Source organism: Streptomyces sp. NPDC029164 (assembly GCF_055563995.1).
Map to the genome: position 1 here is coordinate 95254 of NZ_JBVHWW010000005.1, position 57671 is coordinate 152924.

Sequence of the window (57671 nt, forward strand, 5' to 3'; positions counted from 1 at the left end):
ACGTGGTGTTCGCCTTGACCGGCACCGGGGTGGCGAAGTTCAGCTGCTGCCAGCCCGAGGCCGTCTCGTTGGTGAACGTGCCCGTGGCCAGGCGCTGACCGGTGGAGCTCCACAGGCTGCCGGTGTGCGTGCCCGTGTTGGCCGGGGACTTGTAGAAGCGGACTCCCGTGATCGAACCGGCCGCGGTGGTGCGGATCTTCACGCCGAGCTCCACCGCGCTGCCGTCACCCGCGTTGACCGTCCCCGGTACCGCGGCCGCGGGCCAGACGGTGCAGGGGCACTGCTGGGGGCCGACGGTCAGCGCCACCGTGGTGACGGCGCCGATGTTGACGCTGTCGTCCACCGCGCGGACCTTGATCTGCACGGAGCCGGGTGCGGTCGGCGTCCAGGTGTAGCTCCAGGAGCCGACGCCGGTGGTCGCCTTCCAGGTGGTGCCGCCGTCCGTGGAGACCTCCACGCGGGCCACCACGCCGCCGCCGCTGTCGGCCGCCGTGCCGGTGACGGTGACGGGCCGCAGGGCCGGCACGGTCGCGCCGGACGCGGGGCTCGTCACGCTGACGGTGGGCCCGGTGGCGTCGGTGGACGCGGTGGCCGGGAGCAGATCGCCCTGCAGGCTCTTGGGCTGCACCCCCATGTCCGCGAAGACGTTGACGGTGGCCTGCTGCATCCGCTTGTCCTCGGTGACCACGGCGTCGTCCGGGTTGCCCGTCGGCATGTTGGTCAGGCCCCACGACCACTGCACCGTGCCCGTGCCGAAGACCAGCGCGCGCGAGGTCTGGTCGCGGAAGGCCACCAGGCTGTGCGTCGCGGTGCCGTTTCCGTAGGTGTTGCCGTAGTCCAGCCGGTACTTGCCGTCCTCGATGTCCACGGTGGTGGAGGACATGTTGATCTGTCCCGGCGGCCGCGCCGCGTCCTCGATGTCGGAGTCCCACTCGTAGCCGAGCGTTCCGGTCGGGAAGGTCGCGGTCTGCGAGGGGGTCAGGTTCGCGACGGTGGTGTTGCGCCACAGCCGCATCCTGGCGAACGCGCCCGGCACGGTGATCGCGTCCGCCCGGTAGCCGTTCACCGTGAACAGCGTGCCGGTCAGCTGGTTCTGCGGCTGGTACGGACGCCCGTTGGCGGCGCTGGCCGGGTCCATGAAGGTGCCCGTCCAGGTGCCGCTCGGGTCGGGAACGCCGTTGGGCACCGGGAAGGAGAGCTTGGTCTCCTTGTAGCAGACCAGGGTCCGGTTGGCGGTGTCGGCGCCGTCGATGCTCGGCGCCAGCCGGGTCTTCCAGAAGATCTCGTTCCCGGCGAAGTACGTCTGGTGCTGCCCGGCGCGCCGGGCGTTCAGGGCGTTGGTGAACTGGTCCTGCGTCCAGTACTCGTCGTGCCCCGAGGACATGAACACCTTGTGGTTCTGCATCAGGGAGGCGCCGCGCACCGACATGTCGATCCCGGACATGTAGCTGAGGTCGTAGCCGTTGCGCTCCAGCCACGAGATCATCTGGTACTCGGAGCCGTAGATCCCGTTCTCCCCGCCGATGTCCATCGGCCGGTTGTAACTCACCTCGTACGCGCGCCCGTCCGGGGCCGGACCGCCGCCGTCGTAGAGGTCCTGGCCGCCGTAGTTGTTGTACGCCTGCCAGGTCTGGTCGCTCGTCTGCACCAGGATGTCGGAGTGGCTGGAGTCGTCGCGGACGACGAACGGGTACGGCATCAGTCCGTTGCCGTCCGCCTGGTCGAAGTTGGCGATGTACAGGCCGGAGACGGCGTTGGACGGCACGCTCCACGTGGCCGTCACGGGCCAGTTGCCGCAGTCGACCAGGCCGGTCGAGGCCTTGGTCGTGCAGGACTTCGGACTCCCGCCCTGGGAGAAGTTGGCCGGGTAGGTCTGGGCGGCCTGGGCCTGCGTCGACAGCAGCCGGGCGCCGTCGCCCGCGTAGTGGCCCAGCCGGTAGACCGAGACGCGGTACGGGGAGGGGGACTGGACCTTGAACTGCACGGTGTCGCCGGCCTGGACGCTCATCTGGGCGCTGAAGCCCTTGATGTCGCCCCAGGCACTGGGCGCGAACCACTCCGACATCGGGGTGCCCGGCTTGGAGTTCTCGCAGACGACGGCGTTGGACGTCGGACCGCAGGGGTCGGCGGCACCGGCCACCGAGGCCGGTGAGAGAACCGTGGCCACCAGGGCGGCGACCACGGTGAAAAGACCGTACCGGAACCGGAGCAGCCTTCTCCGCTTGTTCATCTGTACCTCATCTGTTTGCGTGAACCGGGAGGCGTCAGCGCAGGGTGCCGCTGAGCGCGTCCACGACCCGCCGCTGCTGGTCGGCGGTGATCTGCGGGAAGAGGGGGAGGGAGAGCATCCGGTCCGCGGCCTCCTCGGCGTGCGGGAAGGCGCCGCGGCCGTGCCCGAGGTGGGCGAAGGCCGGGGTGAGGTGGACCGGGGCCGGATAGTGCACGCCCGCGCCGATGCCCTCCGCGTTGAGCTTGCCGACGACGGCGTCGCGGTCCGCTCCGGCGACCCGTACGACGTACAGGTGCCACACGTGGACGTTGCCCTCCGCCGTGAGCGGCAGGGTGACCCGGCCGGCCGCCGCGAGCTCGCCGAGGAGGCCGTCGTAGCGGGCGGCCGCGGCCCGGCGGGCCGCGTTCCCCTCCGCCAGCCGGGCCAGCTTCGCCCGCAGCACCACGGCCTGCAGGCCGTCCAGCCGGCTGTTGAAACCGGTCACGTCGTGCCGGTACTTGGCGACGCCGCCGTGGTTGGCCAGGGCCCGGACCAGGTCCGCGCTCTCCTCGTCGTCGGTCACCACCGCGCCCGCGTCGCCGTACGCGCCCAGGTTCTTGCCCGGGTAGAAGCTGGTCGCGGCGATCCCGCCGCTGCCGGGGGAGCGGCCGTCGCGGGTCGCACCCTGGCTCTGCGCGGCGTCCTCGACGATCCGCACGTGCGCCGGCAACCGCGAGGTCAGCTCCGCGGTCGCGGCGCACTGCCCGTACAGGTGGACCGGGACCACCGCGCGGGTGGCCTTCCCGACCGCGTCCAGCGCGGCCTCCGGGTCCATCAGCAGCGTGTCGGGAAGGCAGTCGACCAGCACCGGCCGGGCGCCGATCCGGGCGACGGCGCCCGCGGTCGCGATGAAGGTGTTGGCGGGCAGCACCACCTCGTCGCCCACCCCCACCCCACTGGCCCGCAGCGCCAGTTCGAGGGCGTCGGTGCCGTTGGCGACGCCCACGCAGTGCCCGACGCCGGCGAACTCGGCGTACTCGCGCTCGAACGCGCGGACCTCCTCGCCGCCGATGAAGGCGGTGTCCGCGAGGACACGGTCGAATCCGGCCTGCAATTCCCCGGCCACCTCGGCGTGCGCCGCCTTCAGGTCCACGAGCGGTATCTGGTTCATGCGACTGGGCTCCCCATCCGTGTCCCCGGCCGGCGGCCGGTCATCTCCCCATCGGTCCGCAGCTCGTCGAGCGCCGGAGCGTCCGCGGCGCGCAGCCGGCGGGCCGGGCTCCCGGCCCACACCTCGCCCGGCGGCACATCGGCCAGGACCGTGCTTCCCATACCGGTCAGCGACCAGGCGCCGACCGTCGTGTACTCGCGGACCAGCGAGCCCGCCCCCACATAGGCCCCCCGCCCCAGCCGCACCCCGCCGCCGAGGCGCACGCCCGAGGCGAGCGTGGCGAAGTCCCCGACCGCGTCGTCGTGGGTGAGGACCACCTGCGGCATCACCGCCACGTGCGAGCCCACCCGGACGGCGGCCGTCAGCACGCAGTGCGCGAGCAGCACCGAGCCCGCGCCGAGCACCGAGGACCCCGACACCACCGCCGTGGGGTGGACCACCGTCGCGTAGCGGTTCACGGGCAGCCCCAGCCGCCGTACGAGGCGGGCGCGTACGGCGTAGTCGCGCGGGCTGCCCACGCAGACCACCACCCGGGCGGCCCACAGCTCGTGCACCCGGTCGCTGCCGCCCAGCACCGGCACCCCGTCCACGTCCCGGCCCTCCAGCGCCGGGTCGTCGTCGAGGTGCCCGGCGAGCCGCCACCGCGGCGGGAGGCCCCGCGCCGCGTCGGCGGCGGCCACGTCCCGGACCGCCTGGGCGGTCTCCCGGGCGAACCCGCCCGCGCCGACGATCAGCAGGTCCTCGGTCTGCCGCGGCCCGTTCATCCGCCGGCCTGTTCCCGCAGCACCGTCACCACCCGGTCCTGCTCGGCGTCGGTCATGGCGTGGAACAGCGGCAGGATCAGCGAATCGCGGCTGATCCGCTCGGTCACCGGCAGCGGCGCCGCCCCGTGCCCGGCGTACGCCGGCTCCAGGTGCGAGGCCATGATCCCGCGGCGGGCCGAGATCCCCGCCTCGGAGAGCGCCGCGAGCAGCTCGTCCCGGCCGGCCGGGAAGTCCTCGGCCGGCAGCACCCAGTACGACTGGAAGTTGCCCTGGCCGTGAGCGGGGTCCCGGACCGGGGTGAGCCCCGGCACGTCGCGCAGCAGCTCCTCGTACCGGGCGGCAAGCCGCCGGCGCCGGGCGACGATCTCGTCCAGCTTGCCGAGCTGCACCAGGCCGACCGCGGCCTGGATGTCGGTCATCCGGTAGTTGTAGCCGACCTCCAGGTAGCTCTCGACGATCGGCTTGCTGCTCGCGTGCCGCTGCGCCGCCGACACGTTCATCCCGTGCTCGCGCAGCCGGCGCAGCCGCTCCGCCCACCGCGCGTCGTCCGTGGTCAGCATGCCGCCCTCGCCGGTGGTGATCACCTTGCGGGGGTGGAAGGACCAGGCGGCCAGCAGGGCGCCGTGGCCCACCGACTTGCCGCCGACCGTCGCGCCGATGCCGCAGGCGGCGTCCTCCACCAGGGCGACGTCCCAGCCGGCGCACGCCGCGCGCAGCGCGTGCACGTCCGCGGGCACCCCGCCCTGATGGACGGCGAGCACCGCCTTCGTGCGGGGCGTGCGGACCGCGTCAACGGTGGCCGGGGTGAGGTTTCCGGTGGCCTCCTCGACGTCCGCGAACACCGGCCGCGCGCCCACGTAGCGGACCGCGTTGGCGGTGGCGATGAAGGACAGCGAGGGAACGATCACCTCGTCGCCCGGGCCCAGGTCCAGCGCGACGAGGGCCAGGTGCAGGGCGGTGGTGCAGGAACTCACCGCGATGCCGTGCTCGGCGCCCACCCGCTCCGCGAAGGCCCGCTCGAACTCGGCGACCCGCGGGCCCTGGGCCACCCAGCCCGAGAGCACGGCGTCGGCCGCGGCCTTCGCCTCCGCCTCGCCCAGCCACGGCACCATGACCGGGATGCGGGCGGGCGGTACGGGATCCTGCGCGCTCATCGGCCGGTCTCCCCGGCCGCGGTGTCGGCCGCCGCCGCGGCAGCCGCCGCCGCGGAGTCGGCGGCGCGCTCGGCCCGCCACCAGTCGACCAGGTCGCGGAGCCCGCTGCGCAGGTCGATCCCGGCGGTGAAGCCGAGCCGCTCCGCGGCCTGCGCGGTGTCCGCGAGCCGGCGGGTCACGCCGTTCACGGCGCGCGCCGGACCGTGCTCCGGCACCAGGCCGTCCGCGCCCATCGCCTCCAGCAGGCCGTTCGCCAGCTCCAGCAGGCTGGTCTCGGTCCCGCTCGCGATGTTGAACACCTCGTCGGTCAGGTCCGATTCGGCGGCCAGCAGGTTGGCGCGCGCGATGTCCCGCACGTCGACGAAGTCCATGGTCTGGAGGCCGTCTCCGAGGATCAGCGGGGGCTCGCCCGAGGCGATGCGCTCCATCCAGCGGATCAGCACCTCGGTGTAGAGCCCGTGGATGTCCATCCGCGGCCCGTACACGTTGAAGTAGCGCAGGGCGACGTAGTCCAGCCCGTACATGGAGTGGAAGCTGCGCAGCATCCCCTCGTTGAACGCCTTCGCGGCGCCGTAGAAGGTGTCGTTGTTGTACGGGTGGTGGCGCTCGGTGGTGGGGAACTGCTCGGCCAGCCCGTAGACCGAGGCCGAGGACGAGGCGATCACCTTGCCCACCCCGGCGGCGGCCGCCGCCTCCAGCACGTTGAACGTGCCGTCCACCATGACCTCGTTCGCCAGCCGCGGCTCCTCCGCGCACTGGGTGATCCGGATGGCCGCCAGGTGGAACACCAGCTCGGCGCCCTCCGTCACCTTGCGCACCGCCGCCAGGTCGCGGATGTCCCCCTCGACGACCTCCACCACACCGCTCGGCAGGGCGCGGGCCAGGTTGGCCGTCCGCCCCCGCACGAAGTTGTCGAGCACGACGACCTCGCGTGCCCCGTTGTCCACCAGCAGGTCCACCAGGTGCGAGCCGATCGTGCCCGCTCCGCCGGTGACCAGAATCCTCTTGCCTCGTACGCTGCTCAACGCCCTGCCCCCACTGAGTCGTTCATCGTCTTTCGTGTCGCTGACCCGCGAAACGGTCAGCGGCCGGTGCGCAGTCCGACGACCGCGCCCTTGAACTCCAGGCTCCGGGAGGCCGCTTCCAGGATGTCCAGCACCTTCAGGCCCGCCCGCCCGTCGGTCAGCGCGGGCCGCCCCGAGCCGATCGCCGCGGCGAACTCCTCGACCATGCTGCGCAGCGCCTCCTTCTCACCGATCGCGGGCGCCACCATGTCGCCGGTCCGGTAGGAGACGAGCATGTCGCGGCGCTCGTCCGCGCCGATCTCCTGCGGGGTGCTCAGCTCCACGCCGCGGTCGAACACGGCCACGCGCTGGGAGGGGTTGAGGTCGTCCCACACCAGGGTGCGCTTGGACCCGCCGACCATGGTGGTGCGCACCTTCGTCGGGGACAGCCAGTTGACGTGCACGTGCGCGATGGCACCGGTGCTCAGCTGGAGCGTCAGATAGGCCACGCAGGACTGTCCGGCCCCGATCGGGTCGGCTCCGTGCGCGGCGACGGCCACGGGCCGGACGTGGTCCGGGAGGATGAAGTCGAGGACCGACAGGTCGTGCGGGGCCAGGTCCCACAGGACGTCGATGTCCTTCTGGACGAGCCCCAGGTTGATCCGTACCGAGTCGACGAAGTGGATCTCGCCGAGTTCGCCGGAGCGGACCATCTCCCGGATGCGGCCCACCGCCGGGGTATAGCAGTACGTGTGGTCGCACATCAGCGTGAGACCGCGTTCCTCGGCCTCGTTGACGAGCCGCAGCCCGTCCTCGTACGTGGCCGCGAGGGGCTTCTCCACCAGGACGTGCTTGCCGGCGCGCAGGGCGGCCAGCGCGACGTCCAGGTGCGTTCCGGCCGGCGTGGCGACGGCCACCGCGTCGACCTCCGGATCGGCGAGGACCGCCGCGTAGTCCGAGGTCGCCTGGACGGTGGAGTAGGCCCCGAGCACCTGCCGGGCCCGGTCGACGTTCAGATCACAGAGCCAGCGCAGCCGGAACTGCGGACTGGACTGGAAGTTGCGCACGAGATTGGGGCCCCAGTAGCCCGCACCGACCACGGCGACGCCTAACGGCTCCGCCCGGCCGGCGGCCTTCGCGCCGGTGTCCTTCACAGTGTTGGGCTTCACAGCGTTCCCCTTCCTTCCGCGCACGCCGACCGGCGTGCCGACAACTCGTGGCCGGGGCGCGTGGGAGGGAGGGGTTGCCGTCGAGGGCAGGCCGGACGCCTGCGCGACCCGTGCCTGACCCGCTCAACGGTGATGGCCCCCCACAACCGATGCTTCGCGTGTTCCGCGTACTACCCCCCGGCCGGCCGCATGTTCCCCCAAGCAGCCGAACCCGTACCTCTTGCCGAAACCGCTCGGCGCCGCTCAATCTAGTCCACCGGGCGTACCCCCGGGCAGAGTTGGCGGAATCGTCCGGCCCAGGTGTTCGACCGTGCATACTGCCCGGGTGACCAGCATCGTGATACCGGCCCACAACGAGAGCCGGGTCATCGGCCGGCTCCTGGACGCGCTCCTGGCCGACGCCGATTCCGACACCCTCACCGACACGGACGGCCCCGACATCGTCGTGGTGTGCAACGGCTGCACGGACGACACCGCCCGGGTGGCGGCCGCGCGCGGGCCCCGGGTACGGGTCGTGGAGATCCCGACTCCCTCCAAACACACGGCACTCCGGGTCGGGGACGAGCACGCGCGGGGCTTCCCCCGCCTCTACGTGGACGCCGACGTGGTCGTCGGGGCCGCCGACGTGCGGGCCCTGACCGGCGCGCTCGCCGGGAGCCCCGGCCTGCTCGCCGCCGCCCCCGGCCGCGACATCCCGCTGGCCGGCTGCGCCCGGCCGGTCCGGGCGTACTACCGGGTGTGGCAGCGGCTTCCGGCCGTCCGCGAGGGCCTGTTCGGGCGGGGGGTCATCGCGGTGACCGAACCGGGGCACGCGCGGATCGCCGCGCTCCCCCCGCTGATGGCCGACGACCTGGCCGCGTCCCTCGCCTTCGGGCCGGGGGAGCGGCGCGTGGTCGAGGCGGCCCGGGTCGTCGTGCACCCGCCGCGCACCTGGCCCGACCTGGTCCGGCGGCGGATCCGCGCGGCGACCTCCGCCGCCGAGTTCGAGCGCTTCCAGGCCTCGCGACGGGCCGGCGCGGCCGCCCCGTCCGCCCGTACGGGCACGTCCGATCTGCGCGCCCTCCTGCGGGAGCAGCCGCGGCTGCTCCCCGGGGTGCTGGTCTTCGTCGTGGCCGCGCTCGCCGCCCGCAGGGGGTCCCGCAAGGCCATCCGGACCCAGGACTTCTCCACCTGGCTGCGGGACGAGAGCAGCCGGCAGGGCTGACCGGCTCGATCCCGGCGATCGGGACGTCCGGTCGAATCGGGACGTCCGGCCGAATCGGGACGTCCGGCCGAATCGGGCCGTACGCCGCACCGTTGGCCCGTACAACCATTAGGGTTTCCTTCGCACGTTCGAGTGACTCAGACCGCTGGCACCGGGAGCTCCAGAGCATGTACCTCGCGGACCGCTCCGCGCCCTCGCCCGCGGACACGCAGACCGCGCCGGACGGCAGACGCTTACGGGCCCCCGCCGTCAGTTCGGCCGTACTGGCCCTCGGCACGGTCAGTCTGATCACCGACGTCTCCTCGGAGATGGTCACCGCCGTCCTGCCCCTGTACCTGATCGCGGGGCTCGGCCTGAGCCCGCTCGGTTTCGGCGCGCTCGACGGCCTCTACAACGGAGTCAGCGCCCTGGTGCAGCTGACCGGCGGCCATCTCGCCGACCGGGTCCGCAACCACAAACTGATCGCCGGCATCGGCTACGGCCTGTCCGCCCTGTGCAAGCCGCTGTTGCTCTTCGCCCACAGCCTCGGCCCGATCAGCGTGATCCTCGCGCTGGAACGCACCGGCAAGGGCCTGCGCACCGCCCCGCGCGACGCCATGATCTCCCTCTCCACCCCGGCGGACGCACAAGGCCGTGCCTTCGGCGTGCACCGGGCCATGGACACCACCGGGGCGCTGCTCGGCCCGCTCGCCGCGTTCCTCGTCCTGAGCGTCGCGGTCGACGGCTACGACGCGGTCTTCGGCGTCAGCGCGTGCGTCGCGGTGCTCGGTGTCGTGGTGCTCATGCTGTTCGTCCCGTCCGGCGGCGGCGAGGCCCCGACCCGGCCGTCCGGCGGCCGCAGCGCCGCGGCCCGCCCGGACCCCGTACGGCTGCGCGACGCGCTCGGCCTGCTGCGCCTGCCCCGGCTGCGCAACCTGGCGATCTGCGCCGTCCTGCTGGGCGTCACCACCGTCAGCGACGCCTTCGTCTACCTGCTGTTGCAGCGCCGCACCGGCATCGCCGACCAGTGGTTCCCGCTGCTGCCGCTGGGCACCGCCGCGGTGTTCCTGCTGCTGGCCGTCCCCGCCGGGAGCCTCGCCGACCGGATCGGCCGGCGCACCGTGTTCCTGACGGGGCACGGACTCCTGCTGGCCGGGTACGGGCTGCTGCTGTGGGCCCCGGACTGGCCGCCGCTGCCCTACCTCGTCCTCGCGCTGCACGGCATGTTCTACGCCGCCACCGACGGGGTGCTGCCCGCCGCCGTGGCCGCCACCGTCCCCGGGCGGCTGCGCGCCACCGGCCTGGCCCTGGTCGGCACCGGCCAGGCGCTGGCCCGCTTCGGCTGCTCGCTGGCCTTCGGCGGGGCGTGGAGCCTCTGGGGCGCCGGCCCGGCACTCGCCGCCGCGGCGGCGGGGCTGCTGTGCTGCGCGGCCGTCGCCGGACTCGTCCTGCGTCCCGAGGCCCCCGGCGACACGCCGGCTGACCCGCCCGCCGGCACGCCCGCCCTTCCCGACCCGACCCGAAGCCCGTGAGGCCCCTCGTATGACGCTGTCGTTGTCACGCCGCCTGCTCGTCCTCGCGGTGGCGGTGCTGCTGCTCGGAGGTCTCGCCGCCGTACTGGTGGTACGCGCCGCCGACCGCGCCGGGCGGCCGGGGACGGGCGGCCCGGAGACCGCCGCGGGTGGCGTCACGCTCACCCGGCAGGGCGAACTGTTCTTCCTCGACAGCGGACAGGGCCCCCACCGCGGGGCCCTCGCCTCGGTCCCGGCCGGCGCGCCGCAGTCCGCGCGCACCGCCTCCGACCTCAACTGCCGGCGTTTCCACGCCGCCGCGGGCACCGGCGTGTGCCTGCGCTCCTCGCCGGGCGCGCTCGCCCAGGACAACAAGGCCCTGATCGTCGACGCCGACCTGCGCACGGTGCGCAGCCTGCCGCTCGCGGGCACCCCGAGCCGCGCCCGCGTCTCGCCCAGCGGCCGGTTCGCCGCCTGGACCGTCTTCGTCTCGGGCGAGTCCTACGGCTCCGCGTTCTTCTCCACCCGGACCGCGATCCTGGACACGCGCACCGGCAAGCTCGAATCCAGCCTGGAGGAGTTCGCCATCTCCATGGACGGCCGGGACTACCGCGCCCAGGACGTGAACTTCTGGGGCGTCACCTTCTCCAAGGACGACGACACCTTCTACGCCACCCTCGCCACCGCCGGCCGGACCCATCTGGTCAAGGGGTCGATCTCCCGGCGCACCGTCACCACCCTGGCGCAGAACGTCGAATGCCCGTCGCTGTCGCCGGACGAGACCCGCATCGCGTACAAGAAGCGGGTGCGGCCCGGCGCCACGCTGTGGCGCGAACACGTCATGGACCTGGGTACGCTCCGCGAGCACGCGCTCGCCGAGAAGCGCAGCGTGGACGACCAGGCCGCGTGGCTCGACGACCGGACCCTCGCCTACGCCCTGCCCACCGACGGTGCCGCCGACAGCACGGACCTGTGGACCGTGCCCGCCGACGGCACCGGCGCCCCCCGGCTGCTGACCTCCGGCGCCTTCTCCCCGTCCCGCCCGGGCTGACGGGCCCGCGTACGGGCCCGTCAGCCCGGGCGGTCAGGCCCGGTCCACGAAGGTCCTCACCCGTTCGACGAGCGAGGCGGCGTCCCGGATCCACCCGTAGTGCCGGCTGCCCGGCGCCCCTTCGCCGAGGACCAGCTCCCAGTGCGTCACCCGCGCGCTCGTGAGCTTGTCGCTGAGCCCCCGCACCCCGGCGGGCGGGGCCATCCCGTCGCCCTTGACGGTCACCGCGAGCACCGGCAGGTCCAGCTTGGCCAGCCAGGGCTCGAAGTCCACGGGGGAGGACGGCACGTCGTAGCGGCCCGTCCGGACCTGGGTGGCCATGTCCCGCAGGATCTGCGCGGAGTCGTTGCCCAGCACTCCGATGCGCCGGCCGGGGAAGTACCCGTACGCCGAGGAGAACGCGGCCGCGAGCTGGAATCCCGCGAGCATCCCCAGACTCCGCGGGAACGGCCAGCCGCGGTAGTGGCAGGACGGGGCGCCCACCAGGACCGCGCCCGCGGCCATGTGCGGTTCCTGGCTCAGGTAGAGCGTGCCGAGCTGCCCCCCGAGGCTGTGCCCCAGGAGGTGGCGCGGCGCTCCGGGGAAGGCGGCCGCGACCGTGCGGAACAGCGCGGGGAGGTCGTACGCCACGATCTCGTGGTAGCCGTAGCGCACCCCGCGCCCCGCCTGCACGGAACTCGTCCCCTGCCCCCGCAGCTCACCGACGGCCACCTGGAACCCCGCCCCGGCGAGGGCCTGCGCCAGCGGGGTGTAGGCGGCGGCCCTGGTGCCCATGGCGGGCATGCACACCAGCACGGGAGCCGACGGGTCGTCGGTCCTGCGGTACAGCCGGACGTCGGCCGTGGCGCCGTCGTCGGCGCGCACGGTCTCCGTGGTCATCTCTGTGGACGGAATTACAGGCCTCCCTCGCTCGTGGCCATCCTGCGCATCTCCCGGAACACGTTCAACAGCTGGATCTCGCTCGATCCTTCGAAGATCGTGAGGGCGCGCGCGTCGCGCCAGCGCTTCTCCACCCCGTAGTCGGCGGCGATGCCCCGCCAGCCGTACAGCTGCAGGATCTCGTTCGACGCGCGCACGGCCAGTTCCGTCGCGGCGTACTTCGCCATGGAGCTCTCCTTGCCGAAGGGCAGCCCCTGATCGGCGAGGGCCGTGGCCTCCTCCAGGAGCTTGCGCGCCGCGCAGAGCTCCACGTACAGCCGCCCCAGGGTCAGCTGCACGTGGCTCAGGGTGTCCATGCGGTCGTCCGGGTAGACCCGGCGCTCGCCCACCCACGTCAGCGCGTCCTTGAGCATGGCGGCCACGAGTCCGGTGCCGCACGCGGCCCCGCCGATGCGGATGGTCGCCAGGAGCTCGTTCAGCAGGAACTCCCCGTCACCGGCCCGTCCGATCAGGCTGACCGGCTCCAGGGCCACGTCCCGGAAGGTGACCGAGGGCGTGGGAAGGCAGCGGAAGGCCGCCTTCTCGATGTCCTCGCTCACGGTCACACCAGGAGCATCGCGCGGGACGGCGAAGAACGACAGACCCCGTTTGCGGTTGTCGATCACCGTGTTGGCCAGGACGAGGAACACGTCGGCGACGGTCCCGTTGCCGGACATGCACTTGCCGCCGTTGAGCAGCCAGCCCGCATCGGTCCGCACGGCGCGGGTGGTGGCCGCCAGCAGGTTCGAGCCGTTCTCGGGCTCGGTGAGCCCGAGCGCCGCGTACCCGTTGTCCTTCAGGAGCCGGGTGACGAAGAGCTCCTGCTGCTCCGGGGTGCCGGCGGCGACCACGGGATGCAGGGCGCCGCGGTTGAACACCAGCGTCCAGGTCATCCCGGGGCAGACCGCCGACAGTTCGGTGATGCCCTCGGCGAACTCCGTGTACGAGAGCCCGGCGCCGCCCAGTTCCTCGGGGAAGGCCGCGTTGAGGATCCCCTGCGCCGCCGCCCGTTCGTGGATCGGGACGGGGAACGTCCGCTGCTCGTCGTAGTGGCGTACGTGCGGTGCCATCACCTCATCGGCAAACGTGCGGAATATCTGCTTCCACTCTGATCGACTGCGCGATTCTTCCACGACCATCCTAAGAAACGGTGATGACGAACTTGCCGATGTTGTCCCGGTTGCGGAGCCGGGTGATCGCCTGCGGGGCGTCCTCGAGAGCGAAGAGCCCACCCACGGCGGGACGGAACACGCCCGCGTCGATCAGCTCGACGAGGCGGTCCATCAGAGGCCGGAGCCTGGACGGATCACGCGCCAGCGCCCCGACGTTCACCGTGCAGAAGGAGCGGCTGCTCATGAACAGGTCCCGGCCGTTCACGGCCAGGTCGAGCACTCCCGCCGCCCCGATCTCGATGAAGCGGCCCCCGGAACGCAGCAGGGCGAGGCCCTTGCCCACGGCGTCCCCGGAGAGGGAGTCGACGATGAGGTCGAGCCCCTGGTCGGGCGTGATCTCCCGGACCGCGTCGGCGAAGTCCGCCTCCGCGTAGTTGATCGGGTGCTGGACGCCCAGCGCCCGCAGGTGGTCCAGCTTGGCCTCCGTGCTCGCCGTACCGAACACGGTCGCGCCGTGGTGCAGCGCCAGCTGCACGCACGCCGTGCCCGTCGCCCCGGCCGCGGCCTGGACGAGCACCCGGTCGCCCGGGTCCACGCGCGCCTCGCGCTCCAGGCACGCGATGGCGGTGAGGCCGCTGATCAGCATGGCCACCGCGTCGGTGTGGGAGACGCCGGCGGGCAGCGGAGCCACCGTGTACGCCTCCGTCGTCACGCGGGCCGCGTAACCCCCCTGCGGGGTGAGCGCGATGACCGCGTCGCCGGGCCGGACGTGCTCGACCGCGTCACCCACCGCGTGCACGACACCGGCCACCTCGTGCCCGGGGACGAACGGCGGGCTGGAGAGGAACGGGTGGAAACCGGTGGAGGCCAGTACGTCGATGAAGTTGACGCCGACCGCGTGCACGTCGATGACGACCTCCCCCGGCGCGGGCTTGCGCACGGGCACGTCCTGCAGCCGCATGTCGAGCCCGGACGGGGTCGCGACCACCGTGTACCCGCGGACGGTGCTGTGGCGCTCCGCCTCGTCCAGCGTGATCTCCTGGGCGCTCGCCGCCGGCGCCTCGGGCCCCGCAGCCTCCCGGGAATCCTCCCCGGAGGTCTCCTGGGACTCCGCCGTCCCGAGCAGGCCTTCCAGATGGAGCCCCACGGCGTCCACCGTCCGGTGGTTGAACATGAACGTCGCCGGCAGTTCGAGCCCGAAGTGGGCCCCGATCCTGCGGGTGATGGAGACGGCGAGCAGCGAGTCGACCCCCAGCCGGTCGAAGCGGACCGAGGTGTCGATCTCGCCCGGCGAGCGGCGCAGCGCACGGGCCAGCTCCGCGCGGACGAACTCGGCCGCGGAGCCCGCCGCGCCCTCCGGCCGCGCCGTGGCCCGGGCCCGCGGCGCCGCGGCCCCGCCGGAGCCGCGGTTGAAGCGGGCCACCAGCCCGTCCGCGACCTCGTCGCGTACGTCCAGCACCGCCAGCTGCGGGTGGGAGCCGGCCAGGGCGAGCAGGAACGCACGTGCCCCCTCGTCCGGGGACATCGGGTGCAGGCCCGATTCGATCAGCTGGCGCTGGTACTTGGGGTCCGCGACCATGCCCAGCTCCGCCCACGGGCCCCAGTTGACCGTACGCACCGGTGTGCGCCGGCCGCGTCCGGTGCCGGTCAGCGCGTCGAGCGTGGCGTTGCCCGCCGCGTAGGCACCCTGGCCCGGGGTCACGAACAGGCTGGCCATGGAGGAGAACAGGACGATGAAGTCCAGGTCCTCCGAGGCCACCGCGTCGATGAGGATCCGGGCGCCGAGCTCCTTCGGCCGCATGATCGCGTGCATGCGCTCGGGCGGCGTGGACTCGATCAGCGCGTCGTCCAGGACGCCCGCGGTGTGGATCACGCCGTGCAGTGCCCCGAACTGACGCAGCGTCCGGTCCAGGGCGCTCCGTACGGCGGCCGCGTCGGTCACGTCGGCCTGGAGGTAGAGCAGCCGTCCGCCGGCGGCGTCGACCGCCTCCTCCAGCTGCGGGTCGACGTCCGCCCGTCGGCCGGTGAGCACCACCCGGGCCCCCGCCTCGCGGGCGAGGGTGACCGCGAGCGTCGAACCCAGGCCGCCCTGGCCGCCCGTGATCCAGTAGACGCCACCGGGCCTCAGGTCCGCCGGGACGGAGCCGGGCTCCACCGGGGTCAGGGACGGGAGCGTGCGCTCCCCGTGCCGGTACCGGACGAGGAACGCGTCCGCCGGTACGGCGAGTTCCGCCGCGATGTCACGGGCGAGTTCGCGCGTCGCCAGCTCGTCCGCCTCGATCCGGACGGCCCGCCCCGACCAGGTCACGGTCTCCTGTTCGAGGGCGCGCAGCAGCGGCGGCAGCGCCACGTCGCTGCTCACCAGCGCGAGCTCGCGGCGCGCCGCGGCCCCGGTCCGCGCGGCGCAGCGCAGCAGCGCGAGGAAGGCCTCGCGCTCCGGCTCGACGACGAGCAGGCGCGCGGCGGCCGGCTGCGCCTCCAGGAACGCCAGGCCGTCCTCGCCTTCGGGCAGCGGCAGGACGGTGCAGTCGGCGCCGCCCCCGCGCAGCTCCTCCACCAGGGGCGCGCACCGCTGCGCGTCCCCGGTCAGGAGGACGACGTGACGGGGGCGTTCGGCCGGCTCGGCGGGCCGGGCCCGCGGCCGCTCGTCCACGGCGAAGAACCGCAGGGAGTGCCGGGTGCGGATCCGCTTCAGCGACACCCCCGTGAACCGCGCGAGGACCCGGCCCTCGGGGTCGAGGACCGCGACGTCACAGTCGAAGGTGTCCGCGTCCTCGTCCTCGTCGAGCTCGCCCCGCAGCCGTACGTGGGCCAGGGCCGGACCGGACCACGGCGCGAAGACGTCGACGCGGCGGTAGCCGAACCCGACGAAGGTCCCGTTGACCCCGGCGTCGAAGGAGAGCCCGGCGATCGACTGCATCGCCCCGTCCGCGACGTCCGCGGGAAGCGGGCGGCCCAGGGTCCCCGACGAGGGCGGCGCGAGCTCGGTGAGCAGCTCCTTCTCGCCCAGCCACATCCCGGTCACCATCCGCATGCTGTCCCCGTACGACAGACCGGAGGCCGCGAGGTGCTCGTACAGGGCCTGCGTCTCGACCGGCCGGGGGCAGCGCCGCCGGATCGCGGACAGATCGACCGCGGGCGGCACGGGGCCGGTGGCCGACCACGCGGCGGAGAGGTGCTCCTCCCACGCCGCGCCCGGCTCGTCCGCCGCGCGGCTCTCCACGGACAGGTACGGCTCGTCCCCCGCGCGCAACCGCCGGGAGACCCGTACGTGCCGGGACTCGCCCTCGGCGACCGCCAGCGAGTTGGTCACCAGGACGTCGTCGAGCCCGTACCCGCCCACCGGGGCGGGGTCGAGCTCCTTCAGCGCGGCGTCGAGCATCCACGCGGCGGGCGCGATGGCCCGCTCCTGCACGCGGTGGTCGCGGATCACCGGCAGCGAGCCGGTGACCAGCGTCCCGTCCGCCTGGGGGCCCGGCGGCTCGATCCAGTGCTCCTGGCGCTGCCAGGGGTACGCGGGCAACCGCGTGCCGGCCCGGGGCGCGCCGCCGTGGAAGGCACGCCAGTCGATCTCGCACCCGGCCTCGAACAGCGCGGCGACCGACTCGTAGGGGGCCCGGTCGTCCATGCGCCGCATCGCCGGTACGGCGGCCACGGGACGGTCCTCGTCCTCCAGGCACTCGGTCACCGAGACCGACAGCAGGGGGTGCGGGCTCAGTTCCAGGAACACGCGGTGGCCGGCCGTCCCGGCGCCGCGGACGGCGTCGGCGAACAGCACCGGCTCGCGCAGACTGCGCCACCAGTACTCCGCTGTCAGTCCGTTCGTGTCGAAGCGCTCCCCGGTGAGGGAGGAGTGGAAGGCGATGCCCGCGGGACGCGGCGACAGCCCGGAGAGCTCCGAGACGAGGTCCTCCCGCAGGTCCTCCAGCAGGGCGCAGTGCGAGGCCACGTCCACCTTCACCCGGCGGCAGAAGACGCCCTTGGCGTCCATGGCGTCGACGAACGCGTCGACGGCCGCGGTCTCCCCGGAGACGATCGTGGTGGCCGGACCGTTGTGCGCGGCGAGCGACAGGCGCTCCCCGTACGGCTCAAGAGCCTTGCGCACGTCCGACACGGGCAGCGAGACCAGCGCCATGGCGCCCTGCCCCCGGTGGCGCATCATCAGGGCGCTGCGGCGGCAGATGATCCGCGCCGCGTCCTCCAGACGCAGCGCACCCGAGACGTGGGCCGCCGCGACCTCGCCCATGCTGTGGCCGATGACCGCGGCGGGCTCGACGCCCCAGGACCGGAAGACCGCCGCCAGACCCACCTGCATCGCGAAGACCGCCGGCTGGACGACGTCGATCCGCTCCAGCAGCGGGGCGGCGTCCTCCTGGGTCAGGACCTCGCGCAGCGACCACGTGACATGGGCCGCGAACGCCTGCTCGCAGCGCGAGACGGCCAGGTCGAAGGCGGGCTCGGCGGCGAGCAGGGCCCGGCCCATCCCCAGCCACTGGGCGCCCTGCCCGGGGAACACGAAGACGACGCCCGCGTCGTCCGGCACGTGGCGCCCGGCCGTGAACTCCTCCCGCAGCCGGGCGAGGAGCTCGTCCTTGTCGGCGAAGGCGAACGCGGCGCGGAACTCGCGCCCGCGCGGCCCGCCGCGGCCCCGCAGCAGCGTCGCCGCGGCCGTGCCCCGGCTCAGCTCGTCACCGCTCAGCCCGCCGGCCCACGCCGCGTGGTCCGCGGCCTGCGCGCGCAGGGCCGTCTCGGTGCCCGCGGACAGCGCCAGCAGCCCGACGGGGTGCTCCGCGACGGCCACCGGCTCCGCCTCCGGGGCGGGGCCGAGGACCGCGTGCGCGTTGGTGCCGCCGAAGCCGAACGAGCTCACCCCGACCACGCCGACCTCGGCGGGGGACTCCCAGCGCCGCAGCGCGGACTGCACGCGCAGCCCGAGTCCGCCGAAGTCGATGTCGGGGTTCGGCTCCTCGCAGTGCAGGGAGGCCGGCAGGGCCTTGTGCTCGAAGCTCAGGGCCAGCTTGATCAGGCCGGCGATGCCGGCCGCCGCCTCCAGGTGCCCGACGTTCGTCTTCACCGAACCGATCGCGCACGGCCGGTCCGCCGCGCGGCCCCGGCCCAGTACGTTCCCCAGCGCGGCGGCCTCGATCTGGTCGCCGATGGCCGTCCCCGTGCCGTGGGCCTCGACGTAGCCGACCTCCGCCGGTGCGACGCCGGCCTGGGCGAGCGCGAGGCGTACGACGTCCTCCTGCGCCTGACGGCTCGGTGCCAGCAGTCCGTTGGTCCGCCCGTCGGAGGTCACCGCCGACCCGCGGATCACCGCCGAGACGCGGTCGCCGTCGCGCAGCGCCTCGCTCAGCGGCTTCAGTACGACGACGCCCGCGCCCTCGCTGCGCACGTAGCCGTCGGCCTGCGCGGAGAAGGCCTTGCAGCGCCCGTCGGGCGCCATGACGCCCGAGGCGTCGAAGGCCTCGGTGATCGCCGGGCTCAGGATCACGTTGACCCCGCCGACGATGGCCACGCCGCACTCGCCGCGCCGGATCGCGTCGCAGGCGAGGTGGACGGCGACGAGGGACGAGGAGCAGGCCGTGTCGACCGTCAGGCTCGGTCCGCGCAGGTCCAGTACGTAGGAGAGCCGGTTGGCGGCGACGCTGGAGGCCCCGCCCAGCAGGGAGTAGGCGTCCGCCGACGGCGCGTTCGACAGCGCGTCGCGGTAGTCCGAGCTGGAGATGCCGACGAAGACGCCCGTGGGCGAACCGGCCAGGCCGTACGGGTCGATCCCCGCGTCCTCGACCGCCTCCCAGGCGACCTCCAGCATGAGCCGCTGCTGCGGGTCGATCTTGGCGGCCTCGTGTTCGCTGATGCCGAAGAAGTCGAGGTCCAGGCCGCCGACGCGGTCGAGGAAGCCGCCGAGGCCGGCGCGGTCCGTGCCGCTGTTCCCGCGGCCCCAGCGGGAGAACCGCCCGTCGGGGATCCGCCCGATGGCGTCGACGCCGTTCTCCAGGAGGTCCCAGAAGGCCTCCGGGCCGTCGGCCCCGGGGAACCTGCACCCCATGCCGATGATCGCGATCGGTTCGCCGGGCCGCTGTCCGGCGGACGCGCGGCGCGGTGTGCTGCGGGCGGCCCGGTCGGGCCGGGTGCCCTGGAGGTGGTCCAGGATCTCCCTGAGCGTGGGATGTTCGTACGCGACCGTCGGCGAGACCTTCCGGCCGAGGCGGGCGCCGATCTCACCGGCGAGCGCGACCGCGTCGATCGAGGACAGGCCGTACGCGGCCAGCGGTTCGTGGGCCGAGATCTCGTCGCCCGAACCCATGTGGGCCAGCTCGGCGATGCGCCGGCGCAGCCAGGTTTCCAGTTCCGGTTCCGTGTCCGTCATGTGCTTCCCCCTGTGTTCTGCTGTCGTGCAAGTCAGCGCTTCGCGTTCCACGGATCGAGGCCGGCCAGGTACTCCTTCCGGGTTTCGCTGCGCTGCAACTTCCCGCTCGACGTCTTGGGAAGGGTTCCGGCGGGCAGGAGGACGACGTCGCGCGCGGTCAGCCGGTGCTCCTGCATCACGGCGCGCCGTACGGCGTTCGCCACGCTCTCGGGCTCCGCCGCGTCCGTGCCGCCGGCGGCCTCCCGGCGGAGCTCGGCCGCGACCACCACCGCCTCTTCCCCGTCGTGCTCCACGCCGAAGGCCGCCACGCATCCGGGGCGGATCGCGGGGTGCGCGCTCTCGGCGGTCCGCTCGATGTCGTGGGGGTAGTGGTTGCGCCCGCCCACGATGATGACGTCCTTGATGCGGCCGCAGACGAAGAGGCCGTCCTCCGTCTGGAAGCCCAGGTCCCCCGTGCGCATGTACGGGCCTTCGCCGCTGTCGCCCAGCGTGGCCTCGAAGGCCTCGCGGCTGAGGTCGGGGCGCTGCCAGTAGCCGACGGCGACGCTCTCGCCCGCGACCCAGATCTCACCGACCTGTCCCGGAAGGCAGCGGATGTGCTTCTCCGGGTCGACGACGGCCACGTCCAGGGTCCGGCTGACGCCGCAGCTGACGAGCACGCGCGCGTGCGGGTCGTCCTGCGGCACGATCTCCGCGAAACCGCGCTCCAGCTCGTTCTCGTCGAAGGAGCGGAACGTCCACGGCCGTGCGAGCGGCGCACCGCTCACCAGCAGTGTGCTCTCGGCGAGCCCGTACACCGGCACGATGGATTCCGGACGGAAGCCCGTGGAGGCGAAGGCCTCGGCGAACCGGATCATCGAGTCCGCGCGCACCGGCTCGGCGCCGTTCGTCGCGACGGCCCAGGAGGAGAGGTCCAGCGACGCACGGTCCTCGTCGGTCACTTTTCGCGTACACAGGTCGAACGCGAAATTGGGGGCCGCCGAAAGCGTCCCCCGGTACGTCGATATCGCGCGCAGCCAGCGCACCGGGCTCTGCAGGAACGCCACGGTGGGCATCAGAACGGAATGGATCCCCAGCATCACCGGCAGGATGATCATGGAGATGAGCCCCATGTCGTGATAGGGCGGCAGCCAGCCGACCACGACCGTGGACGTGTCCATCCCGAGCGACGTGCGGATGAGGTCGATGTTGTGGGCCAGGTTGCGGTGGGTGACCATCACCCCCTTCGGCTGCCCGGTGGAACCCGAGGTGTACTGCAGGAATGCGAGCGAATCCGGATCCGGGGCCGCGGCGGACCATTCCGCTCCGTTTTCCTCGGGAATCGTGTCGACCGCCAGCCAGGCCGTTCCCCGGATTTCCGGAATGGTGCGTGCCGTCGTCTCGATGACCGCCTGGATGTCCGCGGTGGTCAGCACGGCGGCGGGCTGGGCGTCCTCGGCGATGCCGGCCAGCCGCAGCAGTCCACGGGCGCGCTGCGCGGGGTGCGGGAGGTAGGCGGGCACCGCGACCACGCCCGCGTACAGGCATCCGAAGAAGGCGACGACGAAGTCCTGGCCGGGAGTGAACAGCAGGAGCGCCCGGGAGCCCGGCTCCACCTGCGCGCGCAGGTCCGCGGCGACGGCGCGCGCCCTGGCGTCGAGCGTCGCGAAGGTGAGGGAGGGTTCCGCCTCCTCGCCGTCGGGAAGGAAGGTGAACAGCGCGTCCTCTGGAATACGGGCGGCGTGGGCGTGCAGGGCGTCGACGACGGTGGCGTAGGGGATGTCGTCCAGGGCAGCGGGCAACGGCGATAATGATTCGTCAAGCATTCTCAGCCTCAATCAGTGCCGGAAGTTGATGCTCGCACCGGGTGCGGGCCGGCGGGCAAATGGCGAAAGCGACCCGCGACTCCATGAGTGCGGTCGGCGCGAAATACCCGTTCTTCGATCCGCTCGGGCGGAGTACAGCAGAGAAGAAGTCAAGCCGGATATGGGGTACTGGGCAGTACTGGTCCAAACCTTAGGTCGGCCCGCGCTACCCGGTCAACTCGCATTGAATGGCCGGATGATGTCTGTGAATCCATGGCGGGCCATTGTTTTCGGCCATCTTCAAAAGGCCTCGAAGGATAGGTTCCGCACGCCGTTGTGGCTCCGAGCGGGGAGGACGACATCCGCGCCCGGTGACCGCAGATGACAGTTACTGAGCGAAAACGACCGCTTGTGGGGAAGATATCTCGCCAGTCTGGCGCGATATCTTCACAAACGGTGGCCTCCGGGAGGTTCGAGGGGCCGCGTGTGGGCAGGCGCGGGGCATGACCCTGGAGCATCCGGCGGAGCAGGGCGGGTCCGGGCGGCGCACCCGCTTCGCGAAGCTCGCGGAGCTGGCGTCCAACTTCACCAGCTCCCCCCTCTTCTCCTTCCTCTGCGTCCTGCTGGTGGCCGCCTTCCTGGTGGTCCACTTCGCGGGCTTGGGCGAGAGCTGGCAGCACCTGGTGGGCGACGCGATGGGCGCGGTCGCCCTGCTGCTCCTGGCCCTGCTCAAGAACTCCGAGCGCCGGGCCGAACACGCGATCCAGCTCAAGCTCGACGCCATCGCCGCCGCCCTGCTGGAGCAGCAGGAGGGCAATACGGGCCAGGCGCACAGGGACCTGCGGGAGGCGATCGGCATCGAGGACCGCCGGTAGCCTCCGGCGGTTCGGCAGGGGGGTCGGCCGGGGCCGGGCGGTTGGCTGCGCCGCCTGTTGGCTGCGCCGCTTGGGCGGGGTACGGGGCTGGCTGCGCCGGAGCCGGGTGGTACGGGGGCCGTTTGTGCCGGGGTCGGGCGCCGGTTGGCTGCGCCGCTCGGGCGGGGTACGGGGGGCTGGCTGCGCCGGGTCCGGATCGGAGGGGGCCGGTTGTGCCGGGGTCGGGCGCGCGCCGGGGTGTCTCCTCGGGCGCCGAACGTGACGAGGAGTCGGAGCGTCTGGGCACCTTGCGTTCGACGCCCTGCGGGGATCACCCCGGCACACACCCGACCCCGTCCCAACCGGCCCCGGCTGCTACCCCCATTCCTTCAGCCTCGCCGCATCAAATTCAGCCTCGCCGGCGTTTGAGGCGCGGGGTTCGGGGCGGAGCCCCGGTCTTTGGGCCGCACCGTTCGGCCTTGCCGCACCACTCCAGCCCCTCCGGCGTTTGAGTGGGGTCCCCCCGGACGAAGTCTGGGGGAGGGTCCGGGCGGAGCTCGGCGGGGGGCGGGGCGGAGCCCCGGCAGCGGCGCCGCGGGCTCCGGGTCTGCCGCGGCCCGGCCGGCGAGGCGATCGGCCGAGCGGCCGTCGTACGGGGCGCTTTCGAGTGACATCGCCGCGCAGCCTCGGCCACCGGCGCTCCGGAGTCCTCGACCATCTCAGGCGGCACGCACGGCCGCTCGGGCCGGGCACCGCCGTACCGCGGCTCCGGGCCGCCGCTGGGAGATCACGTGTACGTCCTGCTCGTCGCGAGCGCGTTCAACAGCCTCACGCAGCGAGTCCACGCCGAGCTGCGCGACCACGGCCACCGCGTCGCGGTCGAACTCGCCCTGCCCGGCGCCTCCCTGGCCGAAGCCGTGCGCGGGCACCGGCCCGACCTCGTCATCGCCCCGATGCTGCGGACAGCCCTCCCCGAGGAGGTGTGGTCCGCCCACACCTGCCTGATCGTCCACCCGGGACCGGTCGGCGACCGCGGTCCCTCCTCCCTCGACCGCGCGATCCAGGACCGGGAGACCCGATGGGGGGTCACGGTCCTGCAGGCCAACGCCGAGATGGACGCCGGCGACGTCTGGGCGAGCGTCGACTGCCCGGTGCCGCCCGTCGGCAAGAGCGACCTCTACCGCGGCGAGATCGCCGACGCGGCCCTGGAGGCGGTCCTCCTCGCGGTGGAACGCTTCGCCTCCGGCACCTACGTCCCGCGGCCGCAGACCGGCGGCCGGGCCCGGCCCCTGCTGCGCCAGGAGGAACGCCGGATCGACTGGGAAGCGGACGGCACCGAGCAGGTCCTGCGCGCGCTGCGCGCCGCCGACTCGCAGCCCGGTGTACGGGACGACCTGCTCGGCGGCGAGTGGTTCCTGCACGGAGGGCACCGCGAGGACCACTTGCGCGGTCGGCCCGGCGAACTGCTGGCCACCCGCGCCGGCGCGGTCTGCCGGGCCACCGCCGACGGCGCCGTCTGGATCCCCGAACTGCGCGCCCGCCGCCGGCCCGGCCGGCCGGCCGAGCCCAAACTGCCCGCGACCGTGGCCCTCGCGGACCGGCTGCCCCCGCTTCCCGAGGTGCCCGCGCCCCCGCACGCCGGCCCCCACCGCCGCGCCTGGTCCGACATCGGCTACCACGAGGAGGGCCAGGCCGGCTTCCTGACCTTCTCCTTCCCCGGCGGGGCGATGAGTACCGCGCACTGCCGCCGCCTGCTGGACGCGTACCGGACCGCCTGCACCCGCCCCACCTCCGTGCTGGTCCTGGGCGGCGGTCGCGACTTCTTCTCCAACGGCATCCACCTGGGCGTCATCGAGGCCGCCGCCGACCCGGCGGAGGAGTCCTGGGCCAACATCAACGCCATGGACGACCTCGTCGAGGCGGTCCTGACCACCACCGACCGCCTGGTGGTCGGCGCGCTGGGCGGCAACGCCGCCGCCGGAGGGGCCGTGCTCGCCCTCGCGGCCGACGAGGTCTGGTGCCGCTCGGGCGTCGTCCTGAACCCGCACTACCGCCTGATGGGGCTGTACGGCTCCGAGTACTGGACGTACACCCTGCCCCGCCGCGTCGGCCCGGCCGTCGCCGAGCGCCTCACCGCCGAGGCCCAGCCGCTGAGCGCCGCCGCCGCCCACCGGCTGGGCCTGGTCGACCGTACGGTGCCCTGCGCGCCCGAGGAGTTCGCCGGCGAGACGCAGCGCCTCGCGGCCCGCCTCGCCGCCCTGCCCGCCACCACGGCCCGGATCGCCGCCAAGAAGGCGGCGCGCGAGCGCGACGAGGCGGAGCGGCCGCTGGCCGCCTACCGCGAGGCCGAGCTGGCCCGCATGCGCCGCACCTTCTTCGACCCGGACGCCCCGTACCACGCCCTGCGGCGCGCCTTCGTGCGCAAGGAGCGCGCGGTCGCCACCCCGCCCGTCACTGGACTGGCCGTACCAGACGCGGCGCCCGGACCCACCTGCTGTTAGCAAGAAGGGTGAGGACGAGACAGGCCGCCTCTCCGCACCCCCCTTCCCGACCCCCTCCCCGAGGAGGCATCCCATGGCCGCAGTGACGAAGGACCCGGTCGAAGACCCCCCGATCCACATCCTCTGGATCAACGCGGGACTGAGCTGCGACGGCGACTCGGTGTCCTTGACGGCCGCGATGCAGCCGAGCATCGAGGAGATCGTGACCGGCGTGCTGCCCGGTCTGCCCAAGATCGCCGTGCACTGGCCGCTGATCGACTTCGAATGCGGACCGGTCGGCGGCGCCGACACGTTCATCGAGTGGTTCTTCAAGGGCGAGCGGGGCGAGATCGATCCCTTCGTCCTGGTCGTCGAGGGGTCGATCCCCAACGAGAAGATCAAGCCCGAGGGCTACTGGTGCGGCTTCGGCGACGACCCGGAGACCGGTCAGCCCATCACCACCAGCGAATGGATCGACCGCCTTGCCCCCAAGGCCCTCGCGGTCGTGGCCATCGGCACCTGCGCCACGTACGGCGGCATCCACGCGATGGAGGGCAACCCGACGGGCGCCATGGGCGTGCCCGACTACCTGGGCTGGGACTGGACCTCGAAGGCCGGCATCCCGATCGTGTGCGTGCCGGGCTGCCCGATCCAGCCGGACAACTTCTCGGAGACCCTGACCTACCTGCTCTACCAGGCGGCCGGCTCGGCCCCGATGATCCCCCTCGACGACAAGCTCCGCCCGACCTGGCTCTTCGGGGCCACCGTCCACGAGGGCTGCGACCGCGCCGGCTACTACGAGCAGGGCCAGTTCGCCGAGACCTACGACTCCCCGCGCTGTCTGGTCAAGCTCGGCTGCTGGGGTCCCGTCGTCAAGTGCAACGTCCCCAAGCGCGGCTGGATGAACGGCATCGGCGGCTGCCCGAACGTCGGCGGCATCTGCATCGCCTGCACGATGCCCGGCTTCCCCGACAAGTTCATGCCGTTCATGGACGAACCCCCCGGCGCCAAGGTCTCCACGAAGGCCAGCGGCGCGTACGGGGCCCTGGTCCGCAAGCTCCGGTCGGTCACCGCCCACACCGTGGACGAGGAACCGAAGTGGAGGCACGGCGGCCGCAGCCTGACCACGGGCTACCGCCCGCCCTGGTGACGGCCCGCTCCTCCCCTCCGCAGCGCACGCGCAGCAACTCCCGCTCCCCGCACCGAAGAAGGGTCACGGCAGACACGATGGCAGCGAACACGAAGGCGGCCGGCGACGGCAGCGGCCTGGTGGAGATGGCCTGGGATCCGATCACCCGGATCGTGGGCAGTCTCGGCATCCACACGAAGATCGACTTCAAGCAGAAGCGCGTCGCGGAGTGCTACAGCACCTCGTCGGTCTTCCGCGGCTACAGCGTCTTCATGCGGGGCAAGGACCCGCGCGACGCGCACTTCATCACCAGCCGCATCTGCGGGATCTGCGGTGACAACCACGCCACCTGTTCCGTGTACGCCCAGAACATGGCCTACGGGGTGAAGCCGCCCCACCTCGCCGAGTGGATCATCAACCTCGGCGAGTCGGCGGAGTACATGTTCGACCACAACATCTTCCAGGAGAACCTGGTCGGGGTCGACTACTGCGAGAAGATGGTCCGCGAGACCAACCCCGGTGTGCTGGAGCTCGCCGAGCGCACGCCGTCCCCGCACGCCGGGGAGCACGGCTACAAGACCATCGCCGACATCATGCGCTCCCTCAACCCCATCGAGGGCGAGTTCTACCGCGAGGCCCTCCAGGTCAGCCGCTACACGCGCGAGATGTTCTGCCTGATGGAGGGGCGCCACGTGCACCCCTCCACGCTCTACCCGGGCGGCGTCGGCACCATCGCCTCCGTCCAGCTGTTCACGGACTACATGAGCCGCCTCATGCGGTACTGCGAGTTCATGAAGAAGGTCGTCCCCCTCCACGACGACCTCTTCGACTTCTTCTACGAGGCCCTGCCCGGGTACGAGGAGGTCGGCCGCCGGCGCGTCCTGCTCGGCTGCTGGGGCGCCCTCAACGACCCCGAGTACTGCGACTTCACGTACGCCAACATGACCGACTGGGGACGGAAGATGTTCGTCACCCCGGGCGTGATCGTCGACGGCAAACTGGTCACCAACGACCTCACCGAGATCAACCTCGGCATCCGCATCCTGCTCGGCAGCTCGTACTACGACGACTGGCAGGGCCAGGAGCAGTTCGTCACCCACGACCCGCTCGGCAACCCGGTCGACCCCCGCCACCCGTGGAACCAGCACACCATCCCCGCCCCGCAGAAGCGGAACTTCGACGACAAGTACAGCTGGGTGATGTCGCCCCGCTGGTTCGACGGCAAGGACCACCTCGCGCTCGACACCGGCGGCGGCCCCATCGCCCGCCTGTGGTCCACCGCCCTGTCGGGGCTGGTCCACACCGACTACGTCCAGGCCACCGGGCACAGCGTCGTCATCACCCTGCCCCGCACGATGACCAAGCCCGAGACCCGCTTCGAGTGGAAGATCCCGAAGTGGAGCAACGCGCTGGAGCGCAACCGCGCCCGCACCTACTTCCAGGCGTACGCGGCCGCCATCGCCCTGCACTGCGCCGAGAAGGGCCTCGCCGAGGTCCGTGCGGGACGCACGCAGACCTGGGAGAAGTTCGAGGTCCCGGACGAGGGTCTCGGCGTCGGCTTCACCGAGGCCGTCCGGGGCGTCCTGTCGCACCACATGGTGATCCGCGACGGGAAGATCGCCAACTACCACCCGTACCCGCCGACGCCCTGGAACGCCAGCGTCCGCGACAGCTACGGCACACCGGGACCGTACGAGGACGCCGTGCAGAACACCCCGATCTTCGAGGAGAACACCCCGGAGAACTTCAAGGGCATCGACATCATGCGCACGGTGCGCAGCTTCGACCCCTGCCTGCCCTGCGGCGTCCACATGTACGTCGGCGGCGGCAAGACCGTGAAGACCATGCACGTGCCCACCGGCCTGAGCGGACTGGGCGGATGAGCGCGGTGCTCGACGCCGCCCAGGCGGGGCGCAGGGTCGAGGAGGTGCTCGACCGGATCGCCGCCACGGGCGACCGGGCGGCCTGCGCGGCCGCCGAGGAACTGGTGCGGGTCCTCATGGACTTCTACGGCGCCGGGCTCGCCCGGATCGTCGAGGGACTGGGCAAGGGCCCGCTCGACGCGGTGCTCGACGACGAACTCGTGGCGAGCCTGCTCTCCCTGCACGGCCTGCATCCCGAGGACGCGCGCACCCGGATCGCCCGCGCCCTGGACTCCGTGGCCGACCCGGTGGAGCTGGTCGGCTTCGACGAGGGCACCGGCGTCCTGCGGCTGCGCCCCGGGGCCGCCTCCGGCGGCTGCGGCTGCGGCAGCGGCGATCAGGACGCCGCCCGGCGGACCCTGGAGGACACCCTCGCCTGTTTCGCGCCCGAGGTGACGAGCGTGGAGATGGAGCCCGCCGCGGCCCCGCCGCCCGCCCTCCTCCAGATCGGCACCCGGCCCCCCAGCCCGGCGCGGGTGTCGTGACCGGGCCCGGAATCCGTACGGACGGCCCGCGCGCCCCGCGCGGGCTGCGCCGGTTCGCGGGCCCGCGCCCGCCGCGGCCCGAGACCTGCGAACTGTGCGGGGTGATCGTGCCCGGGGAGTCCCACCGCCACCTGGTGGAGACCGAGAAGCGGACGCTGCTCTGCGCCTGCACCCCCTGCGCCCTGCTGTTCGACCGGCCGGGCGTGGCCACGGGGGGGCTGCGGGCCGTCCCCGTGCGCTACCTCACCGACCCGGGCCACCGGCTCGACGACGGCGCGTGGGAACTCCTCCAGATCCCGGTCGGCGTCGCGTTCTTCTTCCGCAACGCCGCCCTCGACCGGCTCGTCGCCCTCTACCCGAGCCCGGCCGGAGCCACCGAGAGCGAACTCGCCCCGGAGACCTGGCAGACCGTCCTGGGCGCGGGCCGGCTCGCCGAGCTGCTCGAACCGGACGTGGAGGCGCTGCTGCTGCGCCGCTCGGAGGGCCGCACCGAGTGCTACCTGGTGCCCATCGACATCTGCTACGAGCTGGTGGGGCGGATGCGGATGCTGTGGCAGGGCTTCGACGGCGGGGCGGAGGCCCGGGCCGCGCTGCGGGAGTTCTTCGCGCAGGTGGAGCGCCGGGCCAGGGTTCTGGCGGAGGAAGGGGTCCGATGACAGCGATGCCTTCGACGCCGGTGACGCCGATGACCACGGGAACGACGGAGACGGCGGGGACGGCGGGGATGACGGAGCTCGGCTTCACCTGCACCGGGGTGCGGGCCGACCCCTACGCCGCCGGCCCCACCCTCGTCTTCCGGCTGCGCGTCACCGCCGCCGGGGGAGCCCGCGTCCACGCCCTCGCCCTGCGCTGCCAGATCCGCATCGAACCGGCCCGGCGCGGCTACGGCCCCGCCGAGGCCGAAGGGCTGGCGGACCTGTTCGGGGAGCGCTCCCGATGGGGGACCACGCTCAAGCCCGTGCAGTTCGCGCAGGTCCAGGCCATGGTCCCGAGCTTCACCGGGGAGACCGAGACCGACCTGGTCGTGCCGTGCACCTACGACATGGACATCGCCGCGACCCGCTACTTCGAAGCCCTGGCGGACGGGGAGGTACCCCTGCTGATGCTGTTCTCCGGCACCGCCTTCACCGGTGACGGCGGCTTCCGGGTCGAGCCGGTGCCCTGGGACCGCGAAGCCGCGTACCGGATGCCCGTGGCCGTGTGGCGCGAGATGGTCGAGCAGCACTTCCCCGGCTGCGGCTGGCTCCGGCTGCCCCGCGACACCATGGACGAGCTGCTCGCCTTCCGCTCCCGCAACGCGCTCGCCTCGTGGGAGGCGACCGTACGGGCCCTGCTGGACGCGGCCGCCCCACCGCCGCAGCCGCCCCCGCCGGGGGCGCCCCGGCCGGGTGCGGTCCTGCCCCGCCGCACCGGGAGGACCGCCCCGTGACCGGTTCCCCGACCACGACGATCACCACCACCGCCGAGTCCCGCTTCGCCGTCGCCCGGCAGGTGGCCGACGCCGTCCTCCTCGAGGGGTACGTGCTCTACCCGTACCGGGCCTCGGCGGCCAAGAACCGGCTGCGCTGGCAGTTCGGCGTGCTCGTCCCCCCGGCGTGGGGCCGCGCGCACGACGAGCACGCCTTCCAGCAGACCGAGATCCTGATGGAGCCGCGGGGTGAGGCGACGCTCTCCCTGGAGCTGCGGTTCCTGCGGGCGCAGCGCCGTACGGTGCAACAGGCCCTCGACGGCGGCCGTTTCGCCGAGGTGGCCGAGCTGCACCTGGACGACCGCGTGCTGGTCCCCTGGGACGAGGGCGTGGAGGAACGGGCCGAACTGTCCGTCCCCGTCGCCGAGCTGGCGGCCGGGGAGGTGACCGTTCCCTTCCGCCGCCCCGCCCGCGACGAGACCGAGACCGTCCTCGACGCCGACGGGCGGACGGTGGGCCGCCTGGTGCGGCGCACCGAGGAGGCCGAGGGCGTCCTCCGGCTCCGGGTCACCGAACTCGACGGCGCCTACCGGGTGTTCAGGCTCCGGGCGGTGGTGGAGAACACCAGCCCGTGGGCCCCGCCGGCCGGGTCGGGGAACGGCTCCGCCGACCGGGAGGCCGCCCTGCCGTACTCGCTGGTCGCCGCCCACCTCCTGCTCGGCCTCGACTCCGGCTCCTTCCTGTCGATGACCGACCCGCCCGAGTGGGCCCGGGAGGCGGCGGCGGCGTGCGTCAACCGCCACACCTGGCCGGTGCTCGCGGGCGAACCCGGCCGCGCCGACGTGGTCCTCTCCTCCCCGATCATCCTGGAGGACCACGCGGCCATCGCCCCCGAGAGCGCGGGCGCGATGTACGACGCCACCGAGATCGACGAGATCCTCGCCCTGCGCACGGCGGCCCTGACCGACCGGGAGAAGCGCGAGGCACGCGGTACGGACGCCCGGGCGGCCGCCGTGATCGACCTCGCCGACTCCATGCCTCCCGAGGTGCTGGACCGCCTGCACGGCGCGGTGCGCGCCCTGCGGGAGATCACCGGCCCGGACCAGCCGCCCCTGCTGACGGAACTGCCCTCCGAGGACACGGTGTTCAGCCCGGACACCCCCTGGTGGGACCCGGCCCGGGCGGAGACCGCGGACCCGGCCCGTGACCGGATCACGATCGCCGGCGTCTGCGTCGGTCCCGGCAGCCGGGTCCTGCTCCGCCCCGGACTGCGCCGCACCGACGCCCAGGACCTGTTCCTCCAGGGCCGTGCCGCGCTGGTCGAGGCGGTCCTGCACGACGTCGACGGCGGGGTCCACCTCGCCGTCACCGTGGAGGAGGACCCGGGCGCGGACATCCGCCGCGAGCAGGGCAGGTTCCTCTACTTCCAGCCCGACGAGGTCACCCCCCTGGAGGACGCGTGAGCGGCAGGGTCCTGATCGCGGGCATCGGCAACGTCTTCCTCGGCGACGACGGCTTCGGCGTCGAGACCGTACGGGCGCTGTCCGCGCACCCGCTGCCCGACGGGGTCGAGGCGGTGGACTTCGGCGTACGCGGGGTCCACCTCGCCTACCAGCTCCTCGACGGCTACGACACGCTCCTGCTGGTCGACGCCACCGCACGCGGTGGCGAGCCGGGCACGCTCTACCTCATCGAGGCCGACGGGAGCGGGGAGCCGGGCAGCGCCGGCCCCGTGGGCACGGCGCCCGGCGCCCCCGTCCTCGACGGCCACCACATGTCCCCCGACGCCGTCCTGGCGCTGCTCGGCACCCTGTGCGCCGGGACCGGCACCACCCCACCACGGCGCACGCTGGTCCTCGGCTGCGAACCGGCCTGCCTCGACGAGGGCATCGGGCTCAGCGCCGCCGTGACCGCCGCCGTGCCGGAAGCCGTACGCATGGCCCTCGACCTGATCCGCACCCCGGCCCCCGACGAAGCCGGCGGCCCCCGCCGCGAACTGAGGAGAACCCCATGAAGAACGCCGTCATCGGCGGGGCCGCGGCCGCCGCCCTCGCCGCTGTCCTGGTCGTGTTCCTCCCCGACCTCAGGCGCTACCTGCGCATGCGCAGGATGTGACGCCGCTGTCCCTGCCGCGCCCGAATGGCGTACGGGGCGCGCCGCGCACCGGCGTGCCCGACCGTGACGACCCCGTCCCGCCGGTGTAATGAGCCCCGGCAGGACGGAGTCCCATGCACGAGATGTCCATCGCCATGGCCGTAGTGGGCCAGGTGGAAGAGGCGGCCCGGGCGGGCGGCGCGCGCGCCGTCAGCTCCGTACGGCTGCGGGTCGGCGAGCTGGCGGGCGTGGTGCCCGACGCGCTGGCCTTCTGTTTCGAACTGGCCTGCGCCGGAACGGTCCTCGACGGCGCGTCGCTCGTCACCGAATCCGTGCCGGGCCACGCCCGCTGCGCCTCCTGCCCCGGCACCTGGGCCGTGGGGATGCCCCCCGAACTGTGCTGCCCCGGATGCGGCAGGGCCACCGACGTGGAACTGCTGTCCGGCCGTGAGCTGGAGATCCTCAGCGTGTGCTGGGAGGACGGCCCCGCCGGTGCCCGTACCCGCGAACCGATTCCCGAGGAGGCCTGAACCATGTGCCGAGTGGTCGATCTGCGGCAGGCGGTACTCGCCAAGAACGACATGGCGGCCCAGGTCCTGCGCGCCGAACTCACCGCCCGCGGAACGACGGTGGTCAACCTGCTCTCCAGCCCCGGCAGCGGGAAGACGGCGCTGCTGGAGCGCGAACTGCTCCTCGCCCGTGAGCGGGGCGTGGCCGTGGCCGCGCTGACGGCGGACCTGGCCACCGAGAACGACGCCCAGCGGCTGGCCCGTTCGGGCGTACCGGTCAAGCAGGTGCTCACCGACGGGCTGTGCCACCTGGAGGCCGGGATGCTCGGCCGGCACCTGGACGGCTGGCTGCCCGAGGACACCCGGCTGCTCTTCGTGGAGAACGTGGGCAACCTCGTCTGCCCGGCCTCCTACGACCTGGGGGAGTCGCTGCGCGTGGTCCTGGCGTCGGTGACGGAGGGCGAGGACAAGCCGCTGAAGTACCCGACGGCCTTCGGACTGGCCCAGCTGGTGGTGGTCACCAAGACCGACATCGCGCGGGCCGTCGCATTCGACGAGGCCGCCTTCCGCGCCCACGTCGAGCAGGTCAACCCCGGTGTGGAGGTGGTCCTCACCTCGGCCCGCGCGGGTGAGGGGCTCGGCCTGCTCCTCGACCGGGCGCTGGCGGCGGGGGAGGGCGCAGGGACGCACACCCCGGTCATGGCGGGCCTGCCGCAGTCGCACGGCCACGACCACGGGGACGGTCACGGCCACCACCACGGGGACGGCCATGTGCACGTCCACGGGCACGGGGACGACCACGACCACGATCACGATCACGACCACGACCACGACCACGATCACGACCACCCGCACGTGCCTTCCGCCGCACAGACCCGCTGATGGAGGCCGTGCAGCGCCGCCGGGTCACCGTCCGCGGCGTGGTCCAGGGCGTCGGCTTCCGGCCCTACGTCTACACCCGCGCGACCGGACTCGGCCTCGCCGGGCACGTCACCAACACCCCCGAGGGCGTCGTCGCGGAGGTCGAGGGCGCCCCGGCCGACGTCCTCCGCTTCTGTGAGCGGCTCGCCGCGGACGCGCCCCCGCTGGCCGTCGTGGACGCCGTCGACCACTGCGAGGTCCCGGTCTCGGGCGGCGCCGGATTCACCATCATCGCCTCCCGGACCGGCGGCCCGGCCCGCACCCTGGTCTCCCCGGACGTGGCCACCTGCGCCGACTGCCTCGCCGAACTGGCGGACCCGGCCGACCGCCGCCACCGGCACCCCTTCATCACCTGCACCCACTGCGGGCCGCGGTTCACCATCGTCACCGGGCTGCCGTACGACCGCGCCCACACCACCATGGCCCGCTTCCCGATGTGCGCCGACTGCGCCCGCGAGTACGGCGACCCCGCCGACCGCCGTTTCCACGCCCAGCCGGTCGCCTGCCCGGCCTGCGGCCCCCGGCTGAGGCTGCTCACCGGGCAGCCGCCCCGCGAGACCCCGGGCGTCGATCCGGTCGCCGAGGCGCGCCGGCTCCTGGCGGCCGGGGCGATCCTCGCCGTGAAGGGCCTGGGCGGCTACCACCTGGCCTGCGACGCCACCCACCCGGGAGCCGTGGCCGAACTGCGCCGCCGCAAGAACCGCGGTGACAAGCCCTTCGCCCTGATGGCCCGGGACCTCTCCGACGCCGAGCGGTTCGCGCACATCGGCCCCGAGGAGCGCACGCTGCTGGCGGGAGGCGTACGGCCCATCGTGCTGCTGCGCCGGCGCGACGGCGGCGCGGCGGGTCCGGGCGCCCTGGGCGCCCTGGCTGACGGGGCCGCCCCGCGCTGTCCCGACCTCGGCGTGATGCTCCCGTACACCCCGGTCCACCACCTGCTGCTCGGCCTGCCCGGCGACCCGCCGGGCCCCCGCCTGCTCGTCATGACCAGCGGGAACCTCGCCGGCGAGCCCATCGTCACCGACGACGACGAGGCCCTGGACCGGCTCGCCGGCCTCGCGGACGCCTGGCTCACGCACGACCGCCCCATCCACGTGCCCTGCGACGACTCCGTGGTGCGGGTCTGCGACGGCGAGACGCTGACCCTGCGGCGCTCGCGCGGGTACGCCCCGCTCCCGCTGACCCTGCCGCTGCCGGTCCCCCCGACCCTCGCCGTGGGCGGGGACCTGAAGAACGCCTTCTGCCTCGGGGCGGGGCGCCAGGCCTGGCTGTCCGCCCACGTCGGCGACATGGACGACCTCGCCACCCAGTACGCCTTCGAACGCGCCGAGCGCCAGCTGGAGTCCATCACCGGCGTCGCCCCCCGGCTCCTCGCCGCGGACCGGCACCCCGGCTACCGCGCCACCCGCTGGGCGGGGCGCGCCGCGGCCGGCCGGCCGCTCGTGCGCGTCCAGCACCACCACGCGCACATCGCCTCCGCCATGGCCGAGCACGGTCTGGACGGCGGCCGTCCGGTCATCGGCATCGCCTTCGACGGCACCGGCTACGGCGACGACGGGGCCGTGTGGGGCGGCGAGGTCCTCCTCGCCGACTACGCCGGATACACCCGCTTCGCCCACCTCGGGTACGTCCCGCTCCCGGGCAGGGACGCGGCCGTGCAGCGTCCGTACCGCATGGCGCTGGCCCATCTGCGCGCCGCGGGCATCGACTGGAATCCGGACCTGCCCTGCGCCGCCGCCTGCCCGCCGGAGGAAATCGCGCTCCTGGAACGCCAGTTGGAGCGCGGCTTGAACTGCGTCCCGACCTCCAGCATGGGACGGCTCTTCGACGCCGTCTCCTCCCTGGCCGGCGTCTGCCACCGGGCGGGGTACGAGGCGCAGGCCGCGATCGAGCTGGAGGGCGCGGCGCTCGGCGCGGGCGCGGCCGGCCCCGGCTACTCCTTCGGCCTGCGCCTCCCGCCCGGTCCGGCCGGCGGTGGTCCGGTCACCGCCGATCCCGCGCCCGTACTGGCCGCCGTGGTGGCCGACGTACGCGCGGGCACGCCCCCGGGGCTGATCGCCGCCCGCTTCCACACCGCCGTCGGCGCCCTCGTCGGCACGCTCTGCGCCCTCGCGCGCGAGCGGCACGGACTGGACACCGTCGCGCTGACCGGCGGGGTCTTCGCCAACACCCTGCTGTCGTCCGCGTGCGCCCGCACCCTGCGCGCGAGCGGTTTCACCGTCCTGCGCCACGGCCGGGTCCCCCCGAACGACGGCGGTCTGTCCCTCGGTCAGCTCGTGGTGGCGGCCGCCGCCGACACCGCGCACCATCCACAGCAAGGAGAAGCCCATGTGTCTGGCGGTACCCGGCAGAGTGCTTGACATCGGGGAGAAGGACGGCACCCGCATGGCTACCGTCGACTTCGGCGGCGTGCAGAAGGAGGTATGCCTGGAGTACCTGCCGGACCTCCGGGTGGGCGAGTACGCCATCGTCCACGTGGGCTTCGCCCTCCAGCGCCTCGACGAGGAGTCGGCGCGCAAGACCCTCGAACTCTTCGCGGAACTCGGCATGCTCCAGGAGGAGTTCGGCGATCCGTGGGAGCAGGCCGCCGAAGCCGGCGGCGACCCCTGGCCCTTCGCCGACGGGCCGGCCGTCGCCGCGCCGCAGGGGGAGGTCGCGCCGTGAAGTACATCGACGAGTTCCAGGACCCGGAGCTGGCCCGCCGGCTGCTCGACGACATCCACGCCACCGTGACCCGCCCCTGGGCGCTGATGGAGGTCTGCGGTGGCCAGACGCACACCATCATCCGGCACGGCATCGACCAACTGCTGCCGGATCAGGTGGAGTTGATCCACGGTCCGGGCTGTCCGGTGTGCGTGACCCCGCTGGAGGTCATCGACAAGGCGCTGGAGATCGCCTCCCGCTCCGACGTGATCTTCTGCTCGTTCGGGGACATGCTCCGGGTTCCCGGGACCGGCCGGGACCTGTTCCGGGTGCGGAGCGAGGGCGGCGACGTACGCGTCGTCTACTCCCCGCTCGACGCCCTGAGGGTCGCCCAGGAGAACCCGGACCGGCAGGTGGTGTTCTTCGGCATCGGCTTCGAGACCACCGCGCCGCCCAACGCCATGACGGTCCACCAGGCGAAGAAGCTGGGCATCCGCAACTTCAGCCTGCTGGTGTCCCACGTCCGGGTGCCCCCGGCCATCGAGGCGATCATGCAGTCGCCGAGCTGCCGGGTCCAGGGCTTCCTCGCCGCCGGGCACGTGTGCAGTGTGATGGGCGTCAGCGAGTACCCCGCGCTGGCCGCGCGCCACCGCGTGCCGATCGTGGTGACGGGCTTCGAGCCGCTGGACATCCTGGAGGGCGTACGGCGGGCGGTGCGGCAGCTGGAACGCGGCGAGCACACCGTCGACAACGCGTACGCGCGGGCCGTCCGCCCGGAGGGCAACCCGGCGGCCCTCGCCATGCTGGAGGACGTCTTCGAGGTCACCGACCGGGCCTGGCGCGGCATCGGCGTCATCCCCGACAGCGGCTGGCGGCTGTCCGCCCGCTACCGCGACTTCGACGCCGAGCACCGCTTCTCGGTGACCGGCATCAACACCCGCGAACCGGCGGCGTGCCGCAGTGGCGAGGTCCTCCAGGGGCTGCTCAAGCCCCACGAGTGCGAGGCCTTCGGCACGCTGTGCACCCCGCGCAGCCCGCTCGGCGCCACCATGGTCTCCAGTGAGGGAGCCTGCGCCGCGTACTACCTCTACCGGCGGCTGGAACTGAAGACGGTGCCCGCCGCCCCGACCGCTCCGCTGGAGGCGAGTCCCGTTGTCTGACACCGCACTCGACATCACGGGCTGGACCTGTCCGGCCCCGCTGCGCGACCACCCCCGCGTGGTGATGGGCCACGGCGGCGGCGGAGCGCTCTCCGCCGAACTGGTCCAGCACCTCTTCGCCCCCGCCTTCGGCGGCGAGGCGCTGGCCCAGCTCGGGGACTCCGCGGCCCTCTCCCTCGGCGGAGTCCGGCTGGCCTTCTCCACCGACTCGTACGTGGTGCGGCCGCTCTTCTTCCCCGGCGGCACCATCGGCGACCTGGCGGTCAACGGCACGGTGAACGACCTGGCGATGAGCGGGGCCCGGGCGGCCTACCTCTCCTGCGGCTTCATCCTGGAGGAGGGCGTCGAGATGTCCGCGGTGGCGCGCGTGGCCGAGGCCCTGGGCGCCGCCGCGCGGGCCGCGGGCGTGGAGGTGGCCACGGGCGACACCAAGGTGGTCGAAGTGGGCCACGGGGACGGCGTCTACATCAACACCGCGGGCATCGGGATCATCCCCGACGGGGTGGACCTGCGCCCGCAGCGCGTGGTCCCCGGCGACGTCGTCATCGTCAGCGGCGAGATCGGCCTCCACGGGGTGGCGATCATGAGCGTCCGCGAGGGGCTGGAATTCGGCGTGGACATCGAGAGCGACTGCGCGGCCCTGGGCGGCCTCGTGCAGAGCATGCTCGCCGTCACCCCGGACCTGCACGTCCTGCGCGACCCCACCCGAGGCGGCCTGGCGGCCGCGCTCAACGAGATCGCGGCCGCCTCGGGCACCGGCGTCGTGATCACCGAGAGCCGTGTCCCGGTCCCGCCGGCCGTCGCGAACGCCTGCTCCATCCTCGGGCTCGACCCGCTCTACGTGGCCAACGAGGGCAAGCTGGTCGCCTTCGTCCCGCGCGAACACGCCGACGCCGTTCTCGACGCCATGCGCGCCCACCCCCTGGGACGGCACGCCACGGTGATCGGCGAGGCCGTCGACGCGCACCCCGGCATGGTCGTCTCCCGCACCGCCCTCGGCGGCACCCGCGTCGTCGACCTCCCGCTCGGGGAGCAGCTGCCGCGCATCTGCTAGCTCCGGCCGCGCTGCTCAGCGTACGAAGAAGCCCCTGGTGGGACGGGTTCTCGACCGAGATCCCCGGCTCCGCCAGGGGCTTCGTGCGTGCCACCGAACGCGGTTGGGAGCGTGACACCAAGCGCTCCGGAGCGGTTGCTCTCACCCGATCCGCCTTCCGCGCGCCGCGGCCGGCCGGAAGACTCGTCACCAGGAACAAGGCGGGCCCGCCTCCCTGCACACCGACCGAGTGATCCTCCTCGACCGTCAGAAACGAGGCACGCCGTGTTCTTCATCCTCTTCGGCTTGATCTGGGACTGACCGGGGTCGTGCACCTCGTCATGACCCTCGTGTCCCTGTCGGCGCCGCCGGACCATCCCGTCCGGCGCGCCGACCGCCATCTCGTCACCGATGTCATCTGGGCCACCGCGGCCCCCGCCGACCGGCTGGAGCACGTGTACGCCCGCTCCGCCGAAGGGCACCTGGACATCGCCCTGTTCCTCCTGGCCGCCGGCCCGGAGGAAGCCGCTCCGGCCGGCGAGCGGATCGTTCGCAGAGCCCTCGCCGTGGCACCCGCACTGGCCGGCTGGCGCATCGACCCCGTCCCCTTCGAGGAACTCCACCGGGAAGGAGAGAACCCTGTCACAGACGGCCATCCGTGGTGAGGACGACGCCGCTCAGGTCACGCACCTGCCCGCGCTGACCTTCCGCTCGCTGCACGTGCTCCGGACCCCCCACCTGATCCGCGGGGCCGATCCCGAACTGTTCCACCTGGCGCTCCCGCTGCACGGCCGGCCGCTCCTGACCCGTGCCGGCCGGGACACCGTGCTCGGGCCCGGGGAGATGGTCTTCTACGACGGCTCGCGGCCGTTCCGTTCGGTGGTGACGGGGCAAGGGGATCCCGCCGAGCTCATCCAGATCCGCTTCCCGGGGACCCTGCTGCCCCTGCCTCCCGCACGCATGGAAGGCCTCGCGGGCGAGCGGCTGTCCGGCCGTGAGGGGATCGGCCCGCTCCTGACGGACTTCCTCGTCCGCCTGGTCAGGGACGCCCCGCACTACCGGCCGGCCGACACCGCCCGGCTGGGCGGCGTCCTCCTCGACCTGCTGACGGCCCTGCTCGCCCACGAGCTGGACACCGGGGCCCGCGCGGCGCCCGCGTCGTACCGGCGCGCGTTGATGCTCCGCGTGCAGGGCTTCGTGGAGCGCCACCTCGGGGACGCCCGCCTCTCGCCCCAGGCGGTGGCGGCGGCCCACCAGATCTCCGTCAGCTACCTCTACAAGCTCTTCCAGGAGGAGGGGCTGACCGTCGCGGCCTGGATCAGGGAACGGCGTCTGGAGAGCTGCCGCCGCGACCTGTCCGACCCGCGCCTGGACTCCCACCCCGTCCACGTGATCGCCGCGCGCTGGGGCTTCCTCAGCAACGCCCACTTCAGCCGGGCCTTCCGCGCCGCCTACGGGATGTCGCCGAAGGAGTACCGGCACACGGCCGCGCTCCCGCACGGCGTACAAGAACCGTCAACAAGCGTGTTCCCGCAGTCAACGACACGCTGACCGCGCTCCGACATGCTCATGACATGCCACCGCAAGCACCACGACGGAGCGGTGGACACACCACGACAGAGAAGAGACAGACATGTTCGCCAAGATCGAAGCCATGGGTGCCGCCCTGCTCGAGCGCGTCGTCCCCACCGTCACCGCGGACGCCGCGGCCGCGCCCGGCTGGTACCACTACGCCCAGTGCTGGCAGTGCAACAACGGCCCGTGGGGCCACTTCGGCTACAACGCCCCCTGTGAGGCGTACTGGAACGGCTCCAAGTTCACGCGCGGCATCTGCGGCTGAACCCGAAGCACGCACGGGTGAAGACCCGCCCCGCTGCCGGAACGAACCGGTGGCGGGGCCCACCGCCGAAGGGAACGCCCATGTCCTCGTTCGAGATCGCCGTGCGGAGCCTCCTCGGCACGGTCTTCCTGGTCTCGTCCCTGAGCAAGGCGCGCGACCGGGCGGCGTACCGGGGGTTCGTACGGTCCTTGGCCCACATGCGCGTCGTTCCCGCGGCCCTGGACGAGCCGGCCGCGAGGGCGGTCCTGGCCGCGGAGTTCGCGACCTGGCTGCTCCTGGCGGTACCGACCGGGCCGGCCGGCCGGCTGGGGCTGCTCCTCGCGACGCTGCTGCTCGCCGCCTTCACGTTCGGGATCGCCCGGACCCTGCGCCGACGCTCTCCGGTGGCCTGCAACTGCTTCGGGCTCTCCGCCACACCCGTCGGCGGGCGGCACGTCGTACGCAACGTCCTGCTCGCGGCCGCCGCCCTCGGCTGCCTCCTGGCGCCCGCCGCGGGCGGCCCGGCAGGCGCGGGCCACGCGCTGGTGGCGGCCATCGCGGGCCTGGTCACCGGCCTGGTGACCACCGCCCTCGACGAGATCGTCGCGCTCTTCCGGCCCCTCCCGGACACCGGTACGTCCCGAGCGCCCGTCCGTCCGTACGCCTCATGACCGAACCCCAGGAGTCCTGATGTATGTCCTGACAGCAACCGTCGTGCTGCTCTCGGCGCTCTGCCTGCTGAACCTGCTGCTGACCGTCGGCGTCGTCAAACGGCTGCGCGAGCACACCGAGATCCTCGCCCCCATCCGGCAGCAGGCCGGAATCCGCACGGGAGACGAGGTCGGAGACTTCCGGGCCGTCACCGTCGACGGCCGGCCGCTGGAGCGTGATTCGCTGGCCGACGACAGCGTCGTCGCCTTCTTCGCCCCCGACTGCCAGCCGTGCAAGGTCCTGCTCCCCGAGTTCATCCGGTTCGCGGAAACCGACGCGTACGGCCGGGACCACCGGATGGCCGTCGTGATCGGCACCGCGGAGGCCTCCCAGGACCTCGTGGCCCTGCTGAGCCCCGTCGCGCACGTCGTCGTCGAAGAGCCCCTGGGCCCCGTCGGAACCGCCTTCCGCACCTCCGGCACGCCGACCGTGCTCCGGGTCGCCACCGCCGGCGGCCGCACCGTGGTGACCTCCGACCGGGTACTGGCCATGCCCGCCGCGACAGCGGTATGACCAGGGGCGATCGCATGCGCGCCACACCGTCCGGGCTCCTGCGGACCGTCCGCCTCGCGGCCGCGGCCCTGCTGCTGGTGGGAAGGACCGTCCCCTGGCACCTGTCCGCCTTCGCCGTGGTCACCCTCTGCCGGGGGGCCTTCCCGCTGGCCACCGCATGGCTCATGAAGACACTGCTGGACGACCTCGTGCGCGGCGTCGACCTGTCCGGCCTGGCCGGACTGGCGGGCGCCCTCGCCGCCGTCGGCGTGGCCTCGGCGGTCACCCCCCTGGTGTCGCAGTACCTGCACGCCGAGCTGGACCGCAGGACCGGCGTGGTGGCCATGGACCGGCTGTTCGCCGCCGTGGACCGGTCCATCGGCATCAGCCGCTTCGAGGACCCCCGCTTCCTCGACGAACTGCGGCTCGCCCAGACGGCGAGTCGCAGCGCACCGGTCCAGATCGTCAGCGGGGGACTGGACATCGCCGGCCAGGTGCTCCCCGTCCTCGGATTCGCGGCCTCCCTCTTCGCACTCAGCCCGGTCATGGCCCTCGTCGTCCTCTCGGCCGCCGTCCCCGCCGTGATCGCGGAATGGCTGCTCTCGCGCCGGCGCGCCCAGCTGGTCATGGACGTGAGCCCCATCGAACGCAAGGAGTTCTTCTACAACCAGCTCCTGAGCACGGTCGAGGGGGCGAAGGAGGTACGGCTCTTCGGGCTCGGCGGGTTCTTCAGGACGTCGATGCGCCGCGAGCGCCTCGCCAACAACGCCGCCCGCAAAGGGATGGACCGCAAGGAACTGTCCGTGCAGTTCTGCCTGGAGGGCGTGGCCGCGGCCGTGTCCGGCGGCGGCCTGCTGTGGGCCGTGGGCGCCGCGCGCGACGGCAGCATGACGGTGGGCGGCATCGCGCTCTTCGTCGCCGCCGTCACCGCCGTACAGGGCGCGCTCGGCGCGCTGGCCACGCAGATGGCGTCGACGGCCGAGGCCCTGCTCCTCTTCCGGCGCTACCGGGACATCACGGCCCTCGGATCCGACCTGCCCCTGGCCGAGCGGCCCGAGCCGCTGCCCCCGATGCGCCGCGGGATCGAGTTCCGGGACGTGTGGTTCCGGTATTCGGATCAACTCCCCTGGGTGCTGCGGGGCGTGAACGTCTTCATCCCCCACGGCCGGGCCCTGGCCCTGATCGGCCTCAACGGCGCGGGCAAGTCCACCTTCGTGAAACTGCTGTGCCGGCTCTACGACCCCACGCGGGGCGCGGTCCTGTGGGACGGGGTCGACATCCGGGAGATCGACCCGGCCGAGCTGCGGTCCCGGATCGGCGCGGTCTTCCAGGACTCCATGCACTACGACCTCACCGCCGCCGAGAACATCGGGCTGGGCGATCTGGAGGCGCTGGGCGACCGCTCACGCGTCCGGGAGGCGGCCCGCCGCGCCGGGATCGACGGCGTGCTGGCCTCGCTGCCGCACGGCTACGACACCCTGCTCTCCCGGAAGTTCATGACGGCACCGGACGAATCCGACCCCTCGACGGGCGTCCTCCTGTCCGGGGGACAGCACCAGCGGGTCGCCCTCGCCCGCGCCCTGATGCGGCACGACCGGGAACTGATGATCCTCGACGAACCCTCCTCCGGCCTCGACGCCGAGGCCGAGCACGAGATCCACGCCTCGCTGCGGAGCTTCCGCGCCGGGCGCACCAGCGTGCTGATCTCCCACCGGCTCGGCACGGTGCGGGAAGCCGACGTCATCGTGGTGCTCCGGAACGGCCGGATCGTCGAGCAGGGCGGCCACGAGGAACTGCTGGCGGCGGCCGGGACGTACGCCGACCTGTTCCACCTGCAGGCCAAGGACTACCAGGGCGGCCCCGCGCACCGGGCCCCGGCCGTCCCCGGCGCGGCGGTCCCGCGGTGAGGCCCCGTCCGCCGCGCGCCGCGACCCGCCGCGGTACCGGGCGCGGCCCCTCGTACGATCCGGCGGCCGGGGTGATGCCGAGCCGGGAGGAGCTCGACGCGCTCGCGGTGTCCTGGCCCTCGGCCCGGGCTCCCGAGGCGCACCGGTCCCGGCTCGGACGGCTCGCGCGGGCCCTGACCGCACTGCCGGCGCGCCGGCTGGTCCTGGTCACGGTACGAGGCCGCAGCATGGAGCCCACCCATCACGAGCGGGACCGGGTCCTGGTGGTCCGCGGCACGAAGGCCCGCCGGGGCAGGGTCGTCGTGGTCGTCAACCCGCGTACGGAAGGGGCCCACCTGATCAAGCGGGTGCTCGCCGTGCCCGGCGACCCCGTCCCGAGGGAGCTCGCCCCCGCCCTGGCCGGCGTACCGGAGCGGTACGTGCCCCCCGGCCGGCTCGTGCTCGTCGGCGACAACCCCGGACACAGCCTGGACTCCCGGCAGTTGGGCTACTTCCCGGCCTCGGCCGTCCTGGGCCGGCTCCTGCGGGACCTCTGGCGCCGCCCCTGACCGCGCATGCGCCGGCCGGGACCGGCCGGTCTACCCTGGGGCCTCAGGGGGTACGGGCGTGAGGGCGCCCACGCCTGACGTCTGAGGCTCGAAGACCACGGCCGCGCCGGGTTGAGGGGGAGGCCCGGCGCGGCCGTGCGATCACTTGGCGCCGCTCCGCTTGACCTCATCGCGCACCGCGCGAAGAGAGCGGATCGCCGTGATCATCTTCTGGGACAGTGCCGGTACCTGGTCGAAGAGGTGCCCCACGACGGCAACACCTCCCGCGACCGAGGTGACGGCAACAGTCACCCAACCTGCCAGTTCCATAGAGCGCCTTTCGAGAGAGGAAGATGCGTGGCCGTGGGAGGCCCTCCGGGCTCCCCTCGCCCCAACGGGCCCTCCTCGCTCCGGCTCTCCGCGATCCCTCGCGCTCGAACGGCAACTACGCAACCGGCGGTCTGAGTTGAGCGTACCGACCCGCGGGGTCCGATGTCCTCAGGACCGGGAGGGCGGCTCGTATCGGGCGAAAACTGCTGGTGGGGTCGAGAACGTCCCGGTTAGCATCCGGCGATGACGACGCCCACGGACAAGTCCTTCGACGATGCGGTGCGTCGAGCTGACGTCGGCTGGTTGTCCGGCCATCTCGACGCGCGGCTCTGCCCGCCGGCCGTCTTCGGGCGGCTCATCCGGCACGATGATCCCCGGCTGCGGTACCTGGGGCTGGTCCTGCTCGACGAGCGCGTCACCTCGGGCCGGACGGGCGGCGCGTCCGAGGCGGCCGAACTCGCGGGACTGCTGCCGGTGTCGGTGGAGGGGTCGCCGGAGTCGCTGCTCGTCCTGGCCCGGCTCCATGAGCGACTGGGCCCGTACGTCCCGGAGTCCCGCCGGCCTTCGTGGCGTACGGCCGAACTGCCGGTACGCGTACGGATCGCCTGGCTGCGCGCCGAGCTGATGAACGAGCCGGCGGTGATCCGGAAGGAGCCGCCGGGCGAGCTGCTGTACCAGGCGGTGCGGGAGGCGACCGTCACCGGCGCGCACCGGCCCGCGCAATTCGTCAACGAGCTGGTGGACAGCGGTGACCCGGTATTGCGGGCCGAGGCCCTGCGGCTGGCCCGGCAGGGGCTGCACGCCGGCCTGCTGGCTCCCGCCCTGGTCCGCGGACATGTGATGAACCTGCTCGGTGCCGGTGCCGGCGCCGGTGCGTCCGACGCGGGCCGCGCGGGCGTGGTCGTCGCCGCGCTGGGTGAACTCGCCGAGCCGTGGGCGGCGTTGGATCCCCTGCCGTCGGCACTCCTGGCCCCCTTCCTCACGGCCGAGTCGGCGGCCGCAGGACCCGGGGCGGCCGATGCCGCCCTCACGGCCGCCGCCCATCACGGGCACGGCGCGCTGCTGCGGCAGGTCGTCGACGATCCGGACCTGCCGCCCGGTCTTCGCCGGCGCGGGATGGAACTGCTCGGTGACCTGGCGGACCGCGGCGACATCGGTGCGCTGACGGCCATCGCCGCAGGGGACCCCTTGCTCTTCGGCGGGCCTGCGGTGACGTGTCTGCGAGGGCTCCACCGGCGCGGGCACTTCCCGGACGGTCCGCACGTTCCGGCCGTCATCGGCCTGGCGCTGGCCGACCACACGATCGCTGCCCACGAGGTCGCGACGATCCTGTTCACCTGCCGACAGGTGGTGTTCCGTGCACTGGTGGACGCGGCCCCCGACGATCCGAGCTGGCCGCGCCGGCTCACCCTGCTGGTCGCCCTGGCCGCGCAGGGGGCGGGGGAGCTGCCCATCGGGGACGCGATCGCACGGGTTCTGCCGTCGGCGCCCGCGCCGGGGCCGTTCCTCGCCGCGATCCGCGCGCTGCGCCACGCGGATGCCGAAGACGCGGTGATCGCTCTCCTGCCCGTGGCGCCCGCCGCGGCCCTGGACGCCCTGGAGGCCATCGGCGGGCACCGGACGGCGGAAGCGCTGAGGGAGGGGCTCGGCCTGGCCGCGCAGGAGGGCGCGGGCGCGGTCGCCGGCGCGGTCGCGGGCTCGGTCGCCGGGTCGGGCGCGGGCGTGATCGCGCCGCATCTTCGCGCCGTACGGAACACCGCCCTTGAGGTGCTGTGGCACCTGACCGACGATCCGGCACAGCGGCGTGCCCTCCTCGTCCGTCTCGACCCCGCCGATCTGCCCGCCCGCATCGCGGCGGATCTCGGCGGCCCGGACGAGCGGGAACTGGCTCTCCTCCGTTCCCACCTCGACCCGGACCGGCCAGTGGCGGCCCTGTGCCGACTGGCCGCCCACGGCAGCGCCGCCACGCTGCCGGTCATCGCCGACCTGCTCCTGCGCGTCGTGGCCGAGCCGGCGGCCTCCCGGGAGCCCGGCGCGGCCGCCCCGTACCCCGAGAACGGGCAGCCGGCCGGGGAGCCCGCGGTGCCCCAGGAGGTTCTGGACGCCCTACACGCTCTGGGCCGTCGTCTCCACGAGCGGGGCCGCATCAGGCCGGTCTGCCTGCTCGACGCGCCGACCGCACGCGAGGCCGGGCACGCACTCGTCGCGTCCCTGGCGCTGGATCTGCTGGAGCGGCCCGGACTGTCGAGCGGCGAGCAGGCGGTCCTGCTCGAACTCCTGCTCCGCGCCCCCTGCCCGAGCACCCGTGCGCGGACGCACCGGCTGCTGCGGCACCGCGACCGGCACGTCCGCAAGCACGTGATCGCGCTGCTCGCCCGCGACGCCACGGGGGACGACGCGCAGGCGTTGTCGGCGACCCTGATCGCGCTGACCACCGCGCCGGACATCCAGACCGTTCGGCAGGCCCTGCTCGCCCTCGGTCACGCGCGGGCCCGCTGGGCCTCCAGGGCGATCGCCGCGTGCCTCGGCCATCCGAACATGAACATCAAGAAGACCGCGGCCGAGGTGCTGGTCCGCGCGGGCGCGCCCACGGCCGTACCGACGCTGCTCCACTGGCTCGGGCGTCACGACAATCCGGGCCTGCGCGGAAAGCTCGTCGAGGCACTGCGCACCATCCTCGGCGGCGCGTACCTGGCGACCGTCCTCGCCGCCGCCGAACACAGCGAAGACGCCCGTGCCCGCGGACTCCTCCTGGAAGGCCTCGACCGTGCCCTGCCGGCGAGCGCGGTCCTCGCGCTGGCCGACCAGGCACCACGGGTCGCACCCACCCTGCTCGCCCTGGTGGCGGCCGGCCGGGTCGGCCTCGCGTCCGGCACCATCGAGGACCTGTCGACGGCCATGGCCACGTACGGGATCACCACGCCCGCCGCGCCGCGGTCGGCGGCCGGGGCGGACCTGGACCTCAACTCGCTGACGGCCGGGAGCTGGAATCCGCCGGCCGCGCTCCGCATCGCCGTACGGCACGAGCTGCCGCACCCCATCCGGCTGCGTGCGCTACGGCCCCTGCTGGCGGACTGGCTTCGCCTCGCCGGCTCCGAACCCGCCGCCCGGGGACGCGTCCTGCGACTCACGCTCCGGCTCTGCCCCGCCCCGTGGACGACCGAGGAACTGACGCTCTTCGCCCGATCCGCCACGGTCCTCCTCGACGCCCTCGCCGAGGCCGCGGCCGCGGACCGCGCCGACCTGATCGCCGTACTCGAAGCCGTCGCGCCGGCCCTGCCGGCGGTGGAGAAGCCGACCGCCGCCGACGCGGTACGGGCGCTGCCCGCCGTACCCGCGGGAAACCGGTCCACCCTGCCACTGCTCCGCGGCCTCGGCGCGGTGCTCGTCCGCGCCGACCTCGACCAGGCCCTCGCCTCGGCCCGGCTGGACGCCCATCCCCGGCAGGCCGAAACCGCCGTGCTGCGGGACGCGTTCGCGGCCCCGCCGTCCCCTGCGGCCACGCACCCGGACGCGAGGTGGCGAACGGCCCTGGACGCCGCGGCCCGCACACCGGGCACCCTCCGGGCATTTCGCCGGCACCCCCTCCCACCCGGCTCCAGGGACCAGCTGACCGCGCTGATCGACGTCCACGCCTCCGCCGGCCCCGAGGTCCGCGTCGCCCTCATCGACTGGATGACGGACCTCCAGCCGCTCGACGCGCCTCCCTGGACCCTCACCGAGACCGCCCACGCGCCGGCGACTCGGCCGCGGACCGTGCACGAGGACGACCTCGACCAACCCCGCTCGACCGCCCTCCGGGAGCGCCTGCTGGCCATGCTGCGGGCATCCGCTCCGGACCGCCGCCGCGCCGCGGCCCTGGCGCTCCTGGAGTGGCCCGAGCCCGAGGCGGGGCTTGCGGTGCTCCGAGCGTTTCTGCGAGGCCGCATCGACATACCCGTCGGTGCCGGCCCGGCCCGCGCCCTGAACAGCATCGGCGAGACGGAACTCCGCGCGGACGGCGTCCTGCACGACCGGGTGGCCCGCGCGGCAGAGCGGCTGGCCCCGTGCGACCTGGAACCGCTGGTCCCGCTCCTGCTGGAATGGTGGGAGCACGACCCGCCGGCCGTCAGGGCGGCGGCCGCGCAGGCGCTGCGCCGCGTCCCCGCCGACGTCCTGGCGGAGCGCCTCGCCGGCCGCCTCGACACCGGCGCCTGGGGCTTCCTCGAACTGCTCTCCGGGCGTCCCCTCCTGCGCACCCCCGCATTGACGCGGACCGGCCGGCGCCTGCGCGCGGAAGGACGCGACGCCCTCGCGGACCGCCTCCTCCTCGTGGACGGTCCACTGCGCCACCCGGATGACTCCGCCCGGCAGGACGCCGCCGCCCTGACAGCCCTCCGCGACCGCACCCCACCCGAGCCCTCCCAACCCCCCTCCCGACAGGAGCTGTTGGCCCTGGCCCGCACCGGCAACCCGGCCCGGATCCACCAGGTACTCAGACAACTCGCCGAGGAACACGCGGGCCCGGCCGCGCACGAGGACCCCGCCCTACGCGACCTGATCGGCGAGTTGCTGCACCACCCCAAGCCCGGGATCCGCCTGCACGCCCACCGCACCTCGCGCGCCCTGCTGGACCGCCGGACCTACCTGCACCACACGTCCCTCCTCCTGGCCGACCCCCAGCCGGACCTCGTCCGCACGGCGATCCGCACCCTCAGCCACGCCACCTGGCCATCCGCCATCCCGGCGATCACCGCCCTGCTGGAGCACCCCCACCCCACGATCCGCGCCACCGCGACCGAAGCCCTCATCACCCTGGGCGAACCGGCCATCCCCGCCCTCAGACACGCCGCCACCCACACCCGCCCCGACAAACGCTCCCTCTACACAGACCTCCTCCACCTCATCACGACCACCGACTCCCACTGACCGGGCTCAACGCCGCCGGGGCGGGGACGTAGGGCAGGTTCGGTCCCCGGCGCTCACCACGACCGAGGTCAGGAGGAGACCGCCGGACGTGGTCCACTTTCCGTCGAGCGCGGCGCGGTCCCCGGTGTCTGCCGTGATTCCGGGGACCAGCAGCCGGACGTGGAAGGTGCCGCCGGCCGGGTCGAAGGTGATCGCGGCATCGGAGAATCTCAGCTGTACGCCGGTGAGGGGGAACACCGCCTTGTAGACGGACTCCTTGGCGCAGAAGAGGAGCCGGTCCCAGACGCCCGTCGGCGATGACCGCGACAGACTCCGGACGTGGGACTGTTCGGCGGGGAGGGCGATGGCCTCCAGGACGCCCGCCGGGAGCGGCAGGGCCGGTTCGGCGTCGATGCCGACCGCCGCGATCCGGTGCCGCCAGGCCAGCGCCGCCGCCCGGTATCCCGTGCAGTGCGTCATGCTCCCCACGATGCCCCCGGGCCACCGCGGGGCGCCCCGGTGCCCCGGCAGCAGGGGCTCCGGGGCGACGCCCAGCGTGGCCAGGGCGCGCCTCGCGCACATCCGTACCGTGGTGAACTCCTGTCGTCTGACCGGTACGGACCTCTGGACGAACGCCGCCTCCTCGGGGAACAGGAACCCTCCGGGCGGATCCTCGAACTCCTCCGCGTACGCCACCTCCGGGGGCAGCAGCGGTGCGATCACGCGCTACCCGGCCACGGACGTGCCCGGGGGATCCCCGCACTCCGGGTCGCCCGGCACCGCGGCGGAGGTGCCGGTGAAGATCCCGATGGCCGCTTTGAGCGCCGCCGAGGCGGACAGGTCGCCGTGGCAGGGCCCGGCCGCCTCGGTGCCGGCGAGGTCCTCGCCGGGGACCTCGACGAAGACCTCGCCGGGGTCCGGGTCACTCGGATCCGGTTCGTCCACGCTGTGCGGCAGCCCGCCGTCGAAGATGACACCTCGCATGGCGTTCGCCTCCTCTCGGCTCAGGACGGCCAGACGACCGACTGGAGTTCGCTGTACGCGTGCAGTCCGAAGGAGCCGCCTTCGCGGCCGACGCCGGATTCCTTGAAGCCTCCGAAGGGCGCCTCGGGGTGGCGCTGCGCGGTGTTGATGCCGACGGTGCCGCTGCGCAGCCGCCCCGCGAGGGCCCAGGCCCGGGCGGTGTCGCCGGAGTAGACGTAGTCGTACAGTCCGTAGGGGGTGCCGTTGGCGATCCTTACCGCCTCGTCCTCGTCGTCGAAGGGGATGACGACGACCACCGGGCCGAAGATCTCCTCCTGGGCGACGGCCATGTCGGGGGTGACGTCGGCGAGGACGGTGGGGGTGACGTAGAAACCGGGCTTGATCGCCGGGCGTTCGCCGCCGGCGACGACACGGGCGCCCTGCTGCCTGGCGCCTTCGACGCAGGCCTCGACGCGGTCGCGGTGGGCGGCCGAGATGAGCGGGCCGACGATCGTGGACTCGTCCAGCGGGTTGCCGACCGTCGCCGTCCGCGCGTACTGCGCGAGGGCGGCGACGGCCTGCTCGTACAGCGATCGGTGGACGAGCAGGCGCGCCGGCGCCGTGCAGATCTGGCCGCTGTGGAAGGAGAAGGCCGAGCCGACCGCCGTGAGCGCCGAAGTGAAGGTCTTCTCGTCGGCGTCCGCGAGGAGGATGGCCGCGCCCTTGCCGCCGAGTTCCATGAGGGTGCGCTTCAGCTGACCGCCCACGGCCGCGGCGATCCTCTTTCCCGCGGGGGTGGAGCCGGTGAAGCTGACCATGTCGGTGTCGTAGTGGGCGACCAGTGCCTCACCCGTGATGGGCCCCGACCCCGTGACGACGTTGTAGACGCCGTCCGGCAGTCCGGCCGCCTTCATGATCGGGCCCAGCTCCAGGCAGCCGAGCGGATCCTGCGGTGCGGGCTTGACGACCACGGTGTTGCCCATGGCGAGGGCCGGGGCGACCTTGGCCGCGAGGTTGGCGAGGGGGAGGTCGTAGGAGGTCAGGCAGGCCACGACGCCCATGGGGCGGCGCACGGCCGCCGCGCCGATGAGCCCGCCGGGCGCCAGGGGGCTCTCGGGGACGAGGTGCGGCGCGAGGGGTACGGTGTCGGGCTCCAGCGCACCGCGCGCGTAGCGGCGGAAGAGGTCGGCCGCGGCGAGCACCTGCGCGGACTCCGCCACCCGCAGGGTCGCGCCGGTCTCGGCCTGCACCAACGGGACCAGCTCGACGGCCCGTTCGGAGATCAGGTCGCCGATCCGCTCCAGGACGGCGGCGCGCTCGCGCGGATCGGCGCGGGACCAGGTGTGGAAGGCGGTCCTGGCGGCGCGTGAGGCGGCCCAGACCTCGGCGGCGTGGCCCTCGGGGGCGTAGCCGACGGCTTCCTCGGTGGCCGGGTCGGTGATCTGGTAGTGGCCCTGTTCGGGCTGGTACCAGGCTCCGTCTATCCAGTGGCCGTACTTCTTGGGGGACTCGGATGTCACGGGTCAGGCTCCCTTCGGCAGGCCGGGGACGCGACCGGCGATGATGCCACGCCGGATCTCGTTCGAGCCGCCGTAGTCGGTGTCGGCGCGGAAGAAGAGGAACACCCGCTGCGTCGGGGTGGGTTGGTACGGTGCGTCGGTGCTCCCGCCGCCGGGACCGGCGGTCACGAGATCGACATCCCGCCGTCGATGGACAGCACGTGACCGGTCATGTAGTCGGCGTCCAGCAGCAGTTCGACGCCGCGGGCCACCTCGTCGGGCGTGCCCATGCGGTCGAACGCGGTCCGGGCCACGAGCGCGGTCCGGGCCCCGGCCGGCAGCTCCTCGGTGAGCGCGGTGGCCATGAGGCCGGGCGACAGCGCGTTGACCGTCACGTTGAACCGCCCGCACTCCAGGGCCAGGCTGCGGGTCATCCCCACCACCCCGGCCTTGGCCGCCGAGTACGCCGTCTGGCCCCGGCTGCCGATGAGACCGGCGGGCGAGACGACGTTGATGATGCGCCCCCAGCGGGCCCGCATCATGTCCGGGAGCGCCGCCCGGCAGGTATGGAAGGTGCCGAGCAGATTGACGGAGATGGTCCGGGTCCAGTCGTCGACGGACTGGGTGGCCATGAGACCGTCGTGGCGGACGGCACCGGCGTTGACGAGCACGCCGATGCCGCCCAGCTCGGCGCGTACCCGGCCGACCATGTCCCGCGTGGCGGCCCAGTCGGCGACGTCCGCCTGGACGACGACGCTGGGCCCGCTGAGCTCGCCCGCGACCTTGCGGGCCCGGTCCGCACCGTTGGTGTAGTGCAGGGCCAGCCGGTAGCCACGGCGGTCGAGTACGTGTGCCACGGCGGCGCCGAGGGCCCCCGAAGCACCGGTGACGAGGGCCACGGGGCCGTCGGGGCCGTCGGTGCCGGCCGTGGCGGCGGCGCGGGTGTCGTCGTCGGTCACCGTGTCACGTCCTCCCCAGGAGTCGGCGGGCCGCCCCGCCCGCCGAGGATCGGCCACCGGCAAGGCCGCCGCACCCGCTGTCGAGGTACGTGTGCGGCGGCCGGTGTCTCTACCAGGTGATGGGCATTTCGGCCGGACCGAACGCCTGTATCGAGTGGTACTTGTACGTCAGCTCCGACTCCGGCACGGCCAGCGCGAGCCGCGGAGCCCGCTCGAACAGCGTCGTGTAGACGATCTGCATCAGCTCCGGCACGAGGCGGTTCGCCGGGCACTGGTGCGGCCCGTGGCCGAACGCCAAGTGCCTGGTGGGCTTTTCCCGCATGAGGTTGAGCTCATGGGGATACGGACACACCGACGGGTCGCGGTTGACGGGCAACGTCGGCACCACGATGCCGTCACCGGCCCTGACCATCGTGTCGCCGATCCGCACGTCTTCCACGGCCAGCCGCATCGGCGTGCCGTCGTTGACCGAGAAGTACCGGATCATCTCGTCGATGGCCACCGTCATCCGGTCCGGCTCGGCGAGCAACGCCGCCCGCTCTTCCGGGTGGTTCAGCAGCGTGAGCACACCCAGCGTGATCATCGTGGACGTCGAGTTGTGAATGCCCTGGGCGTTCGACAGCATCAGGGGCGCCAGCCTGAACCAGTCGACCTCGCCGTGCTCGTCGAGTTCCTGCTGGATCATGCGGCTCATCAGGTCGTCGCCGAGGTTTTTCGCCTTCTCCTTCATGACGTCTTCCGCGTGCTGGTTCAGGCGCGCGGCCGATGCCTTCTCCTCGGCCTCGGTGCCGGTTCGCATCAGCAGGTCCCAGACGTTGTCCCGCATCGTCCGCAGCTCGGCCATGGGGATGCCGAGGAATATCTCCTGCAGCCGCCAGGCGATCGGGTACGACAGCTCCATCACCAGGTCGACCGGCTTGTCCTGCCGGCTCAGCATCGCGTCGATCGTCTCGTTCACGGCGACCCGCAGCCGCGGCAGCAATCGGGCCAGTCCCGCCGGGGAGAATTCCTGGATGACCGGCTTCTTCAGCTCCGTGTGTTCCGGGCCGTCCAGGTTGATCATGAAGGGTGCGCAGTACTTCAGCTTGTTCAACGAGTTCGGCGTCATCTTCGGAAAGTCGTCGTTCATCTTGTCCGAGCTGAACCGTGGGTCGGAGAGTACGAATCGGGCGTACTCGGGCCTCACCACCATCCAGGCCAACTTCCCGGTGGGCAGGGTCACCCGGCCGATGCCCCTTTCCCGCAGCGTCTCGTACTCGGCCGGGAGCACGCCGGGCAGCTTCCGCCGGATGGGGTGGGTCGGTAGTTCGGTCATGCTCACACCTCTGCAGCCCAGTGGTAGAAACGAGTGGCCAACGAGTTGCCTTCCGGGTCATACGGCGGAATGACCTGCGTGAGGTCGTCGACGAGCTGGAGGAATCGGGGATCGCCTTCCGTCCACACCGCGCTGATCACCTTGATGGCGTCGGGTTCCGCGAAGTCCTGGATGTGCAGGTAGATGCCACGCCACAGGTAGATCTGGCGGCGCAGCGTCCCCATGGTGTGCGGGATATCGGTGGTGTCCGATTCCGCGAACAGCCGCGACACCTCGGCGATGTGCTCCTGCCGCTGGGTGTTCACGATCACCGCGCTGTACGTCTGCTCCAGGTTCTCCGGATGCTCGGCCGGCCACACGTAGAACCGCTCGGCCGTCGGCCGGTCGACCGGACCGTCCCAGTCCGCCGTCGCGGCATGGTCGCCGAAGTGGGCCGACAGCCTGTCGTTCAGCCGTGTGCACCGGGGGTCGGTCGTCGTGATCCGGTACGCCTCAGCCGCGTCCGCGACGTCCCAGTCCTGCATGTGCACGTAGAGATCGGAGTAGTGGAAGACCTGCCTGCGGCGCAGTCGGGGCAGCTCGGACGCCACCTCGCCGTCGAACTCCCGAAGGATCTTGGTGACGTCGGCGACGCCATCACTGTCGAACGTGCCGACAGTGACGATGCTCGGCATATGCCTCTCCTCACGGTTGGCGGGTGGGACCTGTTGCCGCGCCACGGGCCCTCGCAGGGCTCGTTTCGAGGTCGCGCCAAGCGTGCGCCGTCGCCTTCGACGCCGAGTCGACGCCGGATCAACTCGAAGGGTCCTCGAAGCGAGGTCTAACGGCTACGGACATCGTCGAGCGCGACGGTTCCGGACGCTACGACGCTTGTGAGGTGTCTTGTTGTGTCGAGTACGCAGCAGCAGGTTGACCATGGCGTGACCATCGAGGCCGACTGGGAGACCGTGTTCGAGCTGGTCGCGGACGTCGCGCGGTGGCCGCAGTTCCATCTCTCCGCCGTGCACGCGGAAGTGCTCCACAGCAACGAGAAGGACGACCTGGTCCAGCACTGGTCGCTGGTCGGTGACTCCGCCGTCCGCACCTGGCGGACCGTGCGCCGCACCGACCGGCCGGGAGGCCGCATCACCTTCGCGTACGTGGAGGCCGAACCGCCCGCCACCGAGATCCGCGGCGAGTGGGTGTTCACCGAGCCCGCGCAGGGCCGTACCCGGGTCGAGCTGCGCCACCATGTCAGCGCGCCGGCCGGAGCCGATCTCCGCCCGCTGCTGGACAGGATCGACCAGGACGCGAAGGAACACCTCGACACGCTGCGCGACGCGGCGCAGCGGCGCGCCGAACTGGACGAGCTCGTGCTGTCCTTCACCGACCCCCTGTTCGTCGCCGGTTCCATCGAGGACGCCTACGACTACCTCTACCGGGCGGACCTGTGGCCCGAGCGCATCCCGCACGTGGTGGGGCTCGCCATGACCGAGGAGGTGCCGAACGTCCAGTTCTTCGACATGGACACCAAGGGTCCGGACGGCAGCACGCACACCGTCCGCTCGGTGCGGATCTGCCTGCCGCCCAACCTGATCGTGTACAAGCAGATCTCGCTGCCCGCACTGCTGGACGCGCACACCGGCCACTGGCGGTTCACCCAGACGCCGGAAGGCGTCATCGCCGAGGCCCGGCACACCAGCACGATCAAGCCCTCGGCCCTGTCACTGCTCGGCGCCGGGACGACGGTCGGTGGAGCGCGCCGGTACCTCCGGCGCCTGCTGAGCGCCAACAGCATGAGCAACCTTCGTCTGGCCAAGGCCTTCGCGGAGGAGCGGGCCGACGATCTGCCGTAGCGACACCGAGATCAGCCATCCACGCCGGGTTGAACGAACAGGCAGCAACCGTCGAGTCAGGAGAGGTCATGGCCAAGGAGACGAGGACCGCCAGGGGCGGGGGAGTGTGGGCAGCGGCCGATCTGCTGACCCCGATGGCGATCCGGGTGGCGGCGACGTTGCGGTTGGCCGACCACATCGCCGCGGGCACCCGAACCACGGAGGCGCTGGCCGAGGCGGTGCACGCCGACCGGGACGTACTGGGGCGGCTGCTGGACCATTTGGTGACCGCCGGCGTCCTGTCGAGTACGGGGACCGCCGCCTACGACCTGACGGCCATGGGTCAGTACCTGTGTGACGGGCAGCCCGAGGGCATGCGGCGCGTGCTCGACATCGAAGGCGCCCTCGGGCACGCCGAGTTGAGTCTTGTCCATCTGCTGCACACGGTCCGCACCGGCGAGCCCGCGTTCCCGCAGCAGTACGGCCTGCCGTTCTGGGACGACCTGTCGGCCGACGACGGTCGTGCCGAGTCGTTCGACGCCTTGATGGGCGCCAGGCTGGCGGCGCACGCACCCGCCGTGGCCGGGGCGTATCCGTGGGGAAACCTTCGTCATCTCGTCGATGTCGGTGGTGGCGACGGCAGCATGCTGATCACCATCCTGCAGGCCCATCCCACGCTGCGGGGGACGGTCATCGACCTGCCCGGCCCCGTGCGTCGTGCCGAGAAGGCCATCGCCGCGGCCGGTCTCGAGCACCGGGCCGAGGCGGTGGCCGGCAGCTTCTTCGACGAGCTTCCCGCCGGGGCGGACGGCTATCTGCTGTCGAGCATCCTGCACAACTGGGACGACGCGTCGGCCGCCCGCATCGTGCGACGCTGCGCCGACGCGGCGGCGGCGACGGGAAGCGTGTTCGTCGTGGACTACCTCGGCGACGAGAGCGTCCAGACCGAGGGTGACCTGCGGATGCTCTGCTACTTCGGAGGCCGGCAGCACACCCTTGAGCAGCTGCGGGAACTGGCCGGATCCGCCGGCCTGGAGACCGGCGCGATCACGCCGGCCGGTCGTCTCTCCGTCGTCGAACTGCGCGCGCGGAGTTGAGCGATCGCGCTCAGCCGAAGGCGAACCGTTGCCGGTTCGTCTATCCGGCTGAGCGCGATCTCTTCTTCGCGGCGGTCTTCGCGGCGGTCTTCGGGAACCGGGCCTCGATGCCGTCCAGGATCATCGACAGCCCGCTCTCGAACCGTTCGTCGGCATCACCGATCTCGGACGCCTGCGTCATCTTGCTCAGGTACGGGAACTCACCGGTGTCGAGCAGGGACATCAGGTACGGCTCCATGCGCAGGCGCCAGGCATGACGGTCGACGCCGGACTGGTTCGTGGCCGCCTGCTCGGTCAACTCGGCCTGCACGGCGCCGCTGACCCAGGAGAAAAGCAGGTTGAGCACGTCGAGCGTCTCGTCCATGTCGAGATCGCAGTTGCCGAGCAGGGCGAGATCGCGCTCCATGCCCCGCAGGAAGTTGGGCCCCATGATCGGGCGGATCGCGAGGAGCGGGGCAAGCCAGGGGTGCCGCAGGAAGATCTGCCGGCGGCGGCGCGCCAGGATCGTCAGGTCGGCGCGGAGGTCTCCGGTCGGCTCCTGAGGCTCGAAGCCCGTCGCGTTGTCGATCATCACCGCGTACAGGTCTTCCTTGGTCGGAAGGTACCGGTACAGGGTCATCGTGCCGGTGCCGAGCTCCTTGGCGATGTTCCGCACCGACGCGGCCTCGATGCCATCGGAGTCCGCGATCCTGATGGCCACCGCGGCGATCTCCCCGCGGCTGTGCGCCGGGACCGGACCCCTCGCGGGCCTCTCCGGTCGCATCCAGATGATTGGTTTCGGGTCCGACATGACCGCCATCCTACCGCCAACTCCGGCCATTTGCGTGCGGCGTACCCAGTTGAATATGGTGCAACCGCGTACACCGTCCTTGCGTACGGCGTACCCAGTGAACTAGGGTGAAACCGCGTACACCGCACCCGGTGAGGGGATGACTATGGAAAACGCGATCATGTACACCAAGGATTTACGGAAGCAGTACGGAGACGTCGCCGCGCTGGCCGGCCTGGACCTGAAGGTGCCGCCGCACGTCGTCTACGGCCTTCTCGGCCCGAACGGCGCGGGCAAGAGCACCACCTTGAAGATCCTGAGCACGCTGACGAGGCCCAGCGGCGGTCAGGCCGTGGTCAGCGGATTCGACGTCGCCCGGGACCCCGGCGAAGTGCGAAAGGTGATCGGGCTGGCCGGCCAGGACGCCACGCTCGACGACAAACTGACGGGCCGGGAGAACCTGCGGATCTTCGGCCGCCTGTCGCGGCTGGGCGTACGCGGGTCCCGGCGGCGCGCCGAGGAACTGCTGGAGCGGTTCAGC

The 57671-nt window shown here is 72.9% G+C and carries 49 protein-coding genes (2 of these 49 only partly in view); 30 read left to right on the top strand and 19 right to left on the bottom strand.

Annotated elements, in window-relative coordinates; genetic code table 11:
• The 6 genes in view from ACZ4VT_RS06965 to ACZ4VT_RS06990 are tightly spaced (at most 56 nt apart) and all read right to left on the bottom strand, a layout consistent with a single transcriptional unit that may run on beyond the window.
• A protein-coding gene (locus ACZ4VT_RS06965; protein WP_467947314.1) for a DUF4082 domain-containing protein crosses the window boundary here: on the bottom strand, positions 1 to 2230 show its 5' portion. The gene continues 1076 nt to the left of window position 1, outside the view; 2230 of the gene's 3306 nt are visible here — the first part of the coding sequence; it begins with the start codon at positions 2228 to 2230; its stop codon lies beyond the left edge, outside the window.
• Between the two features lie 34 nt (positions 2231 to 2264).
• Complete coding sequence (locus ACZ4VT_RS06970) at positions 2265 to 3380, bottom strand: DegT/DnrJ/EryC1/StrS family aminotransferase (protein WP_467947315.1); 1116 nt, start codon at positions 3378 to 3380, stop codon at positions 2265 to 2267.
• Positions 3377 to 4144, bottom strand: coding sequence for a NeuD/PglB/VioB family sugar acetyltransferase (locus tag ACZ4VT_RS06975; protein WP_467947317.1), 768 nt, complete (start codon positions 4142 to 4144; stop codon positions 3377 to 3379). Before ACZ4VT_RS06975 ends, ACZ4VT_RS06970 begins: the two co-directional genes overlap by 4 nt.
• Positions 4141 to 5298 (bottom strand): DegT/DnrJ/EryC1/StrS family aminotransferase, encoded by a 1158-nt coding sequence (locus tag ACZ4VT_RS06980; protein ID WP_467947319.1) that lies wholly within the window; start codon positions 5296 to 5298, stop codon positions 4141 to 4143. The genes ACZ4VT_RS06975 and ACZ4VT_RS06980 overlap by 4 nt, the downstream gene beginning before the upstream one ends.
• The gene (locus tag ACZ4VT_RS06985; protein ID WP_467947321.1) at positions 5295 to 6323 is read right to left on the bottom strand and encodes an NAD-dependent epimerase/dehydratase family protein; all 1029 of its coding nucleotides are present in this window, start codon (positions 6321 to 6323) and stop codon (positions 5295 to 5297) included. The genes ACZ4VT_RS06980 and ACZ4VT_RS06985 overlap by 4 nt, the downstream gene beginning before the upstream one ends.
• A 56-nt stretch (positions 6324 to 6379) precedes the next feature.
• Positions 6380 to 7471, bottom strand: a complete 1092-nt coding sequence (locus ACZ4VT_RS06990; RefSeq protein ID WP_467947323.1) for a Gfo/Idh/MocA family protein — start codon at positions 7469 to 7471, stop codon at positions 6380 to 6382.
• Between the two features lie 325 nt (positions 7472 to 7796).
• Between ACZ4VT_RS06990 and ACZ4VT_RS06995 the strand changes: the two genes are divergently transcribed.
• The 3 genes from ACZ4VT_RS06995 (at position 7797) to ACZ4VT_RS07005 (ending at position 11216) form a co-directional block, all read left to right on the top strand.
• Positions 7797 to 8675, top strand: coding sequence for a glycosyltransferase (locus ACZ4VT_RS06995; protein ID WP_467947325.1), 879 nt, complete (start codon positions 7797 to 7799; stop codon positions 8673 to 8675).
• A 167-nt stretch (positions 8676 to 8842) separates the two neighbouring features.
• Positions 8843 to 10186, top strand: coding sequence for an MFS transporter (locus ACZ4VT_RS07000; RefSeq protein ID WP_467947327.1), 1344 nt, complete (start codon positions 8843 to 8845; stop codon positions 10184 to 10186).
• 10 nt (positions 10187 to 10196) lie between these two features.
• The gene (locus ACZ4VT_RS07005; protein WP_467947329.1) at positions 10197 to 11216 is read left to right on the top strand and encodes a TolB family protein; all 1020 of its coding nucleotides are present in this window, start codon (positions 10197 to 10199) and stop codon (positions 11214 to 11216) included.
• Between the two features lie 33 nt (positions 11217 to 11249).
• On the opposite strand, the gene ACZ4VT_RS07010 is transcribed toward ACZ4VT_RS07005, so the two are convergent.
• From ACZ4VT_RS07010 to ACZ4VT_RS07025, 4 genes are read right to left on the bottom strand one after another with little or no spacing between them, the layout of a single operon-like run.
• Entirely contained in the window at positions 11250 to 12095 is an 846-nt protein-coding gene (locus ACZ4VT_RS07010; protein ID WP_467947330.1) for an alpha/beta hydrolase family protein, read from the bottom strand.
• A gap of 14 nt (positions 12096 to 12109) precedes the next feature.
• Positions 12110 to 13273, bottom strand: coding sequence for an acyl-CoA dehydrogenase family protein (locus tag ACZ4VT_RS07015; RefSeq protein WP_467947332.1), 1164 nt, complete (start codon positions 13271 to 13273; stop codon positions 12110 to 12112).
• A 1-nt stretch (position 13274) separates the two neighbouring features.
• The gene (locus ACZ4VT_RS07020; protein WP_467947334.1) at positions 13275 to 19619 is read right to left on the bottom strand and encodes an SDR family NAD(P)-dependent oxidoreductase; all 6345 of its coding nucleotides are present in this window, start codon (positions 19617 to 19619) and stop codon (positions 13275 to 13277) included.
• 32 nt (positions 19620 to 19651) lie between these two features.
• Positions 19652 to 21400, bottom strand: coding sequence for a fatty acyl-AMP ligase (locus ACZ4VT_RS07025; protein ID WP_467947335.1), 1749 nt, complete (start codon positions 21398 to 21400; stop codon positions 19652 to 19654).
• A 506-nt stretch (positions 21401 to 21906) separates the two neighbouring features.
• Here ACZ4VT_RS07025 and ACZ4VT_RS07030 point away from each other — a divergent pair.
• From ACZ4VT_RS07030 to ACZ4VT_RS07140, 23 genes are all read left to right on the top strand, one after another.
• Positions 21907 to 22278, top strand: a complete 372-nt coding sequence (locus ACZ4VT_RS07030) for a hypothetical protein (protein ID WP_467947337.1) — start codon at positions 21907 to 21909, stop codon at positions 22276 to 22278.
• 770 nt (positions 22279 to 23048) lie between these two features.
• On the top strand, positions 23049 to 24758 hold the full coding sequence (locus ACZ4VT_RS07035) for a hydrogenase maturation protein (RefSeq protein ID WP_467947339.1): 1710 nt from the start codon (positions 23049 to 23051) through the stop codon (positions 24756 to 24758).
• A 73-nt stretch (positions 24759 to 24831) separates the two neighbouring features.
• A complete protein-coding gene (locus ACZ4VT_RS07040; protein ID WP_467947341.1) occupies positions 24832 to 25887 on the top strand; it encodes an NADH-quinone oxidoreductase subunit B family protein in 1056 nt (351 codons plus the stop codon).
• A gap of 77 nt (positions 25888 to 25964) precedes the next feature.
• Positions 25965 to 27749 carry a nickel-dependent hydrogenase large subunit gene (locus ACZ4VT_RS07045; RefSeq protein WP_467947343.1) on the top strand — a complete coding sequence of 595 codons (1785 nt, stop codon included), beginning with the start codon at positions 25965 to 25967 and terminating at the stop codon, positions 27747 to 27749.
• Complete coding sequence (locus ACZ4VT_RS07050; RefSeq protein ID WP_467947344.1) at positions 27746 to 28273, top strand: hypothetical protein; 528 nt, start codon at positions 27746 to 27748, stop codon at positions 28271 to 28273. Before ACZ4VT_RS07045 ends, ACZ4VT_RS07050 begins: the two co-directional genes overlap by 4 nt.
• Positions 28270 to 28929: a DUF5947 family protein gene (locus ACZ4VT_RS07055; RefSeq protein WP_467947346.1), complete on the top strand. Its 660-nt coding sequence runs from the start codon at positions 28270 to 28272 to the stop codon at positions 28927 to 28929. Before ACZ4VT_RS07050 ends, ACZ4VT_RS07055 begins: the two co-directional genes overlap by 4 nt.
• Before the next feature lie 68 nt (positions 28930 to 28997).
• Positions 28998 to 29702 (top strand): DUF6084 family protein, encoded by a 705-nt coding sequence (locus ACZ4VT_RS07060; protein ID WP_467947548.1) that lies wholly within the window; start codon positions 28998 to 29000, stop codon positions 29700 to 29702.
• Positions 29699 to 31144: a hypothetical protein gene (locus ACZ4VT_RS07065; RefSeq protein ID WP_467947347.1), complete on the top strand. Its 1446-nt coding sequence runs from the start codon at positions 29699 to 29701 to the stop codon at positions 31142 to 31144. Before ACZ4VT_RS07060 ends, ACZ4VT_RS07065 begins: the two co-directional genes overlap by 4 nt.
• On the top strand, positions 31141 to 31695 hold the full coding sequence (locus ACZ4VT_RS07070) for a hydrogenase maturation protease (RefSeq protein ID WP_467947349.1): 555 nt from the start codon (positions 31141 to 31143) through the stop codon (positions 31693 to 31695). Before ACZ4VT_RS07065 ends, ACZ4VT_RS07070 begins: the two co-directional genes overlap by 4 nt.
• Positions 31692 to 31796, top strand: a complete 105-nt coding sequence (locus ACZ4VT_RS07075) for a DUF6893 family small protein (RefSeq protein ID WP_467947351.1) — start codon at positions 31692 to 31694, stop codon at positions 31794 to 31796. Before ACZ4VT_RS07070 ends, ACZ4VT_RS07075 begins: the two co-directional genes overlap by 4 nt.
• A gap of 113 nt (positions 31797 to 31909) precedes the next feature.
• Positions 31910 to 32305, top strand: coding sequence for a hydrogenase maturation nickel metallochaperone HypA (locus ACZ4VT_RS07080; protein WP_467947353.1), 396 nt, complete (start codon positions 31910 to 31912; stop codon positions 32303 to 32305).
• A 3-nt stretch (positions 32306 to 32308) separates the two neighbouring features.
• Positions 32309 to 33166, top strand: coding sequence for a hydrogenase nickel incorporation protein HypB (gene hypB / locus ACZ4VT_RS07085; protein WP_467947355.1), 858 nt, complete (start codon positions 32309 to 32311; stop codon positions 33164 to 33166).
• Positions 33166 to 35565, top strand: a complete 2400-nt coding sequence (hypF, locus tag ACZ4VT_RS07090; protein WP_467947357.1) for a carbamoyltransferase HypF — start codon at positions 33166 to 33168, stop codon at positions 35563 to 35565. The genes hypB and hypF overlap by 1 nt, the downstream gene beginning before the upstream one ends.
• A complete protein-coding gene (locus ACZ4VT_RS07095; protein ID WP_467947358.1) occupies positions 35534 to 35869 on the top strand; it encodes a HypC/HybG/HupF family hydrogenase formation chaperone in 336 nt (111 codons plus the stop codon). The genes hypF and ACZ4VT_RS07095 overlap by 32 nt, the downstream gene beginning before the upstream one ends.
• The gene (gene hypD, locus ACZ4VT_RS07100; protein ID WP_467947360.1) at positions 35866 to 37008 is read left to right on the top strand and encodes a hydrogenase formation protein HypD; all 1143 of its coding nucleotides are present in this window, start codon (positions 35866 to 35868) and stop codon (positions 37006 to 37008) included. The genes ACZ4VT_RS07095 and hypD overlap by 4 nt, the downstream gene beginning before the upstream one ends.
• Complete coding sequence (hypE, locus tag ACZ4VT_RS07105; RefSeq protein ID WP_467947361.1) at positions 37001 to 38062, top strand: hydrogenase expression/formation protein HypE; 1062 nt, start codon at positions 37001 to 37003, stop codon at positions 38060 to 38062. The genes hypD and hypE overlap by 8 nt, the downstream gene beginning before the upstream one ends.
• Before the next feature lie 320 nt (positions 38063 to 38382).
• Complete coding sequence (locus tag ACZ4VT_RS07110) at positions 38383 to 38706, top strand: hypothetical protein (RefSeq protein ID WP_467947363.1); 324 nt, start codon at positions 38383 to 38385, stop codon at positions 38704 to 38706.
• A 55-nt stretch (positions 38707 to 38761) separates the two neighbouring features.
• Complete coding sequence (locus ACZ4VT_RS07115; protein ID WP_467947365.1) at positions 38762 to 39592, top strand: helix-turn-helix domain-containing protein; 831 nt, start codon at positions 38762 to 38764, stop codon at positions 39590 to 39592.
• A gap of 82 nt (positions 39593 to 39674) precedes the next feature.
• Positions 39675 to 39881, top strand: a complete 207-nt coding sequence (locus ACZ4VT_RS07120; RefSeq protein ID WP_467947367.1) for a hypothetical protein — start codon at positions 39675 to 39677, stop codon at positions 39879 to 39881.
• An 80-nt stretch (positions 39882 to 39961) separates the two neighbouring features.
• Positions 39962 to 40531 (top strand): MauE/DoxX family redox-associated membrane protein, encoded by a 570-nt coding sequence (locus ACZ4VT_RS07125; protein ID WP_467947368.1) that lies wholly within the window; start codon positions 39962 to 39964, stop codon positions 40529 to 40531.
• Between the two features lie 19 nt (positions 40532 to 40550).
• Complete coding sequence (locus ACZ4VT_RS07130; protein WP_467947370.1) at positions 40551 to 41084, top strand: TlpA family protein disulfide reductase; 534 nt, start codon at positions 40551 to 40553, stop codon at positions 41082 to 41084.
• A gap of 14 nt (positions 41085 to 41098) precedes the next feature.
• Positions 41099 to 42970 carry an ABC transporter ATP-binding protein gene (locus tag ACZ4VT_RS07135; RefSeq protein WP_467947372.1) on the top strand — a complete coding sequence of 624 codons (1872 nt, stop codon included), beginning with the start codon at positions 41099 to 41101 and terminating at the stop codon, positions 42968 to 42970.
• On the top strand, positions 42967 to 43518 hold the full coding sequence (locus ACZ4VT_RS07140) for a S26 family signal peptidase (RefSeq protein ID WP_467947374.1): 552 nt from the start codon (positions 42967 to 42969) through the stop codon (positions 43516 to 43518). The genes ACZ4VT_RS07135 and ACZ4VT_RS07140 overlap by 4 nt, the downstream gene beginning before the upstream one ends.
• 141 nt (positions 43519 to 43659) lie before the next feature.
• Here the strand turns inward: ACZ4VT_RS07140 and ACZ4VT_RS07145 are convergent, their stop codons facing one another.
• The gene (locus ACZ4VT_RS07145) at positions 43660 to 43827 is read right to left on the bottom strand and encodes a hypothetical protein (protein WP_467947376.1); all 168 of its coding nucleotides are present in this window, start codon (positions 43825 to 43827) and stop codon (positions 43660 to 43662) included.
• 243 nt (positions 43828 to 44070) lie between these two features.
• On the opposite strand from ACZ4VT_RS07145, the gene ACZ4VT_RS07150 reads away from it, so the two are divergent.
• Positions 44071 to 48735, top strand: a complete 4665-nt coding sequence (locus ACZ4VT_RS07150) for a HEAT repeat domain-containing protein (RefSeq protein ID WP_467947378.1) — start codon at positions 44071 to 44073, stop codon at positions 48733 to 48735.
• Between the two features lie 6 nt (positions 48736 to 48741).
• On the opposite strand, the gene ACZ4VT_RS07155 is transcribed toward ACZ4VT_RS07150, so the two are convergent.
• The 7 genes from ACZ4VT_RS07155 to ACZ4VT_RS07185 all read right to left on the bottom strand — a co-directional run bounded on the left by ACZ4VT_RS07155 (position 48742) and on the right by ACZ4VT_RS07185 (position 54124).
• On the bottom strand, positions 48742 to 49437 hold the full coding sequence (locus ACZ4VT_RS07155) for a 4'-phosphopantetheinyl transferase family protein (protein WP_467947379.1): 696 nt from the start codon (positions 49435 to 49437) through the stop codon (positions 48742 to 48744).
• 3 nt (positions 49438 to 49440) lie between these two features.
• Entirely contained in the window at positions 49441 to 49698 is a 258-nt protein-coding gene (locus tag ACZ4VT_RS07160; RefSeq protein ID WP_467947381.1) for a hypothetical protein, read from the bottom strand.
• 20 nt (positions 49699 to 49718) lie between these two features.
• Positions 49719 to 51197: an aldehyde dehydrogenase family protein gene (locus tag ACZ4VT_RS07165; RefSeq protein WP_467947382.1), complete on the bottom strand. Its 1479-nt coding sequence runs from the start codon at positions 51195 to 51197 to the stop codon at positions 49719 to 49721.
• Positions 51198 to 51200: 3 nt separating this feature from the next.
• The gene (locus ACZ4VT_RS07170) at positions 51201 to 51365 is read right to left on the bottom strand and encodes a hypothetical protein (protein WP_467947384.1); all 165 of its coding nucleotides are present in this window, start codon (positions 51363 to 51365) and stop codon (positions 51201 to 51203) included.
• Positions 51362 to 52135: an SDR family NAD(P)-dependent oxidoreductase gene (locus tag ACZ4VT_RS07175; protein ID WP_467947386.1), complete on the bottom strand. Its 774-nt coding sequence runs from the start codon at positions 52133 to 52135 to the stop codon at positions 51362 to 51364. The genes ACZ4VT_RS07170 and ACZ4VT_RS07175 overlap by 4 nt, the downstream gene beginning before the upstream one ends.
• A gap of 109 nt (positions 52136 to 52244) precedes the next feature.
• On the bottom strand, positions 52245 to 53357 hold the full coding sequence (locus ACZ4VT_RS07180; protein ID WP_467947388.1) for a cytochrome P450: 1113 nt from the start codon (positions 53355 to 53357) through the stop codon (positions 52245 to 52247).
• A 95-nt stretch (positions 53358 to 53452) separates the two neighbouring features.
• The gene (locus tag ACZ4VT_RS07185; protein ID WP_467947389.1) at positions 53453 to 54124 is read right to left on the bottom strand and encodes a TcmI family type II polyketide cyclase; all 672 of its coding nucleotides are present in this window, start codon (positions 54122 to 54124) and stop codon (positions 53453 to 53455) included.
• 213 nt (positions 54125 to 54337) lie between these two features.
• On the opposite strand from ACZ4VT_RS07185, the gene ACZ4VT_RS07190 reads away from it, so the two are divergent.
• Positions 54338 to 55285: an aromatase/cyclase gene (locus ACZ4VT_RS07190; RefSeq protein WP_467947391.1), complete on the top strand. Its 948-nt coding sequence runs from the start codon at positions 54338 to 54340 to the stop codon at positions 55283 to 55285.
• A gap of 68 nt (positions 55286 to 55353) precedes the next feature.
• Positions 55354 to 56361: a methyltransferase gene (locus ACZ4VT_RS07195; RefSeq protein ID WP_467947393.1), complete on the top strand. Its 1008-nt coding sequence runs from the start codon at positions 55354 to 55356 to the stop codon at positions 56359 to 56361.
• A gap of 40 nt (positions 56362 to 56401) precedes the next feature.
• On the opposite strand, the gene ACZ4VT_RS07200 is transcribed toward ACZ4VT_RS07195, so the two are convergent.
• The gene (locus tag ACZ4VT_RS07200; protein ID WP_467947395.1) at positions 56402 to 57061 is read right to left on the bottom strand and encodes a TetR/AcrR family transcriptional regulator; all 660 of its coding nucleotides are present in this window, start codon (positions 57059 to 57061) and stop codon (positions 56402 to 56404) included.
• Positions 57062 to 57296: 235 nt separating this feature from the next.
• Here ACZ4VT_RS07200 and ACZ4VT_RS07205 point away from each other — a divergent pair, with 235 nt between their 5' ends.
• Positions 57297 to 57671, top strand: the 5' portion of a protein-coding gene (locus ACZ4VT_RS07205; RefSeq protein ID WP_467947397.1) for an ATP-binding cassette domain-containing protein. The gene runs 597 nt beyond the window's last position; only the first 375 of its 972 coding nucleotides appear in the window; it begins with the start codon at positions 57297 to 57299; the stop codon falls past the right edge of the window.

Excerpts from the sequence above, each read along its gene's own strand:
- ACZ4VT_RS07050 (WP_467947344.1), top strand. The coding sequence starts at position 27,746 with ATGAGCGCGGTGCTCGACGCCGCCCAGGCGGGGCGCAGGGTCGAGGAG.
- ACZ4VT_RS07015 (WP_467947332.1), bottom strand. The coding sequence starts at position 13,273 with ATGGTCGTGGAAGAATCGCGCAGTCGATCAGAGTGGAAGCAGATATTC.
- ACZ4VT_RS07160 (WP_467947381.1), bottom strand. The coding sequence starts at position 49,698 with ATGCGAGGTGTCATCTTCGACGGCGGGCTGCCGCACAGCGTGGACGAA.
- ACZ4VT_RS07120 (WP_467947367.1), top strand. The coding sequence starts at position 39,675 with ATGTTCGCCAAGATCGAAGCCATGGGTGCCGCCCTGCTCGAGCGCGTC.
- ACZ4VT_RS07075 (WP_467947351.1), top strand. The coding sequence starts at position 31,692 with ATGAAGAACGCCGTCATCGGCGGGGCCGCGGCCGCCGCCCTCGCCGCT.
- ACZ4VT_RS07060 (WP_467947548.1), top strand. The coding sequence starts at position 28,998 with ATGACGGAGCTCGGCTTCACCTGCACCGGGGTGCGGGCCGACCCCTAC.
- ACZ4VT_RS07145 (WP_467947376.1), bottom strand. The coding sequence starts at position 43,827 with ATGGAACTGGCAGGTTGGGTGACTGTTGCCGTCACCTCGGTCGCGGGA.
- ACZ4VT_RS07040 (WP_467947341.1), top strand. The coding sequence starts at position 24,832 with ATGGCCGCAGTGACGAAGGACCCGGTCGAAGACCCCCCGATCCACATC.
- ACZ4VT_RS07135 (WP_467947372.1), top strand. The coding sequence starts at position 41,099 with ATGCGCGCCACACCGTCCGGGCTCCTGCGGACCGTCCGCCTCGCGGCC.
- ACZ4VT_RS06980 (WP_467947319.1), bottom strand. The coding sequence starts at position 5,298 with ATGAGCGCGCAGGATCCCGTACCGCCCGCCCGCATCCCGGTCATGGTG.
- ACZ4VT_RS07130 (WP_467947370.1), top strand. The coding sequence starts at position 40,551 with ATGTATGTCCTGACAGCAACCGTCGTGCTGCTCTCGGCGCTCTGCCTG.
- ACZ4VT_RS07045 (WP_467947343.1), top strand. The coding sequence starts at position 25,965 with ATGGCAGCGAACACGAAGGCGGCCGGCGACGGCAGCGGCCTGGTGGAG.
- ACZ4VT_RS06975 (WP_467947317.1), bottom strand. The coding sequence starts at position 4,144 with ATGAACGGGCCGCGGCAGACCGAGGACCTGCTGATCGTCGGCGCGGGC.
- ACZ4VT_RS07150 (WP_467947378.1), top strand. The coding sequence starts at position 44,071 with ATGACGACGCCCACGGACAAGTCCTTCGACGATGCGGTGCGTCGAGCT.
- ACZ4VT_RS07185 (WP_467947389.1), bottom strand. The coding sequence starts at position 54,124 with ATGCCGAGCATCGTCACTGTCGGCACGTTCGACAGTGATGGCGTCGCC.
- ACZ4VT_RS07010 (WP_467947330.1), bottom strand. The coding sequence starts at position 12,095 with ATGACCACGGAGACCGTGCGCGCCGACGACGGCGCCACGGCCGACGTC.
- hypB (WP_467947355.1), top strand. The coding sequence starts at position 32,309 with ATGTGCCGAGTGGTCGATCTGCGGCAGGCGGTACTCGCCAAGAACGAC.
- ACZ4VT_RS07110 (WP_467947363.1), top strand. The coding sequence starts at position 38,383 with ATGACCCTCGTGTCCCTGTCGGCGCCGCCGGACCATCCCGTCCGGCGC.
- ACZ4VT_RS07125 (WP_467947368.1), top strand. The coding sequence starts at position 39,962 with ATGTCCTCGTTCGAGATCGCCGTGCGGAGCCTCCTCGGCACGGTCTTC.
- hypF (WP_467947357.1), top strand. The coding sequence starts at position 33,166 with ATGGAGGCCGTGCAGCGCCGCCGGGTCACCGTCCGCGGCGTGGTCCAG.
- ACZ4VT_RS07020 (WP_467947334.1), bottom strand. The coding sequence starts at position 19,619 with ATGACGGACACGGAACCGGAACTGGAAACCTGGCTGCGCCGGCGCATC.
- ACZ4VT_RS07030 (WP_467947337.1), top strand. The coding sequence starts at position 21,907 with ATGACCCTGGAGCATCCGGCGGAGCAGGGCGGGTCCGGGCGGCGCACC.
- ACZ4VT_RS07005 (WP_467947329.1), top strand. The coding sequence starts at position 10,197 with ATGACGCTGTCGTTGTCACGCCGCCTGCTCGTCCTCGCGGTGGCGGTG.
- ACZ4VT_RS07195 (WP_467947393.1), top strand. The coding sequence starts at position 55,354 with ATGGCCAAGGAGACGAGGACCGCCAGGGGCGGGGGAGTGTGGGCAGCG.
- ACZ4VT_RS07095 (WP_467947358.1), top strand. The coding sequence starts at position 35,534 with ATGTGTCTGGCGGTACCCGGCAGAGTGCTTGACATCGGGGAGAAGGAC.
- ACZ4VT_RS07000 (WP_467947327.1), top strand. The coding sequence starts at position 8,843 with ATGTACCTCGCGGACCGCTCCGCGCCCTCGCCCGCGGACACGCAGACC.
- ACZ4VT_RS07080 (WP_467947353.1), top strand. The coding sequence starts at position 31,910 with ATGCACGAGATGTCCATCGCCATGGCCGTAGTGGGCCAGGTGGAAGAG.
- ACZ4VT_RS06970 (WP_467947315.1), bottom strand. The coding sequence starts at position 3,380 with ATGAACCAGATACCGCTCGTGGACCTGAAGGCGGCGCACGCCGAGGTG.